At 62.0% G+C, this 57,671-nt stretch carries 48 protein-coding genes, 1 tRNA gene and 1 pseudogene (1 of these 50 running past the window's edge); 21 read left to right on the forward strand and 29 right to left on the reverse strand.

Features of this window, described 5'->3' with window-relative positions; translation table 11 throughout:
- From DM816_RS03830 to DM816_RS03855, 6 genes are all read left to right on the forward strand, one after another.
- A partial coding sequence (locus DM816_RS03830; protein ID WP_117208654.1) for a DNA primase occupies window positions 1–1,538 on the forward strand: 1,538 nt, incomplete at its 5' end.
- A gap of 51 nt (window positions 1,539–1,589) precedes the next feature.
- A complete protein-coding gene (locus DM816_RS03835; RefSeq protein WP_117208701.1) occupies window positions 1,590–2,039 on the forward strand; it encodes a hypothetical protein in 450 nt (149 codons plus the stop codon).
- A gap of 25 nt (window positions 2,040–2,064) precedes the next feature.
- Window positions 2,065–2,979: an ABC transporter ATP-binding protein gene (locus DM816_RS03840; RefSeq protein WP_425455215.1), complete on the forward strand. Its 915-nt coding sequence runs from the start codon at window positions 2,065–2,067 to the stop codon at window positions 2,977–2,979.
- A gap of 3 nt (window positions 2,980–2,982) precedes the next feature.
- A complete protein-coding gene (locus DM816_RS03845) occupies window positions 2,983–3,738 on the forward strand; it encodes an ABC transporter permease (RefSeq protein WP_117208656.1) in 756 nt (251 codons plus the stop codon).
- Between the two features lie 8 nt (window positions 3,739–3,746).
- Window positions 3,747–4,553, forward strand: coding sequence for an ABC transporter permease (locus DM816_RS03850; protein WP_117208657.1), 807 nt, complete (start codon window positions 3,747–3,749; stop codon window positions 4,551–4,553).
- Between the two features lie 151 nt (window positions 4,554–4,704).
- The gene (locus DM816_RS03855) at window positions 4,705–5,553 is read left to right on the forward strand and encodes an apurinic/apyrimidinic endonuclease family protein (protein ID WP_162907079.1); all 849 of its coding nucleotides are present in this window, start codon (window positions 4,705–4,707) and stop codon (window positions 5,551–5,553) included.
- Window positions 5,554–5,772: 219 nt separating this feature from the next.
- Here DM816_RS03855 and DM816_RS03860 read toward each other — a convergent pair whose 3' ends face one another.
- Window positions 5,773–5,970: a hypothetical protein gene (locus DM816_RS03860; protein ID WP_117208659.1), complete on the reverse strand. Its 198-nt coding sequence runs from the start codon at window positions 5,968–5,970 to the stop codon at window positions 5,773–5,775.
- A gap of 185 nt (window positions 5,971–6,155) precedes the next feature.
- Between DM816_RS03860 and DM816_RS03865 the strand changes: the two genes are divergently transcribed.
- Together DM816_RS03865 and DM816_RS03870 are read left to right on the forward strand one after the other, a co-directional pair.
- Window positions 6,156–6,231, forward strand: a tRNA-Asn gene (locus DM816_RS03865).
- A gap of 52 nt (window positions 6,232–6,283) precedes the next feature.
- Complete coding sequence (locus DM816_RS03870; protein WP_211588536.1) at window positions 6,284–6,616, forward strand: hypothetical protein; 333 nt, start codon at window positions 6,284–6,286, stop codon at window positions 6,614–6,616.
- Between the two features lie 285 nt (window positions 6,617–6,901).
- Here DM816_RS03870 and DM816_RS45635 read toward each other — a convergent pair.
- From DM816_RS45635 to DM816_RS03935, 11 genes and pseudogenes are all read right to left on the reverse strand, one after another.
- Window positions 6,902–8,227 (reverse strand): annotated as a pseudogene (locus DM816_RS45635) (recombinase family protein); the annotation flags it as partial.
- Window positions 8,217–9,614 (reverse strand): tyrosine-type recombinase/integrase, encoded by a 1,398-nt coding sequence (locus tag DM816_RS03890; RefSeq protein ID WP_117208662.1) that lies wholly within the window; start codon window positions 9,612–9,614, stop codon window positions 8,217–8,219. The gene DM816_RS03890 and the pseudogene DM816_RS45635, both read right to left, overlap by 11 nt.
- On the reverse strand, window positions 9,615–9,776 hold the full coding sequence (locus tag DM816_RS44175; protein ID WP_246001524.1) for a helix-turn-helix domain-containing protein: 162 nt from the start codon (window positions 9,774–9,776) through the stop codon (window positions 9,615–9,617).
- A gap of 146 nt (window positions 9,777–9,922) precedes the next feature.
- A complete protein-coding gene (locus tag DM816_RS03900; RefSeq protein ID WP_117208664.1) occupies window positions 9,923–10,630 on the reverse strand; it encodes an ImmA/IrrE family metallo-endopeptidase in 708 nt (235 codons plus the stop codon).
- A 235-nt stretch (window positions 10,631–10,865) separates the two neighbouring features.
- Window positions 10,866–11,678: a replication-relaxation family protein gene (locus DM816_RS03905; RefSeq protein WP_117208665.1), complete on the reverse strand. Its 813-nt coding sequence runs from the start codon at window positions 11,676–11,678 to the stop codon at window positions 10,866–10,868.
- 250 nt (window positions 11,679–11,928) lie between these two features.
- Window positions 11,929–14,238: a type IV secretory system conjugative DNA transfer family protein gene (locus DM816_RS03910; RefSeq protein ID WP_117208666.1), complete on the reverse strand. Its 2,310-nt coding sequence runs from the start codon at window positions 14,236–14,238 to the stop codon at window positions 11,929–11,931.
- 402 nt (window positions 14,239–14,640) lie between these two features.
- Window positions 14,641–14,826 (reverse strand): hypothetical protein, encoded by a 186-nt coding sequence (locus DM816_RS03915; protein WP_117208667.1) that lies wholly within the window; start codon window positions 14,824–14,826, stop codon window positions 14,641–14,643.
- Window positions 14,827–15,159: 333 nt separating this feature from the next.
- Complete coding sequence (locus DM816_RS03925; RefSeq protein WP_117208669.1) at window positions 15,160–15,396, reverse strand: hypothetical protein; 237 nt, start codon at window positions 15,394–15,396, stop codon at window positions 15,160–15,162.
- A complete protein-coding gene (locus DM816_RS42135; RefSeq protein ID WP_162907080.1) occupies window positions 15,396–15,569 on the reverse strand; it encodes a hypothetical protein in 174 nt (57 codons plus the stop codon). The genes DM816_RS03925 and DM816_RS42135 overlap by 1 nt, the downstream gene beginning before the upstream one ends.
- A 117-nt stretch (window positions 15,570–15,686) precedes the next feature.
- Window positions 15,687–15,905: a hypothetical protein gene (locus tag DM816_RS03930; protein ID WP_117208670.1), complete on the reverse strand. Its 219-nt coding sequence runs from the start codon at window positions 15,903–15,905 to the stop codon at window positions 15,687–15,689.
- A complete protein-coding gene (locus DM816_RS03935) occupies window positions 15,905–16,177 on the reverse strand; it encodes a hypothetical protein (RefSeq protein WP_162907081.1) in 273 nt (90 codons plus the stop codon). Before DM816_RS03935 ends, DM816_RS03930 begins: the two co-directional genes overlap by 1 nt.
- A 257-nt stretch (window positions 16,178–16,434) precedes the next feature.
- Here DM816_RS03935 and DM816_RS42140 point away from each other — a divergent pair, with 257 nt between their 5' ends.
- Both DM816_RS42140 and DM816_RS42145 read left to right on the forward strand, forming a co-directional pair.
- On the forward strand, window positions 16,435–17,073 hold the full coding sequence (locus DM816_RS42140) for a hypothetical protein (RefSeq protein WP_162907082.1): 639 nt from the start codon (window positions 16,435–16,437) through the stop codon (window positions 17,071–17,073).
- 27 nt (window positions 17,074–17,100) lie between these two features.
- Entirely contained in the window at window positions 17,101–18,780 is a 1,680-nt protein-coding gene (locus tag DM816_RS42145; RefSeq protein ID WP_162907083.1) for a hypothetical protein, read from the forward strand.
- A gap of 388 nt (window positions 18,781–19,168) precedes the next feature.
- On the opposite strand, the gene DM816_RS03955 is transcribed toward DM816_RS42145, so the two are convergent.
- The gene (locus tag DM816_RS03955) at window positions 19,169–20,827 is read right to left on the reverse strand and encodes a hypothetical protein (protein ID WP_162907084.1); all 1,659 of its coding nucleotides are present in this window, start codon (window positions 20,825–20,827) and stop codon (window positions 19,169–19,171) included.
- Between the two features lie 127 nt (window positions 20,828–20,954).
- Here DM816_RS03955 and DM816_RS03960 point away from each other — a divergent pair, with 127 nt between their 5' ends.
- Window positions 20,955–28,559, forward strand: a complete 7,605-nt coding sequence (locus DM816_RS03960) for a PA14 domain-containing protein (protein WP_162907085.1) — start codon at window positions 20,955–20,957, stop codon at window positions 28,557–28,559.
- Between the two features lie 656 nt (window positions 28,560–29,215).
- Here DM816_RS03960 and DM816_RS03965 read toward each other — a convergent pair.
- The gene (locus tag DM816_RS03965; RefSeq protein WP_162907086.1) at window positions 29,216–30,340 is read right to left on the reverse strand and encodes a hypothetical protein; all 1,125 of its coding nucleotides are present in this window, start codon (window positions 30,338–30,340) and stop codon (window positions 29,216–29,218) included.
- Window positions 30,341–30,653: 313 nt separating this feature from the next.
- On the opposite strand from DM816_RS03965, the gene DM816_RS45455 reads away from it, so the two are divergent.
- Window positions 30,654–30,962 carry a helix-turn-helix domain-containing protein gene (locus DM816_RS45455; RefSeq protein ID WP_117208678.1) on the forward strand — a complete coding sequence of 103 codons (309 nt, stop codon included), beginning with the start codon at window positions 30,654–30,656 and terminating at the stop codon, window positions 30,960–30,962.
- A gap of 443 nt (window positions 30,963–31,405) precedes the next feature.
- On the opposite strand, the gene DM816_RS03975 is transcribed toward DM816_RS45455, so the two are convergent.
- Window positions 31,406–31,708 carry a hypothetical protein gene (locus tag DM816_RS03975; RefSeq protein ID WP_117208679.1) on the reverse strand — a complete coding sequence of 101 codons (303 nt, stop codon included), beginning with the start codon at window positions 31,706–31,708 and terminating at the stop codon, window positions 31,406–31,408.
- A 205-nt stretch (window positions 31,709–31,913) separates the two neighbouring features.
- A complete protein-coding gene (locus DM816_RS03980) occupies window positions 31,914–33,122 on the reverse strand; it encodes a helix-turn-helix domain-containing protein (protein ID WP_117208680.1) in 1,209 nt (402 codons plus the stop codon).
- Window positions 33,123–33,193: 71 nt separating this feature from the next.
- On the opposite strand from DM816_RS03980, the gene DM816_RS03985 reads away from it, so the two are divergent.
- The 4 genes from DM816_RS03985 (at window position 33,194) to DM816_RS04000 (ending at window position 36,380) form a co-directional block, all read left to right on the forward strand.
- A complete protein-coding gene (locus DM816_RS03985) occupies window positions 33,194–33,913 on the forward strand; it encodes an HAD family hydrolase (protein ID WP_162907087.1) in 720 nt (239 codons plus the stop codon).
- Between the two features lie 210 nt (window positions 33,914–34,123).
- Window positions 34,124–35,035 (forward strand): hypothetical protein, encoded by a 912-nt coding sequence (locus DM816_RS03990; RefSeq protein ID WP_162907088.1) that lies wholly within the window; start codon window positions 34,124–34,126, stop codon window positions 35,033–35,035.
- Window positions 35,020–35,628 (forward strand): class I SAM-dependent methyltransferase, encoded by a 609-nt coding sequence (locus DM816_RS03995; RefSeq protein WP_162907089.1) that lies wholly within the window; start codon window positions 35,020–35,022, stop codon window positions 35,626–35,628. The genes DM816_RS03990 and DM816_RS03995 overlap by 16 nt, the downstream gene beginning before the upstream one ends.
- Window positions 35,629–35,636: 8 nt before the next feature.
- The gene (locus tag DM816_RS04000) at window positions 35,637–36,380 is read left to right on the forward strand and encodes a TrmH family RNA methyltransferase (RefSeq protein WP_211588537.1); all 744 of its coding nucleotides are present in this window, start codon (window positions 35,637–35,639) and stop codon (window positions 36,378–36,380) included.
- On the opposite strand, the gene DM816_RS45640 is transcribed toward DM816_RS04000, so the two are convergent.
- The gene (locus DM816_RS45640) at window positions 36,325–36,789 is read right to left on the reverse strand and encodes a PPC domain-containing DNA-binding protein (RefSeq protein ID WP_162907090.1); all 465 of its coding nucleotides are present in this window, start codon (window positions 36,787–36,789) and stop codon (window positions 36,325–36,327) included. The genes DM816_RS04000 and DM816_RS45640 overlap by 56 nt on opposite strands.
- 869 nt (window positions 36,790–37,658) lie before the next feature.
- Here DM816_RS45640 and DM816_RS04010 point away from each other — a divergent pair.
- On the forward strand, window positions 37,659–44,558 hold the full coding sequence (locus DM816_RS04010; RefSeq protein WP_162907091.1) for a ricin-type beta-trefoil lectin domain protein: 6,900 nt from the start codon (window positions 37,659–37,661) through the stop codon (window positions 44,556–44,558).
- Window positions 44,559–44,580: 22 nt separating this feature from the next.
- On the forward strand, window positions 44,581–44,862 hold the full coding sequence (locus DM816_RS42150; RefSeq protein ID WP_162907092.1) for a hypothetical protein: 282 nt from the start codon (window positions 44,581–44,583) through the stop codon (window positions 44,860–44,862).
- A 275-nt stretch (window positions 44,863–45,137) separates the two neighbouring features.
- Here the strand turns inward: DM816_RS42150 and DM816_RS04015 are convergent, their stop codons facing one another.
- The 10 genes from DM816_RS04015 to DM816_RS04055 form a co-directional block, all read right to left on the reverse strand.
- Entirely contained in the window at window positions 45,138–45,542 is a 405-nt protein-coding gene (locus tag DM816_RS04015) for a hypothetical protein (protein WP_162907093.1), read from the reverse strand.
- Window positions 45,517–45,999 (reverse strand): hypothetical protein, encoded by a 483-nt coding sequence (locus DM816_RS04020; protein ID WP_162907094.1) that lies wholly within the window; start codon window positions 45,997–45,999, stop codon window positions 45,517–45,519. Before DM816_RS04020 ends, DM816_RS04015 begins: the two co-directional genes overlap by 26 nt.
- Window positions 46,000–46,220: 221 nt before the next feature.
- Window positions 46,221–47,774, reverse strand: a complete 1,554-nt coding sequence (locus DM816_RS04025) for a HEPN domain-containing protein (RefSeq protein ID WP_117208689.1) — start codon at window positions 47,772–47,774, stop codon at window positions 46,221–46,223.
- A 73-nt stretch (window positions 47,775–47,847) separates the two neighbouring features.
- Window positions 47,848–48,612: a hypothetical protein gene (locus DM816_RS42155; RefSeq protein ID WP_162907095.1), complete on the reverse strand. Its 765-nt coding sequence runs from the start codon at window positions 48,610–48,612 to the stop codon at window positions 47,848–47,850.
- Window positions 48,609–48,935 carry a PadR family transcriptional regulator gene (locus tag DM816_RS45645; protein WP_425455216.1) on the reverse strand — a complete coding sequence of 109 codons (327 nt, stop codon included), beginning with the start codon at window positions 48,933–48,935 and terminating at the stop codon, window positions 48,609–48,611. Before DM816_RS45645 ends, DM816_RS42155 begins: the two co-directional genes overlap by 4 nt.
- 467 nt (window positions 48,936–49,402) lie before the next feature.
- A complete protein-coding gene (locus DM816_RS04035) occupies window positions 49,403–50,014 on the reverse strand; it encodes a hypothetical protein (RefSeq protein WP_162907097.1) in 612 nt (203 codons plus the stop codon).
- A 157-nt stretch (window positions 50,015–50,171) separates the two neighbouring features.
- Window positions 50,172–51,392: a hypothetical protein gene (locus tag DM816_RS04040; RefSeq protein WP_162907098.1), complete on the reverse strand. Its 1,221-nt coding sequence runs from the start codon at window positions 51,390–51,392 to the stop codon at window positions 50,172–50,174.
- Window positions 51,393–51,781: 389 nt separating this feature from the next.
- Window positions 51,782–52,843, reverse strand: a complete 1,062-nt coding sequence (locus DM816_RS04045) for an ArdC family protein (RefSeq protein ID WP_162907099.1) — start codon at window positions 52,841–52,843, stop codon at window positions 51,782–51,784.
- 105 nt (window positions 52,844–52,948) lie between these two features.
- Window positions 52,949–53,851, reverse strand: a complete 903-nt coding sequence (locus DM816_RS04050) for a hypothetical protein (protein ID WP_162907100.1) — start codon at window positions 53,849–53,851, stop codon at window positions 52,949–52,951.
- Between the two features lie 100 nt (window positions 53,852–53,951).
- Window positions 53,952–55,013, reverse strand: coding sequence for an antirestriction protein ArdA (locus tag DM816_RS04055; RefSeq protein WP_117208695.1), 1,062 nt, complete (start codon window positions 55,011–55,013; stop codon window positions 53,952–53,954).
- 129 nt (window positions 55,014–55,142) lie between these two features.
- Here DM816_RS04055 and DM816_RS04060 point away from each other — a divergent pair, with 129 nt between their 5' ends.
- The gene (locus DM816_RS04060; RefSeq protein ID WP_117208696.1) at window positions 55,143–55,649 is read left to right on the forward strand and encodes a hypothetical protein; all 507 of its coding nucleotides are present in this window, start codon (window positions 55,143–55,145) and stop codon (window positions 55,647–55,649) included.
- Between the two features lie 359 nt (window positions 55,650–56,008).
- Here the strand turns inward: DM816_RS04060 and DM816_RS04065 are convergent, their stop codons facing one another.
- The gene (locus DM816_RS04065; RefSeq protein WP_117208697.1) at window positions 56,009–56,476 is read right to left on the reverse strand and encodes a hypothetical protein; all 468 of its coding nucleotides are present in this window, start codon (window positions 56,474–56,476) and stop codon (window positions 56,009–56,011) included.
- 236 nt (window positions 56,477–56,712) lie between these two features.
- Here DM816_RS04065 and DM816_RS42160 point away from each other — a divergent pair, with 236 nt between their 5' ends.
- The gene (locus DM816_RS42160; RefSeq protein WP_162907101.1) at window positions 56,713–56,955 is read left to right on the forward strand and encodes a ribbon-helix-helix protein, CopG family; all 243 of its coding nucleotides are present in this window, start codon (window positions 56,713–56,715) and stop codon (window positions 56,953–56,955) included.
- Window positions 56,956–56,974: 19 nt separating this feature from the next.
- Complete coding sequence (locus tag DM816_RS45650; RefSeq protein WP_162907102.1) at window positions 56,975–57,391, forward strand: putative toxin-antitoxin system toxin component, PIN family; 417 nt, start codon at window positions 56,975–56,977, stop codon at window positions 57,389–57,391.
- Here DM816_RS45650 and DM816_RS04075 read toward each other — a convergent pair.
- Window positions 57,322–57,671 carry the 3' portion of a recombinase family protein gene (locus DM816_RS04075; RefSeq protein WP_425455217.1) on the reverse strand. It continues 991 nt past the right edge of the window, so only the last 350 of its 1,341 coding nucleotides appear in the window; the start codon falls outside the window, past its right edge — the gene reads right to left on this strand; it ends in the stop codon at window positions 57,322–57,324. The two genes, DM816_RS45650 and DM816_RS04075, sit on opposite strands and share 70 nt — an antisense overlap.

Below are 57,671 nucleotides of genomic sequence, written 5' to 3' on the forward strand. Positions count from 1 at the left end.
TGGAGGCCGGGCCGGCGCCGGTCAGGCCGGCCGGGCAGCGGCAGCGGCTGGTCGAGGCGCACAAGGCGGCCCAGGCGTTCTATGCCGAGCAGCTGCTCACGCCGGGCGCGCGGGCGGCCCGCGAGTTCCTTGCGGCGCGCGGCTTCGACCGCGAGGCGGCCCAGCGTTACGGCTGCGGCTTCGCCCCGCCCGAGTGGGATCTGCTGACCAAACACCTGCGCCAGCAAGGGTTTTCGGCCAGCGAGATGGAGACCGCGGGGCTGGCCAAGCCGGCGCGCTCGGGCAGCCTGATCGACCGGTTCCGGCGCCGGCTGCTGTGGCCGATCCGCGATGTGACCGGCGACGTCATCGGGTTCGGCGCGCGCAAGCTGTTCGACGACGATGACGGCCCCAAATATCTGAACACCCCGGAAACGCCGATATATAAGAAGTCTCACGTGCTCTACGGCATCGATCTGGCCAAGCGTGACATCGCGCGGCAGGGGCGGGCCGTGATCGTCGAGGGATACACCGATGTGATGGCGTGCCATCTGGCCGGGGTGACGACGGCGGTGGCGACGTGCGGCACGGCGTTCGGCGGCGATCACATCAACGTGCTTCGACGGCTGCTGCTCGACACCGACGCCTACGCGGGCGAGATCATCTTCACCTTCGACGGCGACGCGGCCGGGCAGAAGGCGGCGCTGCGGGCGTTCGCCGACGACCAGCGGTTCGTGGGGCAGACGTTCATCGCGGTTTCGCCCGACAACATGGACCCGTGCGAGTTGCGCCTGGCAAAGGGCGACCTCGCGGTGCGCGATCTGGTCGCCTCGCGCGAGCCGCTGATCGCGTTCGCGCTGCGCTCCACGCTGGCCAGGTTCGATCTGGACACAGTGGAGGGTCGGGTCGCGGCGCTGCGTGCGACGGCCCCCATGGTTTCGAAGATCAAAGACAAAAGCCTTCTCATGGGGTACCAGCAGAGGCTCGCGGGTTATCTCGGAGTCGAGGTCGACGAGGTTCGCCGCGCGGTGCAGTCGGCCGGCCAGGCACCCGCTCCGGCGCAGCGGGCCAAGATCGTGGTCGTGGACAACCCGCGGCTGGTGGTCGAGCGCGAGGCGCTCAAGCTCGCGATCCAGTCGCCGGTCCTGGCCGGGCCGGTGTTCGACGCCGTGGACGAGAGCTATTACACGCACGAGCCGCATCAGGCGATCCGGGCCGCGATCGCCGCGGTGGGCGGGGCCTCGGCCGGTGCCGCGGGCGCGGAGTGGATCAACACGGTGCGCGAGGGCTGTCCCGACCTGGCCGCGCAGATGCTCGTGCTGGAGCTCGGGGTCGAGCCGGTGCGCTACGACGGCGAGCCCGACTCGGCATATGTCAATGTCGTGCTCGCCCGGCTGCAGCTGGCGAGCTTCAAGCAGCGCACCGATGAGCTCAAGTCGAAGCTGCAGCGGATCAACCCGGTGAGCGAAAAAGAGCAATATCATGCACGATTCGCCGAGCTCGTCGCGCTGGAGCAGCATTCGCGCGCGCTCAAAGAGCTCGCGGCAGGGGGGCTATAGGTGTTCCGGCTGTTCAGGAAGCGCATTCTGCCCAAGGAGCACCGGCCGCAGATGGCCTCGCACGAGCGGGTGCTGGCGTGGGCGATGACGCCGGCGGGTTGGCCGGTCATCGCGACCAATCTCGGGCTGTGGGTCGAGGGCAAGCGCACGTCGTGGCACGAGATATCGAAGGCCGTCTGGGACGGGAGTGTGTTGTCCGTCACGACATCGACGGCTGTCGAGCACCGTGAGGGCTATGACGTGATCGCCGATCGGGCGCCGGACCGTTACCCGCTGGAGGATCCGGGCGGCCTGCCGCACGAGGTCCGGCTGCGGGTGACGAGCTCAGTCGTGCATCCGCAAAAGTTCGCCCTCGGTTGGGTCGCGGCCCGGCGGGTGCCGGGCAAGGACGGCCTCTCCTGGGTGGTGCGCTACGACCCAGGCATCGACCCGGCGGCGCACGCCGCCGAGACCGACGCGTTCCTGGAAACCTATTGGAAGAATGTCGGGGGGTCGGAGTAGCGTCCGGCACGTGACTTCAGGATCCATGATTTACGCCCGTGGGCTGGTGAAACGCTTCGGTGAGTTCACCGCGGTCGACGGCATCGATCTCGACGTGGCGCCGGGCGAGGCGTTCGGATTCCTCGGTCCCAACGGGGCGGGCAAGTCCTCGACCATGCGCATGATCGGCTGCGTGTCCACGCCGAGCGGGGGCGAGTTGCGCATCCTCGGGAAGGATCCGGTGCGCGACGGGCCGGCCATCCGGGCCAGGCTGGGTGTGTGTCCGCAGACGGACAACCTCGATCCCGACCTGCACGTGTTCGAAAACCTGACCACCTATGCGCGCTATTTCGGCATCCCGCGGGCCGAGGCGCGCCGGCGGGCCACCGAGCTGCTTGAGTTCGTCCAGTTGACGGAAAAGGCGACGAGCATGGTCGAGCCGCTGTCGGGCGGCATGAAGCGGCGGCTGAGCATCGCCCGCGCGATGGTCAACGAGCCCGACCTGGTGCTGCTCGACGAGCCGACCACGGGTCTCGACCCGCAGGCGCGTCATCTGGTGTGGGAGCGGCTGTTCCGGCTCAAGCAGCGGGGCGTGACGCTGGTGCTGACCACGCATTACATGGACGAGGCCGAGCAGCTGTGCGACCGGCTCGTGGTGATGGATGGCGGCAAGATCGTGGCGGAGGGTTCGCCGCGCCACCTCATCGACACCTATTCCACGCGCGAGGTGGTCGAGTTGCGCTTCGGCGACGAGGCTCCTTCGTCCTATGTGGACAAGCTGGCCGGCATCGGCGAGCGGCTCGACCCGCTGCCCGACCGGCTGCTGCTCTATTCGGCCGACGGCGACGCGGCGGTGAGCGAGCTGCACCGGCGCGGCTTCACACCGTCCAGCGTGCTGGTGCGGCGGTCCACTTTGGAGGACGTGTTCCTCATCCTGACCGGCCGGACGTTGGTGGACTGAGCCGTGCAGGGGACCTTTGCTGTGCTGGAGCGCCAGATGGTGCTCTATCGGCGGCTGTGGCAGGCGTCGGTCTTTTCGTCGTTCGTCCTGCCGGTTTTGTTCGTGGTGAGCATCGGCATCGGGGTGGGCGGCTACGTCGGCGAGATCGACGGGTGGGACTACCTGTCCTACATCGTGCCGGGCATCCTCGCCTCCGGCGCGTTCCAGACGGCCCTGAGCGAGTCGACGTTCCCGGTGCTGGGCGCCTTCAAGTGGACGCGCTCCTATCACGCGGCGCGGGCCACGCCGGTGCGCATCATCGACATGGTCCTGGGGTGGCAGCTCTACATCCAGTTCCGTGTTGCGGCGGCGTCAATCGTGTTCCTGTTGGTGAGCGCGGTTTTCGGCGCGGTGCACTCGCCGTGGGTGGTGCTCACCCCGCTGATCTGCGGGCTGCTCGCGCTGTCCACGGCCGCGTCGGTGAGCGCGTTCTCGGCCACGATCGAAAACGACTCGTATTTCTCGCTGCTGTTCCGGTTCGTGATGATCCCGGCCACGCTGTTCTCGGGTGTGTTCTTCCCGGTCGAGCAGCTTCCCGCGGTCGTGCGGCCCCTGGCCTACGCGTCGCCGCTGTGGCACGGGGTGGAGCTGAGCCGCAGCGCGATGCTGGGCGGGGCGACGCCGTGGCCGTGGGCCGTCCACGTGGGATATCTGATTCTGCTTTCCGCGCTCGGGCTGTGGTGGGCGTGGCGGGCCTATTCGAAGCGACTGCGGGATTAGGGGGCGCCATGGTTACCGCGATTTTGGCCAACAGGCTGGTGGCATCGCCCTCACGCATCGGTGCGGTCATCAACCGCAACGTGGGGGCGCTGCGGTCGGGTCCGTCCTACTGGCTCGTCCTGGTGTCGGGCTTCTTCGAGCCGGTGCTTTATCTGTTCTCCATCGGCATCGGGGTGGGTCAGCTGATCCCGTCGCTCACGCTCGGCGACCGGGTCATGTCCTATGCGCAGTTCGTCGCGCCCGCGATGCTCGCGGTGTCGGCGATGTCCGGTGCGCTGGCCGAGACGACGTTCAACTTCTTCTTCAAGTTCAAATACGTCAAGACCTATGAGGGCGTGCTCGCGACGCCGGTCCGGCCCATGGAGATCGCGCTCGGGGAGCTCCTGTGGGCGACGATCCGTGGCTCGCTCTACACCGGGGGGTTCCTCGTGGTGATGATCGCGATGGGCCTGACCACGGTGGGCTGGGCGATCGTGGCGTTCCCGGCGACGATGCTCGTGGGGCTGGCGTTCGGCGCGGTGGGCATGGCCGTCAGCACGCTCATCCGCGGCTGGCAGGATTTCGACCTGATGTTCGCCGGGCAGTTCGCGATGTTCCTGTTCTCGGGCACGTTCTCGCCGGTGCAGGACTACCCGCTCGGCGTGGAGATCGTCATCGGGATCACCCCGCTTTATCACGCGGTCGAGCTGGTGCGCGGCATCACGACCGGCGCACTGAGCCTGGGCATGCTGGGCAATGTGGCCTACCTGGTCGCCATGGGCGGCCTAGGGGTGTGGCTAGCTAACAGGAGGATGACAAAAGTTCTTTGCACCTAGACAGCAAAGGGCCGTCCGGGGTGGACTAGCTGAATGAGTCAATGAGCTGATCAGGTTCATTGACTCATTTGTTATGCTCGATTTGTCTGATGTGGACTGTGACGGTAATTTCTCGCCATCACATCGGTCCCCTCGGGCGGGAGGTGGCGACATGCGCTTGCGACACCCCGACGGCCAGACTGTCTATCTGGCAAGCGTGCTGCACAGCCTGCCCGACTCCGACCTGCGTGCGCTGTTCAAGCGGCTCGACGGCACCGCCGCCCCCGGGTCCGAAACCACCAACCTCAGCCTCTGCCTCAACCCCGCTTTCGCCTCCGCACTGGCCGGATCGATCGGCATGCGGCGACGCCTGCAGTACGGGCTCGCCTCACGCGGATTCGAGGTGGTCACCCTCAGCGGGGTTTTTCCACACCGCAACTGGCGCACGTGGTGGACCCACCTGCTGGACCTCGCGCGGGTCCTGGCCGATCTGCTGCCCGAGGACACGACGCACGGGTCGATCTCGACCAGTGTGCCGGTGCTCGGCGAGGATCCGTGGGACAGCGCAGCGCGGGAGCTCGATGACCTCAGCTCGGGGCTGACGGAGATCGCGTGGCACACGGGCAGCTTTATCCGGGTCGCGTGCGAGCTCGGCGAGGGCACACTGCTCACAACCATCGACGACGGCGTCAAGCTGCTCGGCTCGGTCGACCCGACCCGGATCGGCGTGTGCCTCAATCCGAGCCACCTCGCCGACACGAGCGAGACACCCGCACAGGCTCTCCTCAAGCTACGCCGGGCACGCCTGTCGGTGATCAAGGTCCGGCTCTCCGACGGTGACGTGGCCGCGCCCATGACCCAGGCCACACTCGGCGCCCTGCTGGGCGGGTCCCATCCGCTCTGCGACCATTTCGAGGCGTCCACCGGGCCGGCGCTCAAGGCCACCCAGGAGGAGTTCAGCGCGCTGGGCATCGACGGCGCGGGCGAGCGCCCGATGCCGGGCATCGGCCGCTCGCTCTAACCTCTTGGTGGCAGGACGGGCCCACGCCGCCGGGGGCACCACCACTCAAAGTTCGCGTCCCCCATCGACCACCACGCCACTCGGCTTGCCCGCCTTGGGCACTGCTTCGGTCAGCCCGCGCGCCTCGCGGACTGCGCGGTCACCCCTCCGCGGCGAGCGCGGCGCCAATCTCGGTCGGTCCGCGTCGTGCGCTGTGCCATCGGCCCTCCCGGCTGGGCGCTACGCCAGGCGCCGCTTGCTCTCGTCAATGATGCGGTTGGCCTGCTCCTGGACCACCCCGGCCACCTCCTGCACCGTCGGGTGATCCTTGATCTTCTGTGCCGTGGCAACCAGATCGTCATACGCCTTGCGCCCTCCGCGGGCCCCCACCACGTAACCGACCGCAAAGCCGACGCCCAGCCATAGCAGCTTGCGCATCCAGCCTCTCCCTTCCTCCGCCTCCGCGTGCACACCCGTCCCGGCAACTCTCGCACCTCGCCGCCGGAACCGGGCGCGTGCTACGTCACATCCTGCCCGTTTCTGGCCCGGATGGACACCATGACGGGCTCACCGGTACCCGTTTGCCGTGCGGAGAACGCGTACTGTAATCTAGTCCCGGCCATTCCCCTGTAGCTCAATTGGCAGAGCAGCCGGCTGTTAACCGGCAGGTTCTTGGTTCGAGTCCAAGTGGGGGAGCCAAACTGTCAACGTTCGAACCCTGACCCTGCTCGATGGGGTCGGGGTTCTTCGTTTGGTACGGCAGTTGGCCGAGTTGCCTGCGGTCGATCTCATGTGCCAAGGCAGTCTGCCACGCCTCGCCTTGATCACCTGCCGATACTGCTCCGGATTGCGCGACACCGAGCATGGCGGCCAGCGCTGGGCTCAGTTCCCCGCTGGCGATTCCATGATCGAGTATCCAAAGCTTCTCGAAGGCGGCCTGAAGCAGCTGCCGTTTGATCTCGGACGTAGCTCGTACGTAGGCAGCGGCACCAGCCCTGGCGAGCAGCAGCGCCTCATCTACGGCCTCCTCAATGTCTGCAGTCTCGGCCTCGTACCGCTGCAGGATGGCCTGGGCGCCCTGTAGCTCGCGCTGAACCCGCTCCTGCTCGCGCTTTAATTCGGTTACCGGCAGGGCGTCGGCCAAATAGGCTTCGGTCAGCTTGCGCTGCTCATGTTCGAGGCGCTCGATGCGACGCTTCTGGACGGCAATGTCGTCGAAGCCTTGCGAGCGGCGCTGGGCATGTCGGGCGAGGACGGCTTCGCGGATGTGTTCGACTTGGGTCTCGCTCAGGCGGACTTTCGCGGCCCAGTACTCGGCGGCGGCCTGCTCGACATCCTCCATGGCCACGAAGCCTTGCGGGCAGCTGGCGGTCTGCCGTTGTCTGCCCAGGCAGTAGAAGTAGGGATATTGAGTGCCGTTGCGGCCGCGGGAGAAGCTGACGCCCATACGCGCGCCGCAGTGGCCACAAAAGAGGCGCCCCTTGAGGTAATGGGGCCGTTTCTGAGGCTTCTCGCCTGAGGCGGCGCGGGCGGCAAGTATCGCCTGGACACTCATGAATACGTCGACGTCGACAAACGTCTCATGTCGTCCAGGGTAGGCTACGCCCTCATAGTTAACGATGCCGATGAAATAGGGATTGCGCAGCATGTGCTGCACCGTGCTGCGGCTCAGGGGCCGGGCGGCCAGCTTCTTGGTGGCCGGATGCTTGAGACCACGCTCTTTGAGTTCTTCGGTGAGCTCTTCGAGGGTGTAGTCGCCGGTGGCATAGGCCTCGAAGGCCCAGGCGACGAGTGGTGCGCGATCCGGGTCGATGATCACCGTACGCACTTCCGACCGGCCTTCCACCAGGACGCCCACCGAGCGGTAGCCGATCGGCGGCTTGTACGGCGTGCCGCCGGCCTTGGCCTTCTGACGTGAGCCCTTCATAGCCTCAGCCGCCAGGTTCAGCGAATAAAACTCGGCAAAGCAGGCCATGATGCCGTGCATCAGGCGGCCGTGCGGGGTTTCGTCAATGTTTTCCTTGGCCGAGACCAGCTTCGCGCCGGCAGCCTGGATGGCCAGGGTGATATCGATGTCGTCCTTGCGGTTTCTGGCCAGCCGATCGACCTTCTCGATGATCACGTAGTCAATGTCGCCGCGCTCAGCCAGCTCCCTAATGAGCCTTTGCAAATCCGTGCGGTGGATGAACTTGGCGCTCTCGCCCGGGTCGATGAACTCATCGACCACGTCGGCGTCCAGGTTGTCAGCCGCCCGGAAGCACGCCTCTCGCTGCGCCTTGATGGAGTAGCCGTCGGCGTCGAAGTCGGTCTGGGCCTGATCTTCGGTGGACACTCGCAGGTAGATGAAGGCCTTCCTTCGCCTGGCGAGACTGGCTGCGTTCCGTACTTCGGTGTTGAGGGTGCGCTTGGCCATGCGGGGCCTCCTCTCGGTAGCAGACTGAACGATATGGATGAAGAGAAAGTGTTGGTAGAGAACAAAATCGAGGCTTGAGGATGCTCGGAACATGAAGGCTACCAAGAGAGGTGCGTTGGTACTACCTGGATGAGGAAGGCTGTGGATAACCTTCTTCCGGCTGGGTTTTGTCAGGCTTGGCCACGAGCGGGCCGACCAGCGCAATGGGGTGCCCGCGTTGGAAGGACGTGTCCACTCCGAGCTTTGGTATAATGATCTTGGAGCGTGGGAGCTACCAGCCATGGGTTGGTCCCTCCAGCCAATGGCGAGTGAGCTGCCATAACTCCATCGGGTTTCGCTGTGGCTCGTAGGTGGTGATTTGACGGCTATTTTTGACGGCAACGCGGCCTAACAACCACTGCATTGAGCGGCCTTGGACGGCCAGCATCACCCCTGTTGGCGAGTCTTCCAGGAAGGGCTGGAGCGATTTCGAATCCCTCATCCCCAGCCAAGTTTGACCCCTGTTACGGAAGCCGGATGCAGGCTGTTTGATGGCAATTTTGACGGCAACGCGCTCGGGCATTGCCGAACGTAGGTATATGCGCTCCACTTGCTGGAGCGTTTTTCGTTGCTCTTCTTCATCACCGTGCTGGTAGATCTCTTGGGTGGTTTGGACTGAGGCGTGGCCAAGGATGAGCTGGGCGTCACGTGGCTGCACGCCCAGTTTCTTGAGCAGGGTGGCTTGGGAGTGACGGAGGTCGTGGAGGCGTATGGGCCGGAAGCCGTGCTTGATGCACAGTCGGCGGAACGCCCGAAGGAGGCTACCGGGCTCGAGCGGATTGCCGTCCTTGCCGGTGAAGACGAAGGCTGTTTCATCTGCGTCAGGGGTGCGTTGGTCACGCAAGACGTCTGCAACCAGTCCAACCAGCGCTAGGTCGCGCACGCCCGCCTCGCTCTTTGGCGGAACCAGCATGAGCTTGCCGTGAACTCGCTGGAGCTGGTTCCTGATGTAGAGCTTGCCAACGGCGAAGTCCACATCGCGCCGGCGAAGCCCCAGCACCTCCCCGCGTCGCAATCCATATATGATCACAATCAGAAGCGCTGCATAGTATGGATCGCCAGTGATGGCATCCAGGAATGCCCTGCTCTCCGTCGCTGTCCATGGTTGGACCTTGCGACGTGTCCGCTTTTCAAGCTGTGTCAGAGCGGCGACGTTTCGCACCAGCAACTCCTCCCGCATCGCGTTGGAGAGAGCCGAACGCAGTACTTCGCGCGTGATCTGCACCGTGCGAAGCGATGCGCCGCCGCGTCGCTGGTCGTTAAAGCACGCTTGAACCATTGGCACACTGAGCTGGCTAAGCAGAAGGTGCCCCAGCACGGGCTTGAGGTGGAGCCGGACGATGCTCTCGTATCGGGTGTAGGTCGAAGGGCGCTGCCCGGGTCTGATTACCTTTTCTAGCCAGTAGTCCAGATACCCGCCAAGTCGCCACGAATGCCCTGGGACAGGAATACCTTGGCTCGCCTTCTGTTTGGACTCGGTCAGCTTAGCGTGTGCTTCCTGACGGGTTTTGGCATAGACGCGGATCCGCTTGCGCACGCCCGAAGTCGTCAGAAAGTACGCAGCCGCCTCGTAGCGTCCGTCGCTGCGCCGGTAGATGGAGCCCTCGCCGTTGGCATTGCGGCGGGCCATCTAGAAGTTGCCCTCCTGGCCGAGCTTCTCGATGAGATCCAGCACGGCATCACGGGGAATCAGCCGTCGGCTTCCAATATGGATGGTCTTGAGCTGCCGGGAATGGATGAGCCGGTACAAGCCCCACCGGCTGATGCGCAACAGGGCGCAAGCTTCAGGCACGGTCAGGAGAATGACCGGTTCTGCTGGTCCTTGGTTGTGGGAGCGAGGTGAGCCGCCCCTGGCACGCAGATATAGGCAAGCTTGGCCATGAACTGGTTGCTGCCGCGCTCGCCATCGCCCGACAGAAGGTGCCCGGAGCGCCCGGCTCATGCCCGGTCTCCTTGTGCTGCCATGGGACAGGGCTCCTGTCGCCTTGCCTCCGAGCGCCACTTGCGTCGCGTGGCGGTTATCCAAGCGGGATCGACGGTCTTGAGCTGTGGCTGGCCGAAGTAATGTCGTGGTGGCTTCGGCTTTTCGTTGGTAAAGCCCCAGTACTGCAGGTGAATAATCATGGCCGAGGTAGAGACCTCGAACAGGTCGGCCAAGGCTTGGGGCTCTTGAATGCCACTGGACCAGGCTCGGCGAAGAATCTTCCTGGGTATCAAAAGACAAGCCGCGAAATGATCGCAGGTCTTCTCGATGAGGTCACTCCGGACGTCGTCGTTACCGTGGCCGAGGTTACTGAACACCTCGCTCGGCAGGTCGTCGTCGAGCGCATGCTTGATCTCATGGGCCAAGGTCATTCGCCTCTGGCCGAGCGTGGCGTTCTGGTTGATCAAAATGTTGCCGCCTTGGGCCGAGCAGACCGTGCGTCCGGAAACGTTGGCCATCAGGTAGCGGGGCCGCATCTCCACCTCGATCTGCAGTGCTTCGGCGACGGCGAAGACGTCGATCGGAATCCTCGGGATCCGCAGTAGCTTTACCAGCAGCGTCGCTTTTCGCTCGGCGATGAGTTGGGCGTGACCGAGGCTGCTGATCCGTCTCGGGACAAGGCTTCGCATCTCGTGCCTGATCTTTTCCTTTAGGGCGTTCATATCTCACCTCCTTCTGAACGCTTACCTGGCAACAGAACCGCTCCGCCTCTCAAACAAAGGGCCTGCATCAATAGTTCTTTTAGGTTGCTTGGGCCCCTTACGGTATTGGGATGTGCGGGTCGACGGCTGGCCGCTTGGGCATCTGCTCCTCGGACACGAGACTCCAAGATCATTTTGACACAAAGATCACATAACGACAACTCGATGTTCATGCTGGTTGCACTGCGGCTTGTTTTCATGCACCCAGCTCCCCGATGACATGCGCTGCCGCTCGCTCATGCAACACCACATCAAACAACTGCTCGGCCGGTGCCGGCATCTGGGCTACGGCCTCCGTGATGCTGGCTTGGCGTACTTCGCCGGGTACGGTGACGAGCACCTTAGCCATGAGCGGCTCGACGCCGACGTCGGGTGATGTGGCCTGATCCAGGTAGCGCTTGAGCTTGCCGCGGATCGTGGACAAGCTTTCGGTGGCACGGTCGACCTCTACGTCCCACCGATCGCGAACCTGCTCAGTCTGGAGCACCACGTGCGCATCCGGCTTCAACCAGATGCCACTCGGCCCGAACCACCAGCTCTCCGGCTCGGTGTAGAAGGCGAACTTGAACGGCACTTCGGACTGCCGCCGTTCCTCGTGGATCGAAACGTAGAGCTCGCTGATCGCCAAGCAGTGCCCCAGGAATCGTTCGGTGACTTCGCCGGGTTTGCGGGGCCGCGGTTCGGCGTCGGGGTCGCCGTTGCGTAGCAGCGTGGCGACGCGTTGGCCGAGCCGGTCAAGCGTGTAGACCAATCCTTTGCTGCCGGCTCGGGCGCCGCCAATGCGGCGGTCCAAAGTAGAAAGGATGTTGGCAGTTACTAAGCGGCCGAGCGCGCGCCGACGAGTGCGGTCACGGTGGGTGCCTTCGAGTTCATGGAAGTGGAGGCGCTGCAACTGATCAGCGCTGAGCACCCGTACACGGTCAATGTCTGCCACAATGGCTCGTTCTCGCAGACTGAGCCGCTCTGTGGTCTCCTCCACCGCCGCCTGAGAGATTCGGGTTTCAGTCATGGCCGCTTCCTTTCGTCAGCGGCCATATATTTCGTTGGCCTTAATGGCTGCGGCACAGCGGTTGAGCAGCGCTTTTGTTGCGTCGAACTCGACGCGACCGGGGCAGCGATCGGGCGTCCGAGCGGGTTGTGGACGGGGAGCCCGAAGGGCTCGCGGATGGAGTAGCCGAAGGGTCCGGGGAAGACCTGGCTGCGGGAGGCGCTGAGGGAGTTTCGTGTGGGGCGAGTGCGGGATGGCTGGCGAAAGCGGATCATGATTCACCTCCTTTGTTGTCAAGGGTTTGGCGGCCGAAACGACGGGCGCCGGCAGTCGATGGTTTGTCTGACTTGACGGCGATGCGTTGAGCCAGGGCGGCTTCGACTTCCTCGCGTGGCCGGCCGTAGCGGGCGCGGCTGGCGCTCGCCAGGGCTTGGCCGTCGCGGACGGGATCGGGCAGCGGCAGCGTGGTGGCGGTGACCGGCGAGATGGTGCGTCCGCCAACGCTCAGGCGAGCGGCGACCTCGAAGGCTTCGAGCCCAAGGAGGTCTTCGGCGGTCAGGTGCGGTCCGAAAGACTTAGCTAACTCAGTAGCATCGGCTCGCAGGGTTTGAAAAACGATCTGGCTGCGGACGGTACCCAAGAGCGCGGCCTTGACCTGCCGGGTTTCCAGCTGCCCGAGGTGTTGGTGGGCGATCACGAAGCCAGTACCCAAGCCCCGGGCTTGTGCCAACATGTCATCCATGTCGATGGGCAGCCTTAGGACATCCTGGGCCTCGTCGACGTAGACGAAGAACGGTCGGCGTTGGTTGGGCTGCAAGCGAATGCGCCCCAAGACCGCCTGCCAGACGCTGGCCAGCAGGACCGTGCCGAGTAGGGCTGCGGACTCGCTGCCAATAGCCGGCTTGCCGAGCGGGGCGAGCAAGATTTTGTTCTGCGCCAGCACCTGTGTGAGGTCGAGTCCGGTTTCCTGGCCGAGGATGAGGCGGATCGGGGTGCGCAGGGTAACGGCGCGTAATTTGTTCAGAATTGGGCCGGTTCCCATCACCTGATCCCCGGCTTTGAGGTCCTGGTACGCCCGCCAGAACGACTTCAGGCTGGCCGGCATCGTCGCCTGAGCGATCACGAAATTGCGAAACTGCTGGTTGGTAAGCAGTTCCGGGACTTCGATCAAGGTGAAGTTTGAGCCGTCGGGTGCTCGGGTGTGGGCCAGCGTCAGCAGCGCGCCGCGGAGGAGATCCTCACTCCTCGGTCCCCAGAACTGTTGGTAGAGCTCGTGATAGATGTGAATGACGTGGTCCACCACCAGTTCGCGGGACTGCTCGTCGTGTCCGGCCCGCATGATGTTGAAGCCAACGGGCTGCTCGGTGGCTGACGGGTTGAGGACGATGACATCGTCGACGCGATGCTCAGGCACCCGGTCAAGGATGTTGTTGGTCAAGTCCCCAAGCGGATCGATGACCACGAGACCATGTCCGGCTTCGATGTCCTGGATGACCATGTTAACTAAGAGTGTGCTTTTGCCGGTACCCGTCGGGCCGAGAATATGTAGATGACGTAGTCGATCCTGCGGTGCCAGGCGGATCGATCGGGCCATGCCGGGGTAGTTCGACACGCCGATCCTGACACCCGATCGGGCCAGGCCCGGTGGCGGCGGTAGCTGGCGAGCGCTGCCGAGGCGGACGCCGGGCAAAGCGGTGCCAGCCAGCGGAAATGGCAGCAGGCCAGCCAGCTCACGGGTGGACAGCAGCAGCGGCCAGGTAGTGAGCGGCAGCCTCATGCCGGCGAGCGATCGGGCCACCGATCGGGCCGGGCGCCACCAGCGACGGACCAGCCGGACACCGGCAGCGTCCAGGCCGTGGTGCGGGTTCCAGACCCGTGCGAACAGCTTTTGGGACAGCGGGCGGGTCGCGGCAGTGACGCCGACCCGGAGGCAACAGTGGAGTTGCGGGTCGGCGATTTTGCGCCGCGCGGATTGGAGAGCCTCGCCGTCGAGCTCTTCACGAAGCGGCCAAGGGAGGTCGCCGTGGGCGCTCGGTTTGGAGGGCACGGGATTCGGGGTTGCCGCCCCGTGAAACAGCCATTGGATCGTCACCGACTGACCCGGTCGCAGGGGCTGCAGCGCCGCCAAGGTGGCGGTGGCCGTGCCGGCCGCCCGATCGACGGCCATCTGGCGCCGCCAACTGGTCAAGGTCGCCTCCGCGGCAAGCATAGGAACCGGGCGGGCGTCGAGGTAGTTCTCCAACACCTCGGTGCGGACGCCCGGCAGCGCGCCGCGCAACCCGCTCGCCAACGCGCCGCGGTGGGTGTCACGGACCAGCAGCACATAGCGGACGCCGCCGTGCGATGCGTTGATCTCCAGCGCGACTGGAGCATGCACGAACAGCGACCAGCGTGGGGTGCGGAAGGTCGCGGCCACCGTCGCCAGCCAGTTGGCGATGTCGTCGACCTCCAGGCCGCTCGGCAGCTTGACTTCCAATGCGACCAGCGACGCGTGCCACGCCAGCGCTTGGGCATGGCGGGCGAGCAGCACCACAACGCCGATGGCAAGCCCACCGATGAGTAGGTATGTGGCCGTCAGCATGGGCGGCCATCCTCCGGTGCGTCCGGCGGCTGGTCGGCCCGGTCGGCTTCGGCGGCGTCCGGTCGCCGCAACTGGTGCGCCAGGGCCTCGATGGCGCGCGCCCACTTCTCTGCTTCAAACGATGCTCGTTTCCCCACGAGCCTGATCCGCGACTTTCGTGGCATAGACCTCCGTCTCCAACTTTGGCAATTTTGTTGCTGTGTTTGGTTCAGGATGATGCGGACAAGGCACCGTGGGGCTTGGCGCGGTCCTCTTTGGAGACTGGAGCGCTCGATTACCCTCTATTTGTCCTTATGGCGAAGTCCGCGCGGCTTGTCAAGACCTTGTCCGATGTGGAATGGACAACACCAGCCGTTGATAAGGGGTGCCGGGCAACAAAGGTTGGCCCAACACCCCTTTTGGTTATCGCTCGTCTTCCAGGTTGCTTCTTTCGTCACGCTCGGGCGCCTCGGCGGAGCCCTCACGACGGCGTCGACGGCTTTGCTTTCGGTGCAGCTCACGCTCAAGGTTTTGCAGCTCGTCGGCGCGCTTCTCCTGCTCAATGTCCGGGCGCTTGCCGAGGATCTTTTTCCGGCCTCGTCTGGGCATGCATGTCGGTCTCCTAAAGGTCTTTGCTAAGCGGACGAGCGTCGCGTTCCCGCGCTGCGGCGCCGCTCTGCCAAAACTCCGCAGTCGTCGTGCCGAGGGCGCCCTCAATCTGTTGCGGCTCTGCGGTCGCCTTGGCCTTTGCTTGCTCCGACCGGCCGCGCTCGGCGGCCGTGTGCTTGATCCGAGGGGTGATTCCGCTCGGGCGAATCCGACCCATGCGCTGAATCACCGCCGCGGCCACCCGGCGCAGCTCAGCCACGCGGTCGTAGTGGCTCGGTAGATCATCTCTGACGTTTGAACTGGGCATTTGCTTTCCTCCTGTTGGTCTTGCAGCTATTCCCGCGGGCCAAACAGCCACTTGGCGAGGCGGTACAGCACGAACAGCGCCACCAGCACCCACAACCAGGGGAGCTGCTCGAACAGCCTTCGGACGGCCACCAGCACAAGCAGCAGCACCAGCGGCCCAAACAGCAGAAGCAGCAACACGCCGACCCCACGCCGTGCCGTCTTCGGCATGAGCGCGTACAGCACCGCCGACAGCGGGATCTTCTGCTTGGGGAGCTTGGCCATTACCGGCGCCTCCCGAGGATGATCCAGACCGATCCAATCAGGATGGTGAGCGCGATCAGTGCGGGAAGCATGGGAGCGATAAGCTCCCACACCGCCCGCGCTACGACCCCTACTGCGATGAGCAGCCAGAGCGCCGACAGCACTCGGAATCGCCAAGACGGTACGTCGGGCATGCGCCTATCTCCGACGATTCAGGCCCGCGTGGGCGCGGGCGTCACGGATGAACTGCCAGAACCGCCCCGCGAGGAACGCCGTCACGATGAGCCCCAACTCGATAAGCAGTCTCATAGCTACCCACCCCGCCTCAGCCTCGGCTGGGTCAGCCGCCTAATCTGCTGCTCAGTTCGGCGCACGTCGGCCGCGATCTCGCCCTGGACGATCCGCGCCGCCCTGTCCGGATCGTCGAGCATGGAGCTGGCGTCGGCGTTGGGCTCCGTAACCAACATCTCGTACAGCCGGCCGAGGAAGAAGCCCGCCGCCAGAGCCAACAGGACGAGGATGACGCTCATCACCAGTCCACCTCATTCCCGAAGCGGGAGACACGCCGGGCGATGCTGGCCACCGTGAGGTTCACGATGGCCGCCACAGCATCGGCCGCATCCACGTTGCTGTGCTCCGCGTTGTGCTGTACCTGCTTGAGGTACTGCACTTCGGAGATCGCATACTCCGAGACGGCCGAGATCGCCCGGATCGTGGCCTGCTCCATGCGTGTCTCCGTGGTCAGCCGAGCCAACTCGCGGGCCGTCTGTCGGTTGAGGACAACCCGGTCAACTCGGCGCATGATTTCACTCATGGCCTTCTATTCCCTTCTGAAGGAACTACGGGCGGAGACCGCCCGGAGAAGGCCGCCTGAACCTAGGAAGTGCGGCCCGTGCCTTGGCGAAGTTGACCGTATGCAGTGCCCACTCGGCGATTCAATTGCTTTGACCGACGACCTTGACTGCAGCCCTTCTAGCAGCTGATATGCGGTCAAGTCGGCGGTGAAGTCCCGCCTAGCCTCGTCACGGGCAGCGACTCGATCTTGCATTCTAATTCTGGATGAGTTTAACTAAGATAGTTAAGCATCCAAATCTTATGAACGAATCCTTCCAAGGCCACCCCGCGCCACAACCACCACTCGAACCCGAACAGCCTCAGCACGAAATGGCCGATATAACCTTTGAATGGCTTTCTGCTAGGGTGGCCGAGCTGAACGCCGAGGATGATCGCCTCAGTGAACAGAATCCTGCCTCGACGGCAGGGGAGGTCGCGCAACGGCGTGAAGAACTGTCTCGGCAGATGCAAGAATTGGGAGAGCAAGCACTCGACTTTGCCCGCCGGAAGCCGGAAACAGGAAAAGCGCTCTTTGAGGCAATGACCATGAGTGATCAGGACGCCGATCAGGCGTTCATCGCATATCAGATGGCGGACTACACGAACATCGAGGGGCAAGTGCGAGACGGGATAGAAAACTTCGCCAGCCTGTTGCTGAGTGAAAGCGACCGGGGGTCCGAAGCAGCGGAATTCGCGTTACACGAGGCCGCGGATCATGGCAAACTCAACGCCTCGCAGGTGGCCGGTATTGCAACGGAGGTAGCGCGGTCCGCCCAGCTACTCCTCAATGGCTATGCGGCCAAAGCTACTCCTTCAGGAATTATCCGGTACACCAAGCACGAGCTGCCTCGTCCCCAGAACTGATCATGTTCGTCCGTCATACTCTAGGGTGTGCCCGCAGTGACGCCCCTGATGAAAGAGCTGAGGAAGTTGGCCGAACGTGGCGTTGATCGCACATTCCAGCAGGTGAGGAAAAACAAGCCGCTGGAGCTACCACTACTTTTTGAGATAGTGGACGAGGTATGCGGCGAACTCTGGGCGGGCGCCGAGGCGCAGAAGATTGATGCGATCAAGAAAACGATACGGCGTGCCGCCAGTACCAAACGGCTTTCAGCGGAACCGCTTTGGGACAGATGTCCTGTAACAATCGCTCACGCGGCCCTTCGGCTCTATGACCTGCTCCCCGTATCCAAGCAGCTCGAACAGCGCCACAAGGACGATAGAGACGACCGGTACGAAATGCTGATCAGCATTCTCAAAGAAGAGTCCAAATGGACAGGGCATGGCGAGTTTAGAGGCCCGCCGGTCAAAGTTCGCCAGGAGCTTGCGCGAGCTTTAGAAGCTCTTGTCACGCCATCTCTTGAGAGACACCAAGCGATTGTCGACGCCGATTCAGAAGAGTCACAACCAGAACGTGCGCCGCAGCCTCAAGCGGATCACGAGCCGAAACGCGGTGAGCCTGTCACCAAGCCGGCACCGCCGTCACAAAGCTATAAGCCCGAATCGCCGATTGAAGTGCTGCAACCCCGAACAATCTACATAGACCAGTCTCAGGCGCAACCGTCCAACCACGCTTTTGCCGATGATCTCGCGTTGTCCTTAGCCATGCGTCACAATATGCACCAAGGTACCTTCGCGCGGGCGTACTATGGTGCGATCGCCGGGAGAGGCGAGGGTACACCGAAATTCTGGAATCGCAGGACGCGCCTCGCCTTGGCTGAGCTGAAAATAAAGTTTGACGCGAGAATCGGCACAGCAAAGATGCGTGGCGCTGCCAGACATGCCCGATGGACTTCCCCAACGGCCTACAGCGACCTCGGACTGGACACCTACGAAGGCGCCCGCAATATGTACCGGCTGATCATGGAAGAAGCAGCCGAAGCAATACACAACCGGGAAATCTCCGTTCATGATGTGGTATCCATTCTGACGAGTAACCGCCAGCGGCCCGATATTTCCGGGCATGACCCTCACGCGATGGCGGAGCAAATTGGACTATCGGCTGACAGGTATTCGAGGATTCTGGCAGGCTATTACAAGGGGAAAGGCGTTAGGGGTCGAGTTATCGACGAGGATGGCGAAGTCGTTCCTGGGATCGAACAGGCGGCCGGTGTCCGATACAACGCCGTAGGGCAAAGCGTGGCACCCAGTCTCATTTCCATTAGCGAAATCGACGCCTGGATGCGTGGCGCGATTGAACACACTGACCCGCAAGTGCTTGCCGCTGCCCATGTCGAAGCCATCAAGGTGCTGGCACGTCAGATCAGAGAGCGCCTTGAGCGGACGATTGAGGCCCAGAAGCAAGCCGAAGTGATGGCCGCTGAACATCCGAACAGCGCGAGCGTACAGCACTTGCTCGTGACCAGGGAGCTCGAAACGAAGCGACAGCTGGCTGCCGTAGATGCCCTACATAATGCGATGCGGTCATCAAGTCCGACGAAAGTCCGGTACTTCGCGGAGGATGTCCTATGGCATGCGCTTGACATGGGTGCCGCGGGCCGGATCAACATCGAGGAGCTTATCAACCAACTCCACGATGATAGGGAGTTCCGGCGATACCGCAGGCGATGAGATGTACCTGCTATGCGGACAGCGCGCAGGCTACCTCAATGCGTTCAGCCTTACCTGCGCTTCAGCCAGCTAAGGTGTGGCGGGACGAGCAGGATACAACATCTCAGGCTTTGATAGCCGATGTAGGTTCAAGTGATAATTGCTACGAGCACTGGGCGCCACTGCATTCCTCAAATGCCGTGCTTGCTCGCTTCCATCTTACGTATGCACGGCTCCAAAAAGCTCACTGTGGTGTTGGCTATCGCTTCAGTCGTCGTCGAGCAAGCTTCGGCGTAGGCTGCGATTTAAGACACTCAGCCGTCAGACACCGGAGGCCGGCCTTACGCCGCCGTCTACGACTCCGTGGAGCTGAGCCCTCCGAATTTTTCGGGGATTGTTGCAAAGTCACTCACGCCGGAGCCCAGTCGTCATGACTTAACCAGGACGCCGTGACGCGTGCCGGTCCAGGCATCTGCGGGTTACGGCATATCTCGGATAACAACTGCATGTGGCCGTCAGTGCCAATTCCATAAGCGATCCCTTGCAGCGTCCCGCTGTTGAGATCGGACCGGTCGCGCTTCCAGATCGCGAACTGGGTGGCCAGGCTGGCCCGCCACACCAGCTCGGAATCCTGACCGGGACAATGCGGAGTTGCCCAAGCCGCGGTGTGGCGGATAGAGGCGTCATACCCTGGCTTGGACAGGATTGCTTGTATCAGAGGCCGATGCAGATCGACATTGAGGTTGGTGAGCGTACGCAGGGTGCTGAGCGGAAAGGTGCCGGCCCGCGCCGTGAGGTCTCTGGTTAGCTGCTTCAGGACGGCCCTGGCTACGGGTAAACGGTAGGGCGTGGCTGCCATGAGCATACTGGCGATCATGCGGCGATCCGGATGGGGGTCAAACACTGCGCCCTCGATCATCAGGGCCAGGGTGTCGTCCGGCAGTTCCTGACCGAGATCGTGTGCCGATGTCGTGGCCAGCCTCGCGCTGATCACGCGCTCGGCTGGAGCTTGGCTGGGTTGGTGGCGCGTGTGATGGGGGCTGCCAAGCGAGAGCCGCTGAAGCGCTCGACGCAGTAGAGGTGTGTTAGGGAGTTGTTGCAGTAGCCGGTGGCCGACCTCGGCGGCAAGCGGCAGTAGAGCGTCGTGCAGCGTCGGATCGGTCACGAACCCGCGGACGATATCGGCCAGGCGGACGGCCTGTGCTGGTAGGAAATGTCGATGGTTCACCTTATGCATGGCCGCCAACAGTGCGCCGTGCAGAGCTCTGCTGTGGTCAGGATGCTCGATCTGGCGAAAGATGAAGTCCGTGGCGTCCCGCCTTCCGGTCACCTCGAGCAGAGACATCGGCTCGATGAAGGCAGGCGAGGCCGTGTCACTGGCGAGCGCGATGCAAGCGGCGACGGCGTGGCTGGCGGCCACCGGATGCTCCAGCAGCCGGCTCATCGCCTCCTGCCGCTGGAGCCAACCCTCGTATACCGCTACCACCAGTTCCGACAGCAGGTTGTCGATGACATTCCGCCATAGGCTCGGCGGATGCAGCACGAGATTGGGTTGCAAGGCAATGAGTTCGCTGAGCTCGCTCCACTCCGCTCCGCGCATCGCCCCTTTGACCTGAGCCTGGTCTAACAGCTCATGGAGCCGCCGGTAACCATGCTCCGCCTCGCCGCGGGGAGCCAAGTAACCGTGGGTGGACGAGCCATAGGCGCGCACCAGCGCGTCGTTGATGGCCACCAGCGATTCCGCCGGCAGATCGAGCAGCTGCTCGTACCGGCGGATGGTGGCGTGCGTGGCAACCAGCTTGCCGCTTTCCCACCGCGTGATGTGCGATGGGGCCAGTTCGCGCTGGCCGTCGTGGCGGAAGGCGTGAGCGAATGTGCGACCTGAGCGCAGTGATGTGTTTGGACCATGGAGCCGGTTGGCGCGCAATAACCAACCTATGTAGCGCGTCGTGGGAGCCTCAGGCACGGCCCACGATGCCTGTCCACGGAGATCGATATCAAGACATGAATGAGTATCATTCACTGTCTGCTTTTGGCAGCTCAGCCCGATGATCCGGCGTCTCACCATGACGTTTGCCTTGTACGCGGTGTTGCAAGGACCGACGGCCGATGCAATCGATCACCGCCAGGCCAGCGCCCTGCCCTAGGTTCCCGACCAAGGTGTCGGCGCATCCATGCCGTCCGGTCTCTGTGGGGTGGAGAAGGTGTTGGTTATTCGCAACAGCAGACGGGGAAAGCAAGTTCAGGCGACAGCGGCTCAGCGGCGTGTCGCCACGTTGGCCATCGTGGCGATGTTGTCCACGATGGCGGTGGCGCCGGCCTCGGCGCACCAGCCCGAGCCCGCGAAGCCGGGCTCGGCCAAGGAGCATGTGAACCGGGCCAGTCGCGCGCCCATGAAGCAAAACTATCCCGGTGGACTCGCCACTCAGCGGTCTTCGTCCCCTGTGGCGGCCGACGCACGCCGGGTCGGAACGATGGCCAAGGCCGGCCAGCCAGCCCAGCAGCCGCTGGGAACCAATAGCGCGAAGATTCAGGCGACCGCGGGCGAGATCGTCGCCCAGCGGGACGCGACGAGCACGGTGCATCGAAACGTCGATGGGAGCTTGACGCGTAAGGAGTATTTCGCGCCAAAATTCTTCAACGTCGGCGGGCAGTGGCAGGCGGTCAACACCAGCCTGGTGACCGATCGCAATCCGCGCGATATCCCCTCACCGCGGCTGGCGGACCTGGAAAGGCTGGATGGCGAGCCCAGCCGCGCGTTCCTGACCGTGTCAGCCAACGAGTGGCAGGCACGGTTCGCACCCAGCGATTTTGCCGGCGGGATGATTCGCATCCGGATGGGCGGCAGCCAGGTGGGGTTCCAGCCGGTCGGCGGGCGGACGGTCTCACCGGTGGTCTCGGTGAATCCGGACGGCAAGCAGCGTGTGCTTTATCCCGATCTATGGCCCGGCGTTGACGTCGAGTACCTGGTGTATGCGGCGGAGGTGAAGGAAAACATCATTCTCAAGCACCGCCACGCCACGCCCGGTGCGGGGTTCAACGTGCTCGGCGCGCAGCTGCAAGCGGGTCCAGAGCAGGACGGCCCGGCGTTCACCATCCACGGTGCGCTGAACAACGAGTTTGGCATCACGCCGATCAACCTGATACTTAACAACTTTGGGTATGTGAGCGATACGTCGGTGTACCGGCAGGAGTACCGGGATGGACAGCTGGCCATCTCGGTTGATGCGCAGTATCTGCAAGGCTTACCGGACGAAGCCTTTCCCGCGGTGATCGATCCAGGCGTGTACCGCAGCCATTTCGGCAACCGTGCCGGAGGCAACTATGTGTCCTTCAAGAGCGATGGCTACATCTGTCCGTCCAATGTGTGCAACACGCAGGCCGGATCGCTCCAGGACAGCAACTATGTTTGGCGATCCTGGCGCAGTGCGTTCCATTCGCCCTACAGCTGGTTCCAGGACCCGAACAAACGGTTGGTCCACGCCAATCTTCACCTGACGATGCGCAGCGGGGTGAGCTGGTGGCCGGGTACCACCGACGGCCGCTGGGTTGATACATGGCATGCCAATTGCCTGAACAGCTACAACTGCGTGAACTGGGGCTTGCCGGGCGGTGAGACCCACATGGGCTCAGTCGGCGACATCGACGTTACCAACATCTACCGGACGCTCATCAACGGCGGCGACTTCGGCGGTTGGTTGATGATCACCGGTGAGGAAGGAGCATGGGTCTCCTACAAGAACTTCGACCCGGACAACACCTTCGTCGACTTCACCTATTACGACCCGCCGCCGGCGCCGGGCATCGCCGTCCCGGCGCCCTACCAGACGTTCATCGACCCACAGGTTTCCCTGAAGCTCAACGGCATCGGCAACCCGAACAACGGCGACCCGCTGGAGTACGAGCTGCTTGTCAGTTCAGGGCCGAATGGCGTCGGCACCGTCATCAGCTCGGGGCTGATCAACACCACCCAATGGACGATCCCGGACGGCTTACTGCAAGACGGCTCGACCTACTATGTCCGGGCCCGCAGCTTCGACAACACCGGCGGCGGCTGGAGCGGCTGGAGTGGCTCGGTAGCGTTCAAAATCGACACACGTACCGGCAAGGACGCCACCCAGAGTTACGACACGCTCGGCCCGGTGAGCGTTGATCTGGCCACGGGGAACCTGACCACCAGCCTCAGCAGCCACAGCTCGGCCGCGCTCGGCGGCTCCTTAGGCGTCAGTCTTGACTACAACTCGCCACTGAAGTCCCGCCAAGGGCTGATCGGCCAGTATTACAACAACATCGACCGCTCGGGCACACCGGTGATGACCCGGCTAGACCAGAACCTCGACTTCCACTGGGAGGCCGGTTCGCCGCTGCCCAGCGGCCAGGCCGACAACTTCTCCGAGCAGTGGACCGGCTATTTCGTCGCACCGGAGACGGCCGCCTACAGCTTTGGCGGGATCCACGACGACAGCTACAACGTGGTCGTCAACGGACAGACGATGTACAGCAGCAATGGCTGCTGGCCCGATCCCTGCTACGGCGGCGGCTCCATCAACCTGACCGCCGGCCAAGTGGTGCCGATCAGCGTCGCGCATAGCGAGTTCGGTGGCCACGCCCGCGTGCACCTGTACGCCAAACGCAACGGCGGCACGGGCCAGATCGTGCCGAAGGAGTGGCTACAGACCGGCGTTCGCCCGATAACGCAACACCATGGCCTCATCGGCAGCTACTTCGACAACTACGACAACACGCACACGTTCTCGGCCGCCAACCCGCTCGTCATGAAGCGCACCGATCCGTTCCTCAGCTTCGACTGGAGCACGGCGGCACCAATGCCCAACGGGCCGGAGCGCTTCTTGGTGCGCTGGACCGGCTACGTCACCGTGCCATTCGCTGGAACCTACATCTTCGGCGTCAAAAGCGACGATGGCGCCAAGATCATGCTTGGTCAGAACAACACGGTGGTCTACAACGAATGGGTCAACCGCGGTGCCACGGAGAGCTACGGTGCTGGATACCAGCTTACCGCCAACACGCCGACCCCGATCATCATCGAGTACTACGATGCCGGCGGTCCGGCAAGCTTCCAATTCAAGGTCCAAGGCGCGGTACCGCAGCAGATCGTGCCCACCAGCTGGCTAAGCCCGAGCGCCCGGGTGCTCCCGGATGGCTGGAGCTTGGGGATCGATCCGGACGGCGATGTGTCCTACGACCGGCTGTCAGTACGCCAGAACAGCGTCGTGCTCACCGATTCCACCGGCTCAACGCACGAATACGCCTGGACCGGCAGCGGCTACAAGCCACCGGTCAACGAGGACGGACATCTGGCGCGCAACAACGACGGCACTTTCACCTTGCAGGACGTCGACGGCCGCACCTACGTCTTCCACGCCGACGGCCTGCTGGCCTCGGTCACCAGTCCGGTCGATGACCGTCGGCCCGCGGCGCTGCAATACACCTATGCGGGCAGCCCGCCGAAGATCACGCAGATCACCGACGGCGTGACCAACCAGCGCTGGGCCAAGGTGTTCTACAGCGGCGCCAACGAGTGCGGCAGCGCGCCCAACGGATTTGACGCGCAAGCGCCAGCCGGCATGCTCTGCGCCGTCCAGACCAACGATAGCCGTGTCACGCACTTCCACTATGCCAACGGACAACTGGCCCGCGTTGCCGAGCCGGGGAGCGAACTCACCGACTTCCAGTACGAACAGCTGCCCAATGGTTCACACCGCATCAGCTCCGTGCGGGACGTGGCAGCCAATGATGCTGTTGCGGCGGGCGTGCGCGCCAATGACGCCAGCGTCCTCACGCAGATCGAGTATGACGTGCTAGGCCGTGCCAGCAAGGTCACCCAACCGGCGGCTACGGCTGGTGCCAACCGGATTCAGCACGTGGTCGAGTACCTGCCCGGCAATGGCGCGATGTGGACGGAACCAGAGCTGATCCCGGGAGTAACACCTTCGGGCAGTCCCAACCTCGTCAATTTCGGCGACAACCGTCTCGCGCTGTTCGCTAGGCATGGCGGCAGTGACTTGAATTATCGGGTTAAGGATCATAAAGGTTGGAGTGATTGGCAGCTGCTGGGTACCGCCTGCATACTGGACGACCCTGGTGCCGCCAGTTGGGAGGCTGGTCGCATCGATCTGTTCGTTCGCGGCTGCGACAACCAACTGCATACCAAGGTTTATGCCAATGGAGGTTGGAGCGGCTATATCGGCCTGGGCAGCACGAGCATCACGTCCTCGCCCTCGGCGACGTCGTGGGCCAAGGATCGGTACGACGTGGTAGCTCGAGGCCCGAGCAACGAACTGCTGCACCGCGCCTGGACACCGTCGACTGGATGGACTGGATTCGGCAGTCTGGGTGGCTGTATTTCCCAAGCCCCAACCGTCTCGACATGGGGTTTCGACCGCCTGAACATGTACGTTCAGGGGTGCGGCAATCCCAGTTCTTTCTTCTCCAGATACTGGGGGCCGGGCTGGATTGACTTTGCCGTGCTCACCAACGAGCAAAACATGTCGTCAGCCCCGCAATCAGTTTCCACGCCCGACAAGCACATCCATGTCGTGGCGCGCGGAGCGAATGGCGCGCTTCGCTACCTGCACTTCGATGGGCCGGCATGGGCCTGGGACGGCGGCTGGCAGACGCTGCAAGGGTGCATCGTTGGGTCACCAGCCATCAGCCAGCTCGGCAGTACCACCATCGTGATCTACAAGGGATGCGACGGTCAGCTGTACGAGACGCGGCGGGTTCCGGTAGCGGGTGTCACGCGACAGCACATCGTCGGATCAGCCGAGCCGAACGGCTACACACGGCAGATCACTTACGACCCGATCCTGCGCACCATAGAGGACAAGGACATCGCCGGGCTTGCTACCAAGACCGAATGGCACCCGATCAAGGACCTCGTGCAAAGCACCATCGACCCTGCAGGGCTCAGAACGGCGACGCTCTACGACGACGATGCCCGCCAGGCACACGTATACGGACCAGCGCCCGCGGCGTGGTTCGCAGCCGGTGGCAAACCGCTCGCCAATCATGTCAACGAAGTGCCGCACAGCGAAACCAAGTACGACGAAGGCATCGTCGGTCCAGCCGTCGCCTGGTACAACACCAGGCTCAGCAGCTCTGGCCAGCCCTACTTCTTTGGTGCTCCCAAGCTGCATACCACCGGGCTGATGACCGCCACCCCGCTGACCATCCGCGCCGATTACAGGACAACCCCTGTCCCCATAACGGTTGATAGTGGCAACGACAACTGGGGCTACTCGGCCACAGGCAAGCTACGTTTCCCCGCCGGCGGCACATACACCTTCAAGATATGGCACGATGATGCCGCCAGAGTCTGGGTTGACGACAAGCTCATCATTGACGACTGGACCTACGTTGGTGAGACGCAAAAGAGCACCACGGCCACCTTCGTCGCCGAGGCCAACAGACCCTACCGCTTCCGATTCGACTTCGCCAACCGCAACACCGCATTTGTAGAGGACATCTGGCTCGCCGGCCCGGGCATCGCCGACCAATCCGGCCAAGGCCTCGGCACTCGCGACTGGACATTCCTTAGCGCCGGCTACAGCCTCGCCACTTCTACTAAAGTCTTCGACTCCCAAATCGGCGATTCCATCACGACCACCAACTACGGCCCGAACCCCGAACTGGGCCTCGTCCACAGCACCACGGTCGACCCCGGCGGGCTCAACCTCACCACAACCATGACGTACGAGCCACAAGGCGCCGAAGGTGGCTTCCTACGGCAGACCAGCAAGACGCTGCCTGGCGGCGGTACCACCACCTACGCGCATTACGGTGCCGCTGAGACGCGTGACAACCCTTGTACGCCATCATCCGAGGCATTCAAGCAAGCCGGCTTCATGAAGCTCAAGACCGAGCCTGACCCCGACGGCACGGGACCGCAGACGGGCCGGGCAACCGAAACGGTTTACGACGACGCTGGCCGAGCGGTTGCCACCCGTTACAACACCGACAGCTGGACCTGCACCACCTACGATGGGCGCGGGCGGGTGACCCAGACCATCATCCCGCAGATCGGCAACGAGCCGGGGCGCACCATCACCAATAACTGGGCAGTGGGCGGCAGCCCGCTTGTCACCGCGACCGGCGACAACATCGGCGACATTACGACAGCGGTCGACCTGCTCGGCCGAGTGGTCAGCTACACCGACGCGCACGGCGATACGACAACCAGTACCTACGACAACCTCGGTCGGCTGACCGCTCGCAGCGGCCCGCTCGGCAATGAAACTTTCGTCTACGACAACCACCACCGCCTGATCGAGCAAAAGCTCGATGGCACAACGCTCGCTTCCGTTACCTACGACGCCTTCGGTCGGCTAAAGCAGATGGACTACCCTGCCGCGGGACAGCTTCGGCAGACGGTCGGCCGCGATACGCTGGGGCGGCTGGACGCGTTGACCTACCGGCTCGATGTCGGCAGTCCGGAGATTGCTGACACAGCCGTGTATGCCCAATCGAACCAGGTGATGCGATACGTCGCGAGATCCGGTGCAGCTGAGGAGTGGCGCACTTTCACCTACGACGCTGCCGACCGCTTGGTGTCGGCCCACATTGGACCGGTCCTGTACACCTACGGCTTCGGACCACAGGACACCGGCTGCGGCACCGGCTCCAACATGAACACCAACGCCGGCAAGAACAGCAACCGTACCAGTCAGAACGTCGGCGGCGTTGCGACCTATTTCTGCTACGACTACGCCGACCGGCTCATCAGCAGTAGCGACGCTGTCTACAATGGGGCAACCTACGACGCTCACGGCAACCTGAAGCGACTCGGCACCGGAACCACACCTCTGTGGCCCGGTTATGACGCGTCAGACCGCAACTGGGGCTTCGAGCAATACGACGACAACGGCAATGGCGTCGGTCTCTACTACGACCGCGATGTTCAAGGCCGGATTATCGGGCGCTACAAGAACGAAATCGTTGACTGGGATTGGCGCTCAGCCGGTGATTGGTTCTACACCTTCACCGGCAGCGGCGATACGCCCGATATCGTGCGCACAGCCGGCTGGCAGATCGTCGAGAAGAACATTGCCCTGCCGGGTGGAGTGCTGGTGACCCTCAAGCCGCAAGAGACGACACAGGCAAACAAAGCAACGTACTCGTTGCCGAACATCCACGGCGATGTGCTGCTGACAGCAAATGGCTTGGGAAACAACACTTCTACTGGCAACGGGCCGGCAAACAGTTTTACATATGATCCATTCGGATCTGTACTTGCTGGTAGCAGTACCTTCCCAAGCAATACAGCTATCGGCTCCTATGCCTACGTTGGGCAGCACCAGAAGCTAAGTGAGACGCTCTTCAGCCTCAACCCGATCCAAATGGGCGCGAGGGTGTATCTACCAACGCTTGGCAGGTTCGCTCAGGTCGACCCCGTCGAAGGCGGCACCGAGAACGCCTACGTCTATCCGGCTGATCCGGTGAACGAGTTTGATCTGGATGGTCTGCGCTCGCAACGCGGAAAGCAATCGAAGAAGGCACCATCACTTTCTGAGTTGCAGAAAGGGATTTGGAAGAAGGTAACGAATGGGAATTCGCTGACCAAAGCCGAAAAACGTCTGGTGCCGGGTATCAGGCGGCTGGTCAATAGCACTACGAAGAAATTCGATCTCGAAAAGCGATCGAGGCAGACAAAAGACGCAGTCAAGAAAGGTGCCGGTGGAATAAAGGGTGGATTGAACAGGGTCTTTGGCCCTATTATAATCATGCCTAAGTCGATAATTGACGGCCTCATGTACGGAATACCGGGCCCTCCGGCGTAGCTGAAGGTTCAAGCTCGAAGGCCGACTTGATTCGGCCTTCGAGCTTGCCATGCAGTAACCTTAGATATATAGTTAGAAACATATGTTAAGGAAGATGAGCTTTAGAGGCGTAGGAGTAGATCGACCAACTCGGGACACGATGCTACTGCACCATTCTGTGCACAAAAAGACCCCGAATGCTGTTGCTGCTGTCCTGTCGGAATTGGCTAATAAAGTCGACCACCTCGGATCAATCGACTTGCAGCTCGGCTACCTTGATCCACCACTAATGGCGGACGATAACAGACGACAGGTTACCATCGAATTTGTTGCAGCGAGCGATAAGAAAAGAGTGTCGACTGGTTCGGCTGAAGTAAGCGTTAGGCTCGATGCTCAAAGCTCCGAGGTTTTCCGAACTCTATTGCGGCTTACGAAAGGTCATCAGCAGGGAAATGTTAGCCGTCTTCTACGGCTGGTGGCAGAGGAGCTGAAAGGTCATCGGAACATTATTGTCTATGATCTCTTTCTGTCGACGTACTATGACGAGGCTGTCGAACCATATGTGCAACTCGTTCTATATACATCAAGGCCAATCGCGAGGGTTGCGTAGCTTTTGGTTGATGAATTCTGGGGTGTGGTGTGACGTAGCTACATCTGGATAGGGGATGGTCCATCGTCTAGGGACGAATCGCGAGCTTGGATCCGGTCGCTGACACCCAAACGAACCCCACGCCACCTTTCGGCCACACCCAACCATCAAAGCTGAGCGAGATCGAGGGCGTTGGCGCCGATGCTGGCAGACTGCTGACACGCGGATGCTCCGCGCTCGCGATGTAATCGAGTACCTTGACGCTCTCGATCCCACAGCCGCCATAGAAGAACTCGACGTTGAGCCCTTTGGTCGGTCGGGCGACATCCAGATGCAATACGTTCCCGCGGCGACGCACCAGGGCTCGGAAGGTATAGGAAACCTGGGGGCGCACGCCCTGTTGGTCCTTCTGGTCGATGTGGACCGTATAGACCTGCATGCCGGTGCGCGCCGTCTGTCGAATCTTCTGCTCGACACCATCGACGGAGAACTGCACCAGCTCGAAGGCATCCTGCGAGCCGCCGTTGAGGCCAGCGGCGGGCTTAAAGAGCCAAGTCGTCGTGGATGTGGGATCGCGCAGCAGCTTGCGATACTCGTCCTCGTCGGACACGCAGGAGAAGCGCATCACCGAACTCGGCGCGTCAACGTTATATTGCCAACGGATCGTTGCCATGAACATCTCGCCATCGAGTGAGGGCGGGCCTTCGTTCCACGGCGCCAGGGAGACGGACACATGCGCGTCGTAGTTCCGACTGCGGGCTCGCACCACCTGCTGGCGAAGGTCGGCGTAGACGTCATCGGCAAGCTGCTGGTCGCCAAGCCGAAGTCCAAGGCAGTTGCGGATGATCCGGTCCAGCGTTTCCGACGAAGCCACGTTCGTCAGCGACTCTGGCCTGAAGGCGAGCGCATCAACAACGGCGTCGACGAACGCCGGCGCTCCATTTTGGATGAGCCGCTCCTGCTCCTGGCGACTGTGCTCCTGGGCGTCCTTCCAGGCCACGAACTGAACGTAGATCGCCACCATACCAGTAAAGAGCAACCCCGAGCCAAACTCCGCGGCCGGCAGGCGCCGCAACCAACTCCAGTCCGGCAACGGCTCCGACCAGCTGGCCAACACCAACAGGCCGACGCCGATTGCGATGCAGATGACCGCGAGGAGCGTGAGCTTGGTCTTGTAGAGCCGGTAGAAAGGCGAACTCATATACAAGATCAAGTATAGCAGCCTACGCAAGTCCGAAAGGGTCGCTCGCGCGACCAGGCCCCGAACTGGGGGAATGGTTCGGGGCCTGGCTTTTCCGGCGGAGGATCTAGCGGGAGAGAAGGGCTACTTGCCGCTGCCGATCGGGCTGCCGCCACCGCCGCCATTGCGAGTGCTGCTCACGCTCATCACCTCCTTTCGGTGCTGCGGAATCCATGAGAGGTGGAATGCTTAACATAATCAACAAGATGTTTAGACAGTAGTTGAAAAGACAGTAGATGAGTTGTCTCTGGATTCAAAGGCAGTAGACGTATGAGCTTGGTTTGTTATGACAAAACAGCCCAGCTCAGCCGCCAAGAAGGTTCCGAAACCCGAACCCGAAAAGCTTTTCGGCCAACGGGTCCGCGCTCGTCGAACAGAGCTCGGAATCACCCAGGAGTCCCTTGCCGACATCTGCCAACTGCACTGGTCGTACGTCAGCTCGGTCGAACGCGGCGTACACAACCTCACGTTGCAGAACATCTTGATCCTGGCGGAAGGCCTTGGCGTCGATCCTGGCGAGCTCGTGCAGGGGCTGCCGGCTCCGAGCCCGGAGCACCGGAAGCGGACTCGAACGCGTTCTCGAGGCCGCGCTTGACCGATACCGCGGTGCTACGCGCGCGCAAAGCTTCGCCCAGCACCTCGTCGGCCTCGCCACCCCGTCCGTAGGTGAAGATGCCAACATGGAGTTGGTTAGCATGCAGTGGCTCGCGTTGATGCCTCACGGAGCGAGCAGGATCGGGCAACGAATCCAGAACGACGTTGGGCCTTCCGCGGGCGGCTTCAAGCTGGGTCATTGGGTCGCACCTCGTTTGTGTGAACGGACAGATCGGTCTTGCGGAAGAAGCGGAGGAGCCGCCGGGGCTCGGGGACTGGCCATCCTCAGGCCAGCTGCCAGACAGACCGCCGTGGCATTGCGCAGCGGCTGGCACGGCCACGTCGCTTGACAGCAACGACAAGGCATACTCGCGCTGCCTTGGTGCCGAGCCACGATCTCGCCGGCCGTCCGCACCGTCGCGCTCTCCGGGTCGAAGATGAGCTTCACCGGTGTTCACCCGCCTCAGCCGCTTCGAGCAGGTCGAACAGATCTGCCAGCTGCCAGTCGAGCGCCTTGAGCACGCCGATGGCCCACTGCGCGGCCGCACAGGGAAAGCGACCATGGCAGTTGCGACACACCACACCGTGCGGCCAACTCTGCGGCACGTGCACCGTCGCGACCCACCGCGCCTGCTGGGCCTCCTGATCGTACGGGCTCGCCGCGTTGGGTTGATCGCCCCCGTTCGTCGCGCACACTTCCCAGGCGCTACGAACGTGATCTACCTTCACGCTCAGATAGCCGGTCATCGTCAGACCTCCACCGCGTTCCGTTGGTGGCACCCGGCCGGACGGAGACAATTATGATCGCGGCCGACCGGGGCTCGTCGGCAGGGACGCGAGCCTTGCGGAGGCTTACGTTCCACACCAGGGATGACCGTAGATTTGGAACGACCGACGACGAGGCATCAGCTGTGACGGACACAGCTGGTGTACCGCCGATGTTCAGCGACGATTAATCTGTCAGGTTTGCCGCAGCGACCAAGGGGCGAAGGTCTGTTTCGAGAGCGGGTTTCGCCCGAGCCTTGATGTGCCGCAACGTCTCCCGAGCCACCGAGCTGTAACGAAACTCCTCCGGCGACTCGCGGTGCATGCGCTGCAACATGTGAATGGCGGCAACGTCGTTGCGGGCCAACACGTAGCAGCGCGCGGCGTCCAGATGGAAGGTCAGCCGCCGCTCCACGGCCGGGGCTCGGTCGATCGGGAGCTGCTCGGCAACAGCAAGCGCTTCGCCAACGCGGCCGAGGTCAATGGTGGTGGACATCCGGTGCAGGGCCACGTTAGTTGGCCCGAATACCATCCGGAAGTGGTTGGTCTCGCCCGTCTTGGCTGCCACTCGCGCTGCCACCTCTAGCAGCCGACCGACCTCACTACGGTCGTCCTGCTGGGCTGCGACAGTGGCACCGAGCAGATGCAGGCCGCCAAAGACCGCCAAGCGGGCCGCCGAGGGCTGCGCCAACCGCGGGGTGAGGTCATCGATGGCCTGCCGAATGACCTCGCGGGCGTGCCCGACCTTGCCCTGGGCTGAGAGAATCATGGCCAGGTTCCAGGCCGCGGCCGCCGCCATGTCCGGGTCATCAGCGTCGAGTGCGCACGCCACAGCTCGGTCCGCGGCCAGCAGCGACAGCTCGTACTCACCAACCCGCTTCGTCCAGGTCCGCGTCAGTTGGTAGAGCGTGCTGGCCAACCGGAGTGTTCGCCGACGGTCGTGCTCGGTCGCCTGGCGGACAGCAGCTTGGGTGCGATCGATTAGCCCGGGTAGCTGGGCGCCGACGGCGTTGTAGCGAAAGGCCGAGGGTTGCTGCCAGCTTTGCCAAGCGCGCTCGATGTCCTGGGCCAAGGCATCGAGGTGCGGTGGTTGGTTTCCGCTGCGTGTTCGAGCCATCAGCGCAGAGTGGACAGCGTCAACCGAGGGGTGCGTATGGCGGCCTGGAGGCGCCACGGTCAGCGGTACGCCGGTCAGCTCGCGCAGATCCCTGATCTTGAGTGCTTGCGCGAAGTGGATCAGTTGGGAGAAGCGCGTGACCAGACGGTCGCCGGATTCGATCTTCTTCATCATGGAGAGGGAGATGCCGACGAGGCCCGCGAGCTCGGCCTGCGTCAGGCCGCGCCGGGCGCGATGAGCAGCGATGCGCTGCCCGATGGCCCACTCGTCGATTTCCATACCAGTCCAATCACCTGCGACATGCTGGCATCCAGCAACATCAGTTTACGCCTGGTTGGCATACTCGGGCGGTGACTACTGCCGCGACCGACGCCTGCTTGGTGCTCTGGGACATCGACCACACCTTGATCGAAACGCGGGGAGTCGGTGGCCGGCTCTACCGGCAGGCTTTCCAAAACGTGACCGGTGTGGTGGTCACGCAGGAAGCGGAGATCACCGGCCGCACCGAACACGCCATCTTTGACGCGACGCTGCGCTTACACGGACTTGAACCGACCGAGCACCTTCGCGCGGGATACGCCGTCGAGTTAGCCAGGCTGTACAACGAGCACCGTGAGCAGCTTGTGGCGGTTGGTCGCGCGTTGCCCGGGGCCAAGGCGGCGCTTGCCGCGCTTGCCCAGGAACCCGGCATAGTCCAAACCGTACTCACGGGCAACCTGCGGGCTGTCGCCGAGACGAAACTCCAAGTGTTTGGGCTGGACAGGCACATCGACTTCGACATTGGGGCCTACAGCGACGACCACACCGAACGCGCCGAGCTGGTCACGATCGCGCAGCGTCGAGCCAGCGCCAGGCATGGTGTCCCCTTCGAGCGCCGCAACACCGTGATCGTGGGCGACTCGGTGCACGACCTGACGGCGGCTAGGAATGGCGGTGCGGCGTTCGTGGGCGTGGCATCAGGCGGCAAGAACGCAGGCGCGCTTCGAGCTGTTGCCACCGTCACCATCCTCAGCGATCTGACCGACACCATGCGGGTGGTGCGAGCGATCCGTGACATCTGTCGTCAATGAGCGAGCGAGATCCTCGGTGCTCGCCGGATCATCCGCGTAGCGCTGCGCAAAGCCACATCGCCTGGGCGGCAGGTTATCCCGGATGTGGCCGGCTCGGCGAAGCAATGTCTCGCCAAATGGAACCGGTGCGGGTGATTAGTATGCCAGCTCATCCACATAGACAAATAACCCATGTTGGTGGTATGCAGCGTCCGAGTATTGTTCCGCCCGTTGATCGCGGAGTTGAGCATGTCAGCACGCCGCCAGTGGAAGCCGTATCTCGTCCGGTGGTCAATCGTCCTGGTGTGCGCCATGATCAATTTTGTCGTGATATTCACGCTCAGCAAGCGAGGTATGCCCAGGCTGCTGGCGTGGCTCAAGGGCTGGGCGCTGTTCCCTGGAGCGAACGATGTCATCGACTGGTTGGGCGACCTCGGTCCCGTAAGCCTGGCGTTGGGCGCGTCAGCGGTGACGGTCAGGGTCGGCGCGTTGTGGGCTCGAAGAGCTGCGCAGGAACAAGATTCGTCGAGCGGCTTGCCCTCGGCCATGGCATCTCTCGTCCGAGCCTTTCGCGAAGGTCGCTCGTTGATGCGCCCAGGTCTGGTATGGACAACTGCTGTCGTGGCCTTTGTAGTTATCCCTATCTGGACGATCGTCCGGCTGCTGCAGAATCCTGGCAGAATTTCGCTCGATACTGTCCAGTGCTTCGTACTCGGCGGGGTCGTTATGGCTGCCTTGGCTACGCGCGCGGGACCATCGATAGAGCGGCTCATGGCGACAACAATTGGGACCATCTGGCGGTGGGGTTCGGTTGATCTACGCGGCCGTTGGCAGTCAACTTACCAGTATGTCAGTGACGGCGAAGCCCGGACGGCGGTTCAGATCATGCAGATTACTCAAATCGGACGCGTAGCCCGCGGCCGGAATATCGGGGGCAGCTCGCCGCATCGACACTCGATCAGAATGACGATTAATGGAGACTATGTCACCGGCGAATGGCGCAACATTGTACGTGGTGCGCGACATCACGGTGTATTTCAGCTGCGAATCAAGGCTAACGGACGACAGATGGTCGGGCGCTGGGTTGGGTTCGACAGCGAAGCGAATATCCAAGACGGACTATGGACGTGGGAGCGATTGTGACGGTGTGGAACCCGACGGCGGATGATCCGCCGAGCAAGGATGTGCAGGAACTGGCCGCGCATTGGTCGCCCTCTTCGGTGCTCGACGTGGGGTGCGGCACCGGTCGCAACCTTGCTCCCTTCGACCGGCCGGGGTGCGCACTCTATGGCTTCGATCGCGATCTTGACGCTGTGAAGGTTGCGCGGAGCCGTTTCGAACGGCACAAGGGTGATGCGATTTCGATCTGGCAAGCCGACTTGCGGACCTATGAGGCGGAGCAGACCTTTGACCTGGTGCTCTGTTACGGCGTACTGCACTTCTTGCTGCGCCTCGAGCGGTTGCAGGCGTATGCGAAGCTTAAGTCTTGGGTAGCTCCAGGCGGCCTCATATCGGTTGTGATGTTCAATGCAGTGACACCGATACCGGATGATCTGCGGTCTTTAATGCCGGAAGCCCCATCCGATAGCCAAGAGATCCTGACAGCTTTCGAAGAGTGGTCCATCATCCGGCATCGGTCTTACACCTATGAGGACTCACACAATGCCGGAACTACCCGCCATACCCACTCGATTGATCGGCTGCAGGCGAGGAAGCCGACGGAGGCGCCCACATGAATAGGATCATGGTCGACTGGCGGCAGCTCATCGGCCAGTCCGAGTTTCTACTCCTGGACGGTTTTCATGCGCTGAAGCATGCCATCCGCTTCGGAGCAGAAGTGCCATTGGCAATCACTGATGACAAGCCGGGAGCTCTTCGCCTCGCGAGCCAGCTGGCACCGGACATCATCCCGTTCCTCGACAAGCAGTTAGCCGAACTTGCCAGCGATGTCTTCAAGGAGCTCCTCCCGCGGGCACACCCCACTCGAGTGGCGTCAGTAGCACGCAGACCGGGCTATCGCGCATTAAGAGCGCAGCTGTATACGGAATCTCGTGGTGCTCCAATCGTCCTCCTCGACAACCCACGGAACCTTGGTAACGTTGGCGCGGTCGTCCGAATAGCTGCCGGTTTCGCTGCCGCAGGGGTCGTGACGGTCGGTGAGGTTGATCCATGGCATACGAACGTCCTGCGCGGCAGCGCAGGGCTTCACTTCGCTACGGCCGTGCTTTCAGCAGCTGCCGACGACTTACCACCTGGACCGGTTTACGCGCTGGATCCAGGTGGCACTGACATCCGCTCGCTGGCGATTCCCGATGACGCGCTCTTGGCGTTCGGATCCGAGCGACACGGTATCTCGGACATCATACGGTCGCGAGCGACACAGCTTGTTGCCATTCCCATGAGACCGAAGGTTTCGAGCTATAATCTTGCGACTAGCGTCGCGATGACCCTCTTCTGGTGGTCGTGCCAGGAAGTACTGGGTGACTAGGCTTATGTGGCTGGCTCTTTGGAGTGACGACGAGCTCTTTATATCCGGTTTGGTCGTCGAACTCCCGTGCGAAGTTAAAGCTGGTGTCGTCAACGAGCGCCACTTCTGTCGTGAGCCGAACTATGCACCCATCCGAGAGATGGCCACCGAAGACCGAGCCTGACTTATCCGAGACCGATGCGTGGAGATGGCAACCCTCCGGCGAAAGCGTTCCTTGAACCGTAATTATCTCCACATCTTCATCGAGCTCGACGAAATCCTTGGCGCCGGGCATGCGAAGCACAACTCTGGACAGCCCGCCGACGCACGTCAAGATGTAGCCTGCGCCGATGCAGTGTTGGCGAACGTAGTCTTCTATTGTCCGCTTTAGATCTTGTCCCGTAACTAACCGAAAAGCATGAGTTTGCACGATATCTCCATCTTAGCACCAAGATCGATTTTTCGATCATATTTGGCGCAGTGCTGCGATTCTAATCAGTGCCTCGCGATGTCATCATGATGACCTTGAGCATTCTAGAAGGCGGTAGCGTTTTCCCCGAATGGTTTTCGCACGCAAGAGCTGTCGGAGCTCCGATCTCATGTGATCCGCTCGGGGACGGCGGCGTGGCATAGTGCTCCGGGAAAGCTTCATCGGGCACCAGTCGTAGCGACCAGGTCGTAAGACGCGCTGCCAGTTTGCTGGCCGGATGCCTCAACTGCTTCAATCTGCCGAGCTGCTCGGGTACTTGTTTACTAAAGTGCATCGACGTTCATCGAGCAACTGAGACGTAAGCGGGGGCGTCCAAACTTGTCCGCTGGGCCGTCTGCAGATGTCTGCATACGGCAGCAGACGGCCACCACGATCTACATCACGGTCAAGAAAGCGCAGGTAGTGAGCCCGATGAGGAGGCTGCTCATCATGGTTACGCGCCGTCACGCTGCGGTTACGCCAACCCATTGACGTGCGTGCGTCTGATCGTTAGTGTTCGTGGCCCGGAACCGTCCAATCGCACCCGTACGGGGGCATCGCTAGATGGGGAGAGCGCGATGATGCGTGGTCTACGGGCGTGGGTTCACGCTGCCTTGACCTTGACGCTGACGATGGGAGCACTGTTCGGGCTCCCGCCAGCGCCGACTGTAGCCGCTGAGCCAGAACGACCCACGGATAAGTCCGTCCCAGTGACCGCCGCGTCGGCCAAGGCGGCTCCACCGCTGCCACGTGATCCGGGTGTGACCAAAGTGGATCGGGTGGTCCTGCCGAGAGGTGGCGCGGCCGAGGTCGTCGCCAACGGTGCGGTGGTGGATGTCGGTGGGCTGCCGGTGTCGGCGAAGGCTCCTGTGGGGGCGACGGATGATTTTCTGTCCGGTGCCCGGGTTCACGGCGGTGGCGTGTCGTCGTCGCTGGGGCGTTTGAAGCTGACCGTGGCGGATCCGAAGCTGGCCGAGGCGGCCGGGGTGCGGGGTGTGCTGCTGAGCGCGTCTCGCGTCGACAGCAACCCTGTCGGTGGTGGCGATATCGACCTGACGGTGGACTACACGGGCTTTGCGCAGTTGTATGGCGGCGACTTCGGCAACCGGCTGCGGTTGGTGCAGCTGCCGGCCTGCGTGTTGAGTACACCGGAAAACAGGAAATGCCAAGCGCAGCTCGAGCTGGGATCGGTCAACGCAGGCGGCAAGGTCTCGGCCCAGATTGCCTTATCGGATGCGGCGAAGCCCACCCCGATGCCCAAGGCGGGCGTAGCAAGCGCTGAGGAGCCGCCGACCCTGACCGAGGCGAGCGGCCCGGCGGTGTTCGCGGTGACCGCCGGGGCGAACTCGGACGGGGCGACGTTCGAGGCAACCTCGCTGTCACCGACTTACAGCTGGGCGGCTGGGGGTCAGGGTGGCTCGTTCACGTGGTCGTACCCGTTGAAGGTGCCGGATGGCCTGGGTGGGCCAGCGCCGGAGTTGGCGCTGTCGTATGACAGCGGTTCGGTGGACGGTAAAACGCTGGCGGCCAACGGGCAGGCCTCGTGGGTGGGCGAGGGCTGGGAGTTGCAAGCTGGCGGCTTTATCGAGCGGTCGTATCGTTCCTGTGAGCAGGATGGTGCCACATCGTCTAATGTGGCCGACTTCTGCTGGTTTTCCAGTCACAACGCCACGCTGATGCTTGGCGGCAAGTCGTTCAAGCTGATCCGGGATAACGCCACCGGCGTGTGGAAGACCGACGACGACAACGGCTGGCGAGTGGAGCAGAAGTTCGGCGGTGGTATCGGTAACGGCGACAACGACGACGAGCACTGGGTAGTCACCACCTTGGACGGCACCCAGTACTGGTTCGGCAAGCACAAGCGCTACCCCGCTGATACGCAGGTGACTAATTCGGTGCAACTGGTGCCGGTGTGGGGCAACCATGCCGGTGAGCCGTGTGCGACCTCATGGTGTATGCAGGGCTACCGCTGGAACCTGGACTATGTCCACGACACGTCCAACAATTCGATGACCTACTTCTATGCGAAGTGGCGTGGCTTCTACGGGTTCAACGGCAACTGCTGCGGTGCTCTCGAGTACGACATCTACGCGCATCTGGATCACATCGATTACGGCACCCGTGTCGGGTCGGAGTCCAACTCGCCGGCGCCGATGCAGGTGTGGTTCGTCAAAACCGATCGGTGTGTCGGTGCGTGTGCGTGGCCGTCGGATTTCGTGGACACGCCAGGTGATCTGGCTTGCTCGTCGGCGACCTCGTGCCCGAACGTGAAAAGTCCGGCGTTTTGGACTCGTTACAAGCTGTCCAATGTGTACACGCAGGTGCGCAAGGCCGATGGCACCGGTTACCGCAAGGTCAACCAGTGGGATCTGGCGCATTCATATCCGAGTACGGGCGACATTGTGAGCCCCGCTGGCGATGACACTTCACCGAACCTATGGCTGGACTCATTGACCCACACTGGTTATGCGCCCGACGGCGTTACGGCATTGGCAGAGCCGGCCATCACGTTCGGCCGTACTGATCAGATGACTAACCGTGTGGATTGGGGCGATCAGATCGCGGCACCGTATGTGCACTATCGGGTGGCGCAAGTCGATAACGGTGTGGGCGGTCGCACCATCGTCGCATACTCGGGCAACGAGTGTCTGTACGGTAACTTTAAGCCGGCACCTGCGTTCAATCCGTATCGGTGTTTCCCACAACATTACAAACCGGCGCAGTCGCCGGCCGGGTATGCATGGTTCCACAAGTTTGTCGTGCTAGCGGTCACCGAGGAGGATTTGACCGCGGCGGGGTCGCCGGCCCAGACGGTGTCATATACGTACAATATGGACGCTTCGACGGACTCCTCGTTGTGGGGGCACGATTTCAACGAGACCACCGTGCTGGATTACCGGTCGTGGTCGGTATGGAAGGGCTACAGCCATGTGACCACCAGGCATGGCCCGGTTGCTGGTCCTCGAACCGTCACGCGGGCGTTGTTCCACCGAGGGATGGACGGTGATTCGGTGGCCACGACCGACAATCAGGCGATGGTGTGGGAGGGCCGCCGGGCGCAGGTGTCGGTGCCGATCGGCACGCCGGGGCAGTCGGCAACGGTCGGCGGCAGCGGCGGCCGGTGTATGGAGGTATCTTGGGCCGACACGGCGGCTGGTACGCCGGTGAGGTTGTGGGACTGCCACGGCGCCGAATGGCAGCAGTGGCGGTACACGCTGCAGCCGGGGGCGTATCAGCTGACATTGTCCAGCCCGCATTCGGGGCGGTGTCTACAGCCATCCGGCACGAGCGCTGGTGCCGTGCTGCAGATCGCCGACTGCACGTCGAGCAATCTGCAGAAGTGGCGGTTCACCCCGGAAGGTGCGCTGTCTAATGTGGCCACCGGCCTATGCGCCGATATCCAGAACTGGGGTGTGGCCGCTGGCAGCCCGATTCAGCTCTACACGTGCACGGCCACGTTCAACCAGATTTGGATGCCACGGGTGGATGGCACCCTGCTCTCTCCGCAGTCACGCCGCTGCCTGGATGTATTTAACGGCAATAACGCCAACGGGACGAAGGTGCAATCGTGGACGTGTAACGGGCACGCGGCGCAGTCGTGGCAGTACCAGCCTTCCGGATCGTCGATGCGCAACGTGCACACCAACAAGTGTTTGGATGTGGCCGGTTCCGGTACCGCGAACGGCACGCTGGTGCAGTTGTACGACTGTAACAACAGCCCGGCGCAGATCTGGGTGCCACAGGCTGATGGAAAGCTGCTGAATCCGAACTCCGGCAAGTGTTTGGACGCCAACAATCCGCCGGCGCACGGCGTGCAGCTGCACCTTTGGGACTGCATATCGGACGCGCCGCCCCAGCAGCGGTGGAGCCATCTGATCGTCGACTCCGAAGCATTGGCCGGCCAGCCACGGGAACAGTTCACCCTGGACGGTAACAATGTGCTAGCTTCGACGGTCACGAACTATACGGTGACGCACACCGGCACACGCCCGAAGCCGATCGTCGGCGGGCAGGACCTGAAGTCGTACATGGCCCGCGCCACCGATGTGAAGGCCCGCACCTGGATCGCCGCCACCGGCAACTGGCGATGGACCAATGCAATAACCAGTTACGACGCCTACGGTCTGCCCACCGAGACGCTCGACCACGGCGACACCTCGACCACCAACGATGATGTGTGCACCCAGACCGGCTACTCCCGTAACACCAGCCTGCACCTGATCAGTCTGATCTCCTGGGAGCGGGCGCTGACACACTGCACCCAGAACCCAGCAGACGCCGACTTCCTATCCGGAAGCTATCGCTACTACGACAACGACACCACCGGGACTGTATCCCCCATCAAAGGCCTGCTGACCAAGACCAACGTGTTGGCCTCGGTCACCGGCGGGGTGCGAACCTGGATACAAGAGTCACGCACCATCTACGACAGCAACGGCCGAGTGACCGAATCCTACGATGCGCTCGACCGCAAAACCACGACCGCCTACACACCGGCGTCCGGGGCGCCGGTCACCTCGACGGCGGTGACCGGCCCGATGGGCACCGGCTGGACGGTCGCCACCGACATCGAACCGGGTCATGGTGTGCCGACCAAAGTCATTGACATGAACGGCAAAGCCACCACGAGCCAGTACGATCCGCTGGGCAGGTTGACCAAAGTGTGGCGCGACAACCGCACCACCGCCATGACACCCCACCAGCAGTACACCTACAACTTGTCGACCAGCCAGAGATGGATACACACCCAGCAACTGGGGCCCAACGGCAACCAGATCTCGTCCTATCAGATCTTTGACGGCAGGCTACGGCCTCGGCAGACTCAAACCGTCACCGAGGATGGCAAACGCACCATCACCGACACCATGTACGACGGCCGCGGGCTGGTGGCCAAAGAAACGTCGTTCTACAACAACGCATCCGGCCCCACCTCGACCCTGGTCAATTTCGCTGATGTGGATGCGGACCGGCAGACCCGCTATGTCTACGACGGTCTGGCGCGGCCCACCAAAAAGCAGCTGTTCAAGAACAACACGCTGCAGTTCGAGTCGACCACGGTGTACGACGGCGACCGCACGGGCGTGATCCCGCCTCAGGGCGGCACCGTCACTCAGGACATCGTGGATGCCCGTGGTCGTGTGGTGGAGAAGCGGCAATACCAGTCACCGACCAGCCTGTCCGGGGCCTTCGTCAAGACTATCTACGGCTACGACCGGCGGGGCCAGCTGACCTCGGTCAATGATCCGGCGAACAACACCTGGAGCTACGAATACGACCTGCTCGGCCGCAAGTTCAAGTCGATCGACCCGGACGCCGGCACCAGCGAGACGAGATACGATGTAGCCGGCCAGGTGACCTCCACCAAGGATGCTCGTGGCCAGGAGCTGCACTACGAATACGACCTGCTCGGCCGCAAAATCAAGCAACGCGACGGATCGGCGACCGGCCCGGTGATGGCCGGCTGGACCTACGACACCAATGCCAAAGGTCAACTCGCGATCGCGACCCGCCATGCCGGTACCGGCGGTTCCGACCTCTACAAGACGCGGATCACCGCCCGCGATGATGGCTACCGACCGCTGCACGTTGAGGTGGAGATCCCTAACAGCACGGTCAACGGCGCCCTGGCCGGCACGTACGCGTGGGACTACACGTACAAGCCCAACGGCGCCCCTGCTACCGCGGTGCTGCCAGCAGCGGGTGGCCTGCTGGCGGAGACGCTCACCCACACCTACGACAACCACGGCTACGCCCAGACCCTGACCAGCACCTGGACCGGCGGCAGCCAGACCTACATCGCAAACAGCAACTACACCTTCGATGGTCTGGTCGCCTTCCGCGAACTCGGCGGCTCCGGCAGGCGGTTGCACCAATACCATGCCTACGATCCGGCCACTCGACGGTTGACGGAAACCCAGCTGTACCCCGAAAACACCGGTTCACCCGGCAACTTCCAACCTCCCACGATCGACAGCTACAGCTATGACCCAGCCGGCAACATCACGTCCATCGCGGGCAGGACCGACGGCAGCGTCGACCAGACCGAATGCTTCCGCTACGACCACCTGCGCCGGTTGACCACAGCCTGGACCCAACCCGCCCTCGGCTCCGGCTGCACTACCCCTCAGAAGACCGGCGCTGACCCGTACTGGCGGGAATGGACCTTCGACACCATCGGCAACCGGCTGACCCAAACCGACAAGAACCCCACCGGCGGGGACACCACCTGGACCTACACCGTCGGCGCCGCGGGCGGCGTCAAACCCCACCAAGTCAAGCAGGTGACCGCTTCGGGCCCGCTGGCCGGCACACCGACTCGCACCTACAGCTACGACAACGCCGGCAACACGTTGACCGCCACCGGTCCCACCGGCGCGGCGCAAAACCTCGGCTGGGACAAGGAAGGCCACCTGGCCACGGTGACCGAAGCCGGTACCCCGACCGCCGAATACCTTTACGACACCGACGGTAAGCGGCTCATTGCCCGCACACCGTCGAAAACCACGCTGTACTTGCCTGATGGTACGGAGCTCGAACTGGCCTCCGGCGGCGGCTCACCCCTGGGCACCCGCTACTACAACGGCGTCGCCGTGCGCGACCCATCCGGTCTCAGGTGGACGATCACCAACCACCAAAACACCAGTGTCACGCAAATCGACGCCATCACCCTGGCGGCGACGCGGCGGCGGATGATGCCCTACGGCGAAGACCGCGGCGCCCAACCAGGCGGCTGGATGGGCACCAAAGGCTACGTCGGCGGCACCAAAGACAACACCGGCTACACCCACCTCGGCGCCCGCGAATACGATTCAACATTGGGCCGGTTCATCTCCGCTGATCCCATCATGGACCTCACTAACCCACAACAATGGCACGCCTATACCTACAGCAACAATAGCCCTGTCACCTACTCCGACCCCGACGGTCTGCGGCTCAAGGAGGAGAAGTCAGGCGGCGTGCCGTGGAGCGGCACTGGCAAACACCTGAACCCCAAACCGAAGAAGAACAGCTGGGGATACGGCTTTGTCAAGTCGGGTCGCGACTTCCTCGGAGAAATGATCTTCTACAGTAGCGGGGCCGGTCTGTTCGCCACGGTGTACGAAACCGGCAAGAGATGGGTCGACGAATCTAACGCCCGAAACGCCCAAGGCCGCGGACTATGGGGAGCAGTCGAAGACTACTGGAATCAGCCGTGGATGCTCGGCGGCCTGTACAACCTGGTTAAGGATCTTGGCGGCCTGGCCAATACGGCGATCAACGCCGACAGCGCTGAGGTCAGCGGGGGAGCGACCGCGACATTGCTTGGTAGCATCGCCGCGCTAACCTTGGGAGGGTCAAGGCTCAAGCTTCCCAAGGCATCCACGCCGACTATCGGTTCCGGCAACGCATATTCGGTCGCCTACGAGATGCAGCTTCCGACTACTGCTTATCCAGGTAGGTCACGAGGCCATCATTTCCAAGAGGCAAACCGTGATCTCGCCGCAAAAATGGACGCTGATCCCGCATTTGGGCAGCTGATGGACGATATGGTTCCGGGGATTCGAGACGCGATCGTTGGTCCGCGAGGTGGGATCTCCCGTCAGTCGCCGACAACACTTGGTTGGACCTGGCATCACGCAACCGATGTTGGCAAAATGCAGTTGGTTCCCACGGTTCAACATAAGGCACGTGGTGTGCTTCAATCTCTATTCCATCCTGGAGGCGTCGGTGGATACTCGATCTGGGGATGACCAACATCCGAGTCGGCTGGGCGTGCTGGTAGACAGCATCGATGACATATCGGACGAGCTAGTAGTTTTCGTCGCCGAAGGTTCAGAGGTCAACGCCTCCTCACCCATTAAGCTCGTCGATGAGGATGAGGAAGAGCCACCGCCCGGCATGCGCTACCTACTGGAAGCGTCGATAGCGAAAGAGGTTCTGCAGGTTTGGTCAGCATGGCGAGACGGTCGCATTCCAAGTCAGGACGAGGCATGCCAGGCGATCGTGCACTATGCAAAGCATGATGCGTACATTCCGGTAGAACTGGCTGCATGACGTAAGCCAGGAGCTTCGAGGACGATTCGGCGTGGCCCGCTGTAGTCAGTGACGCAGCGGGCCGCTTCTGATGTGGACGATCCTCACAAATAGGTCGCTGAATCCCTAGCGTCGGCTCTTACGCGGCTGTCAGCTCGGTCCGAATTGGGACGCACGACCGAAAGCATGAAAAGGTCTTTGGACCTCTTCTATGTACCAGGCGCTTTGAGCTTGATTTACCCTTAAACCTGTGGCCATGAACGGTGACCCATCGGTCAATGCGCAGCGAGGAGCTTTCAAGCACAGAATTGCGCCGTCGATTCCGGTACGCCGTCGCTGAGTGCCGCACCCGGGTAGAACGGTAGAGGCCCAGGTCTGATGTCATCGGGATTGGGCTCGATTGGCGCGCGGTGAAAACGCTCAACGCCTCGCCAGCCGCCGACGATCCGGAACGGTTTCTCCGCGGATCCGACCATCGCGGTTAACGGTTCGCCGGCCTCTACATAAGTGATCTTGGCACCAAACTCGTAAAGACCTTCGCAGGCGTTGACCTCGATCACAACATCGGCGGCGTCCGCGTTGGTGACGGTGAAAGAACTGCCAAACGGCGCTGTAGGAGCTCGGGGATTGCCCGGTCCAAACTCCGAAACGCCAAGATCTTCTAGCGTTCCGCGATCAAGTACCGATTGCAGCACTCGCATCTGTGAGGGGCCACCGCATCCAGGGGAGACCTCCAAACCCCCAGACTGGCTTGACATCCCGATTGGCGAACACCACTGGCTCGATACCCATGATGAGCAGTGGAGTGTTGTCCTTCGATGTCAACGTGATGAGCAGTCGACCGTGGTACCAAACCAGCGCGCCGAGCTGTTTGAGCGCCGTGGTCCGCACGTCTTCGTTGGCATCCAAACTGAGCTGAGACAATGGCCGGCTATCCGCAAGGCCAGCAACCTTGGTGGAGTGTTCACACAGCAGGCTCAGTTCAGGTGGCCATTGCCCGAGCGCGATGAGCCGGCCACCGGGTCGGATCTCTGGTGGCGACGGAACGGTCTTCGCCTCCTCGGTGGCGGGCCAAAGGAAGTCCACAACGCGGTTGCCCAGCGGCGTGACGATTGCGGTCAGCAGAAGCAACCCGATCGCCGCGGCCGCCGAGATCACTGCTGGATGCCGGAGCCACCAGGCCCGCATTCCCCGTCTACGTTGTTCTGTCCGCGGTTCCTTCCGCCCCATGACAGACCCCTGAGCTGGGAGTTTCCAAGCTCATCATCCCAGTTCATGAAGACGGCCGCAACGGGTCTGATCGCGATCTCAACGGACGATCAGAGTTGGCCTGCGGCGGTCGGGGGCGCGAACCCCACTGTCTGAAAGAGCACCCATGCCTATTCCATAACCACGAGTGCTGATACGCGCTCACCGGAGGTCTTTGGTACCAGATCTGGGCGGTGCTCGATCAGCGCCTTGAGACATCGAATGGACAGGGTAATCGCCCGTTGGCTGGCATCGTGTTGATCTGTGTGGCCGCCCTGCCCATGCACAATCAGGCTTCGCTGTTCGTAGAGCTGTGTAACCTCTTTCTTGATCGCTCTGCGCTCCTCCGGTGTTCGGCCCAACAGTCGGATGATCGCAGTCGTGACTTTGAATGTAGTCTCGATCTTGTCGCCGAAGAGCGCTTCCCATACGATGACGGCATCTATCAGGGCGTCAGCAAAATCAGTTCGCTCAGCGACCGCGCGTAGTAGGCGAGCCGGTGCCACACCAATCCGCTTCAGATCAATTTCTCGGACCCGCTCAAGCCAGATCTGCCACTGGTCCATTTCGGTGCGGGTGAGCTCAATCGGCGTCCGCGGCGCGAAACCTTGCGGACTGCGCCAGCTGGCTAGCACTCCGCCCCCCACGAACGGATCGACCAATCCGGACCAGACTGGCAGGATCACTGGAGGGTTCTCGCGAGACCAACTAAGTAAACATGCTAGCCTCACTCGAGAGATAACGTGCTCGGCATCAATCTTCGGCTTGATTTGCCAAGCAGTGATCTGGTCACTGTCGTTGCGTTGGAAGATGACCCGCGCGGGACAACGGACTTCCACGATCACGTCGCCGGCGTCAGAGATCGTGATGGTCCGATCGCTCCCATCGCCAAGTGTCGTAGTGGTCTGCTGTTCGAGAAGGCTTTGGAGCGCGCCCGGGTGGTCGCCCCATCTCGCAGCTCGAATCCGTATGGATTCCGCTTCGATGTTCTCGTCTTCCGGAAGCGTAAGGCCGGTCAAGGATGCAAGATAGACAACCTCGAAATCCCTTCCGGCACAGCCAAGTCTGACTTGATCTAGGACCGTCTCCAGGCGACGGTACAGCTCAGGTAGGGCTGGCACGCGGCTTTGTTCGAGACGTTCCTGTTCCCATGCAGCTAAGATCATGTTCCGTGCGAAGGTCGCTTCAAAGAAGCCGTCGGCTATGAAATCCAATTGCTCTACTTCGTTCGACGGTCGTGTGAAGATCAGTGTGGGGTCGGCTCTTGCGGCAAATAGGAAGGCCTTGAAGTCTGGAAGCCAATGCGCGATATTGATCGGCATTCGGTACGGGGCAGGGGGCAGCAACAACCGTGGGTAAGCCGTTCGAGCAACCACTCGGAGGGCATCGAGCACATCGTCACCGGAGGGCTGGAGATGTTCGTCTGGTCCTGAGAGCAGCTCCTTGAACTGGCCGATGACGGTCCCGTTTTCTGTTGGGGAGCAGAATAGGTCGACCTGCATTGATGACGGCTGCCTAGAACCTGCAATGATCTCGCGTAGCTGCTGGCGCAGTGCCTCCACGATCTGGTTTTGCTGTTCAGTGAGCGCAGGATCAGTACCGCCCAGCAGCCACCGCAGCATCGGCTCGCCGAGATGGTGCTGGAGGTACGGCAGGGTGGCGTCTGGCTCTGGATGTATCAGCACGGAAACTACGGTAGCCACAGATGACATCGAAGGGCAGCGGAATTCTGCGAGCGACGAAACCCATGACGCCGTTTCACCGATCCGGGAGACACGCTCTAGTTCTTTTGGTCCTCCGACGCCAGTTGAACCAACGCTTGTTGTTGCTCGACTGACGGCCAGGTTCGTCTCGGCCGTCGTTGTCTTCTACGAAGATGTCAGCGAGCGTGAGCTTATTTCGATCCATGTAGCGGTTGAGGCCAGCGGTTAGCGCTAGCGGGGCGGCGTTGGAACTCCTGGTTGGTCCACCAGCCCTATGCTCGCTCTGGGCGATTTCTCGCGCGCACCACGCCCAACCTTGCTCAGTCAGTTCATGCACGAAGAAGGGACCTTGCTTTCGTGATGCCACCAGCCCGAGTTCGTTCAAGGCCATGCGGTCGTTTCCTGAGAATTCTATTCCATAGCTCTCCCGCAATTCACGGTTGCCGACACTAGCCTTGCCGACAGTCATGAGCGTCAGCAGCGCGGCTGTCTGTCGCAACCCCAAAGACCTATGCGGCGCATCGGGGATGAAGGCTATCGGAGCCTCGCCAGGCTGCGAGCGAATGATGAGGCGCCATGCTGCGCGAGGAAGCGAATCAAGGAAGAAAAGCAAGCCAGACATCAACTTAAGAAACTTCCCCGGGCGCTCCTCAAGAATTGCACACCACTCCTCAGAACGTGTACGTGCGCGTTCGCAGCGGCCATAGCGCAACGTCGCGGCACATCGGGCAAGTCGCTGGCCAATCCAAGGGCTGATATCGGAGACCTCATTGATGAGGACACCGGCGGCAAGTGCGGCAAGTGCTGCGCCCCAATTCACCGCGCACCCCCAGGCAGCTCACCAAGGCCGGGCCACCCCGTGGGAGTCCCCCGTAGCTGGACTTGACGCACGGGACGGCGACTTGCGAGAAGTGAACCTGCCTCGACGACTGCATTAGGGGTCAGCCGGTAGACGCGTCGGCGCGGCTTACCCTCGACAGGACTGTCCTCCCAGCGTCCTGTGACCCAGCGCATGTCCTCCAGCCGGTCAAGTACGCCATACACCGTCGGACCTGTTCGACCGACGGCCTTCATCACGGCCCAACCGTGAACCTCAACGCCCTCTGAGTGCGATTGGATCAACACTTCCAGGACGTCCAGCATCGGGTCCGTCACCCGCTGTGGAAACTTCACGGGCTTATCTTACCTATGAAGAACAACCCCTCGACGTCGGCATAGACCCATCGCAACATCCAGCGGATTCCGGCCAGCTCATGCCCTGCCATCGTCGCCAGTGCGCTGTCCTCGGCTGCTCCTCGCACCCAGCCACGACGGTCGATGCCACCAGCACCACCACGCCATCGAGCGACAGCGCGGCACCGCCCGCCAACGCGGCTAGGGCCGAGCACACGAACGCTTCCGCCAAGCCGTCCTCGAACGAGACCCAGTCTGCGTCCTCTGCTAGCTGCGACCATCCACCACCGCCGACCACTACCCGCACAGCAGAAAAGAGCTCGTCATGCTGGGCCTTGATCCCAAACGACCAGATACGTGGCCGAGGTCTATGCAAACCCTGTCACGATCGGCACACGGCGAAGGTGCAACCAGGCGGGATGGAATAGATTGCGTACCTAGGTAACGTCATCAACATCGGGCCTTATCTCGGCCTTCAAGATCGGCGTCTTTGCGACGGCCTCGACCGAGTGTTGCAGCCACTGCGGTATGGCGGTCTTCGAAATGGGGTGTGACTTATCGCCTATCTCAGAGGCGGCGTGCTTCCTAACCACATCAGCTAGTTCTTCGGAAGAGCCAGCTTGGCGTGCGAGCGCAGTCCGACGCTCCTGCAAGTCCATTCGATGACGCTGCCAATCAATAATCATGCGCATTAGGCGCTGCAATATCAGGAGAGATCCACCGAGGAAGGTGAGGACCTTTACCCCGTCGCCACTGGCAAGTGCCACGATGGTTTCGAGTGGGCTTCCAAACGTTAGACGCCGAACTCTCAATAGCTCCAGGCCCGACTCGTCCTCTACCGAACCGAGAGCTTCAAACAAGGCTTCCACCTTGGGATACGAGAACCGCTCTCGATCGGCGACTGCGGCCACATTCGCCGAGTACAGCCCGAGCCACGACACGGCATTCAAAGTCAGAGACACCTCGTAAAGCGAAGGCTTCTCGCCACAGTGGAATGCCAAGTCTAGGACTGGGCTTGCGGTTCCAAGCTTCGAGTACACCGTCGTCACGTTGCGTAATCTAATCAGCTCGCGCGGACGAGGCGTTGTGCCACGCCCAGGGAGGGGCCCGTAGATCATCTTGCCTCGGAGACCGGGGGCTGAGGCCGCCGAGCCGCCGCCAAGTTTGGTGTCGCCGTAATACGCCTGTGTCCACGAAGGTCACCTATCAGCCACGCATCTGCCACCACGTGAGTACGAGGCTCACGAGTGCGCCGATCACGGCTCCGATCCACATCTGAAGCCAAGACCTTCGTATGTCGATGCGGCCGGCACGGTCGGTTCGATGGATCTTTGCGCCGCCCCTATTCCTCACACCAAAGTAGAGCGACACGCTATAAACCGGCAGAAGAAGCGCAACGGCCATTACGCCGACACGTTCGATTATCGAAACGTCCGACCAGAAGATTGTAGGGGCGAAGGCAAGCACTCCCAACGAAAAGGCCACGAAAACTAGTACATACTGATGACCGACCGGGAACCTCGTGCCACGGCGACCGACCAGGCGGGCAACATCATCTGCAAGTGAAATTGCCTTGTCAGACCTTTCCATCGCATATACAAAGGCCTGTCGCCGACGAATCTCAACAAAGACACGTGGCTTCCGCGATCCTATGATCAGACCTCCTAGCTCTTTCGATGTAGCGTTGCGAAGATCGTTGATGGAGTCGAGTTCCGCGTCATCAGCGCGGAGGAATACAGGTTTCCCGCGCTCGGAAAGTGAGCGAACGATGTCATCTAGATCGTCCAGGTAGAGACGCACGAACCCAAGGCGGAAAGCGGTAACGTGCTCCGGCAGCCAGCCAGCGTCACGCAGCGGCACCTTCTCAACGTCGCTCGGACCAGTTCCCAACCTCAACTTGACGGCCCCCGAGGAGAGCACGGCACGACCGAGGCCCAACACGCCGATGAGTGCGAATAGAACCATGCCTGCAGTTGCGACGATGCCCGTGATTGATCTAGTGAAAACTGAAGTCACAAAGACGATGAGCGTACCAACGAGAATAGCGAGTAGACCGTAATAGATGCTCGCCACAGTTGCCACAGGATGCTTTTGGCGGCAACCCTCCAAGTTCGCTCGAATCTCCTCAGCAAGTTCGACGCCCTTGGATGAACCATCGGCAACCTCGACCCGTGCACCCCCGGCGCTGAGCCAGATCGTCGTCCCGGGCGAGTCTGTCTTTATGCACAAAGCCTTTCGGTCGGCACTTGTGGCACTGTAGAGATCGGAAACCTTACTAATCTTCTTTTCCCCAGCCGTAACGTTCACGCCTTCTGCTCGCGAGGCCAACAAGTCCATCAATGAGGTCAGTTCCGAGTACCCCAGGACGAGGAAGCCCAAGCTGACTTCGACTGGCTTTGGACCGGGCGGCTTACGACGAATTGCCACGTACGCGCTCCTTTGAGAACTTCGCGGGTCAACTGTGCGAGCTGAGCCAAACCACGATAGGACTTGGTAGCAAGTTGAATTGGAATACGCAAGCGAAGGTGCGCTCTTGCGCGAAGTGCGGCAAACCCGCTGGCCAACAACGGTTCCCATGTGTTGACGATCCTGACCGACAAGCTGTGGTGCGTGGGCAGCTCGCCGCTGGCATTCGACTCTCCGCGCCACTTCGTACGGTGCAAGGCGGAGAAGGTCGAACCCGGTCATGTGCTTGCTGGCCTACCGTGAGGGGTCGGGGCGATGGCGAGGCATCGTCATCTTCGCCGTCCACATAAACGTGACGGTCCAGTACATCCGGAGAACGACACGAGACTTGCCCACCGCTTTGAAAGGGCTCACGATGGGTCGATTTGGCGCTGTCTGTCCAGACCTTCCAATATCTCCCGTGCTACAGCCATCACCTTCTGGGCGGTGGACCGCACCAATGCCAGATCGCCTCGTGCCCAGCCGATGACATAATCCGTGGTGTATGCGGTGGCATCCAAGTCCTTGGCCGCGGCCACAACGTAAGCGACGGACTGCGCCTCAACTTCGGCGGTGCCGCGATGGGCCACATAGTCATAGCCTTCCTCGGCATGCCCGCAGGCAATGTGGGCCAGCTCGTGCATCAAGACCATCGTGGTGTGAGCTTGGTCGACATCGACGCGCACGGCTACGGTGCGGCTGCTGGGCGAGGTGTAGCCGTCCAGACCATGGTTAGTACGGACAAGGTTATAACCGTGTGCGGTCACCAGCCGGGCCAACCCGTCCCACACCTCTTGGTCAGCTTCGCCGGCCAGCCGTTCAGGTAAACCAGGCACTGGTTCACCCTCCGTCTGCGAGATGTCGAAGACGTAGCTGATCTTAAAGCCCTGGACTGCCTTGCGAGCGTCGGCTGTGGCGTCTTCCGGCTCGACCTCACTGTCATGATTGGATGTGTCGGTGCCCTTCTCGTGCGCGGGCTTCATAGTTTTGACCACCGGTGCCAGGATGGCGATGCCGCGCTCACCCTTGCGTACCTGCCGGCCGAGCTGCTGCCACGTGCGATACCCGGCCACCCTGGTGGCGTCGGGGCGCTGCTGGGCAATGAGCACCTGGTTGCCGAACGAGTAGTCGTGAAACCGTGCTGCAACTTCCAGCATCCGCCGCCACGCACCAGCGTCAACCAAGGCTTCGATGGAATCCGTGATCTGTTTCTGAAGCGCCGCTACCTGTTCTGCTCGGTTCGGCTTCCGCCGTCGGCTATCGGTGTCGACTTGTTCGCTCAAGGCTACTGCGCCGACGGTTATGGGACCGAGGGCTGGTGCCAAGGACTCGTGGTCGAGCCCGCCGGGTTGTTCGGCGGTGAGCACCTGGCGTTGACCTGGCTCCATTGGCGTACTCACCGTTCCTTCCTGTTGCGCGTTTATGACCTCCATGGTTCCAATTCCTTGCTTACGTTGATGATGTAGTTCCCAGCCACCGCGCCGCACGGAGTCGGCTTGATCCGAGCAGCGCAGCTCTGCACTACTGCGGCCACCCGGTCATTCCTCTGGCCCACGATCGACAAATGGCGAACGGAAGCTCGAGCGCTGCGGCTGCCGGATTACGGCTCGGGAGAGGTTGGCATATCTTGGCTTTCTGGACTTGACGGTGCGCGCGGCGGTGTAACCCACCGCGAAGGCGGCGTCGATGAGCTCTTGGACGGTTTCGGATGGCACGTGCGGCAGCCGGGACCGGTCGAGTTGGTGTTGTGAACCCACGCCCGGTGATGGCGCAGCAGCTTCTCGCCGGCCGTGGTTCGGCTCAGGAGGCGGCCGATCTGGTGCGGCTGTTTGCCAGGCGCCGATAGGTCCGCGGTTGACGCGTTCGACGCAGTAGCGGCCGAGGGCGTGCACCCACTCCGTGAACACCGGCCGAAACCGCAAGACGTTGTTCAGCTCGTCGACGATGCGGTTATCCAAGAGGCTGCCGTTGATTGCAAAGCGATACAGCGCGCTGCGCGGGCCGGTGTGCAGATGGGCGGCAACGAGCCTGGCGGCCGCGGGCGGTATGACTCGGTTGTGCCTGGCGGCGGCGTCGACCTTTTGTTGAATGTAGTGCCGGTCGGTCGGCCCGGGAACGCGGACGGCGAAACGTTGGTCGGCTGAGTACCGTCCGCTCGGCGTGCATGGGCCGTAGTCGTCGGACCAGCCGAGGAGTACAAACGCTCCGATAGATCTCGCGGCGGCCAGACGCAGCTGGCCGAGGTTCGGCTCAATGACGACGTCGCCAATGGACAGTCGTCCAGCCGCTTGGGACACGTAGACGTAAGTTGGGCGGAGCTGGCCGCCGGTCTGCTCGGCGAAGGTATCCGGTTCACGGGCGCAGTCTTTGGCGATGACCGCGGCGATCGGCTGGTAGTTCCAGCCAAGGTAATGGTTGTTGCCTCCCTTCGGTTGTTGCATGTCGTGCATATGAAGTTGTTCTCCGCTTAGGTTTGTCTGCCTCGCCGCCAACGCTCCGTTCGTCGGCGAGATGCCCTTACGACGGAGGAACCACAGCAGCTTAGTAGTCGGCGTCGAACACCCAGGTGCGGCCGTTGGGCGCCTCGACAATGTGCAGGTGCGATGCCAGTTCGCGCGCACAGTCCCGGCCGTTGAGGTGGAGGAAGGGCCGCAGCCAGCTCGGGGCGTCGGCTCCGGCTTCCTTGCTGCCGAAGGTGGCCAGCAGATGCTCGGCGTGGGCGACGGGCGACTGGAACTCGCCGTGGAATCGCTGAGAAAATTGGTCCAGCGCTTCATCGTCTTCGACACCCACGTAGGCCGCCCAGGCAGCAAAGGCCAGGCCGTGTCCCTCAATACCTTTGGCAACCTTGCTGAGCGTCCTAACGTCCGGGCACTCACCGAGCGCGAGATCCACGCCATACGGAAAGCCGCGGTAGGCGAACACAGCGCACTCCTCGGCATCGGGCTGACAGCTGTTGCGCATGATGAAGCCGATGGCGCGGTCGAGCGCCTCGACGTCCACGGCGGGATCGAGCCAGGCGCCATGGAAGTGGCCGGCATCTGAGCCGTGCAGAACACCGATTAGAATCTCGGGTCGAGGATCACGCGTCGGGTCTTCTGGACGAGGCGTTCGAACGGCTCGCTCGAAAGCTTGGTGCTCGCGCTGGATACTGTTCCACTCCCAAGCGAGCGCTTCGTCTGACGGCGTTGACCAGAAACCTCGCATACCACAAGGGTTTTGGTACAGCACGACGCCGCCCGGTCCATCGACATGCCTTCTGAGACCATACCAGTCCGTCGTAGCCGGGTCGCCGAGCGACTCGTCCAGCGCGGTATGGAGGTTCTCGGGATTGGTGTCGTCAGCGGCCTGCCACGGATTCCACTCGGCGGCGTCGTCCCATGGAAAGGGATCGTTGGCTGGATCGTAAGGCTCGTAATCTGCTGTTAAATCGGTTGGAGAGCCAAGGGCTTGTTCTCCGGCAGCAGCCTGTGGTGCGATGGCGGCTTGGCCAAGAATTGCATGCGGTGGCTGGATTTCTTCGACGAGCGGGTGGCGCGCAACCTGTTCACGCATCACCGCGCCGTTGAGGTCAATTCCCTTCTGTTGATTGATCTTTTCCATACACTGTTGTCTCCGTTTATGAAGTTGTATTTGGTTGTGCGCTAACACCTGCGAGATGCCAATCCGCCTCCATGCTGTGGGTTTAATCCTTGATCTTGCACTCGAAATCGTCCATAATCGACAGTACGTATGAGTGACGACCAATTTTCCAAACTGAGTAAGCAAATAGCGGACATCGGTAGTCGGCTGGATAAAAAGATCGACGGACTGCGCGATGAAATGAACACGCGTTTCGAGCAGGTGGACCAGCGTTTCGAGCAGGTGGACCAGCGCTTCCAGGCGGTAGACAAGCGTTTCGAGCACATCGACCAGCGTTTCGAGGCGGTGGACAAACGCTTTGACATACAAGAGCAACGCTTCAAAGCCATGCTGGACGAGCGATTCAAAGAATTCGAGGAAGGCTCGTTCGACCGTCTGGCTGGTCATCTCAGTACCGAGATCGAGGGTCTCAAGGGCCAGGTAGCCTCCGTGACCAAAGAAGTCAGAAAAACAAACGACTTGGTTGACGGCCTGTACAAGCACAGGATTGAAGACGAGAAGAAACAAGCCGAGCTGGAGGGCGAGCAGAGCCGGCACCGCAAGTGGATCGGCCAGCTCGCCGATCACACCGATACCCGGCTGGCGCCGGAGATGTAAGACGGTGAGCCACCAGACCCGAACCTACCATGTAACCTTCACTGACCTGGCGCCCGTGGGTATCGCTACCTACTACCTCGGTGCTGTGCAACGGCTGCGCGACGCGCAAGAGCGGCAGATGGGTCCGGGTTCCAGGCAACGGCAGCAACCCTGGCGCTCGGGTGCACCTCGCAAGCGACTACCTCTCGCTCGCTGAGGAGCGTCTTCGTCAACTGACCCAAGACGACCGACAAAGCGCGTGAGGTCTGCGAGTGGTTGCGAACCTTGATCGATCCGTCGGCTGTCGCGATGGCTGAACGCCTGGGGCGCGAGCTGGAGCGTTCAGACGTACGGTGAAACGTCCATCTCGCGAATGGCTCTTACAACTGATCGGCCAGGCGTGCCCGGATCGTATCCAGGACATCAGGATCCACAGCAGGTCGGCCGCCGATGATCAGCTGACTTTGCTCGCCTGCCCAATCAGACCAGCGCTCAAGGACTTGTTCTTTGGTCGAACCCATGGCAGCCGCGACCTCATCGAGGCCGGCGCCGGCTTCAAAGGCCCGTTCCATGGCGATGGGTTGCCAACTGGTCCACCAGCGAATCACGGCGGAGGACAGCGCCAGCTCGGCCAGGAAGGGCTCCGGTGCTGTTTCCCGATAGTTGTGCAGTGCCTGTTCGTGTAGCTCGGTCAGCAGGGAATATGGGCTTCGCTTCACGGCCTCGGCAAAGGTCAAAGGTGGCTCCGGAGGATTGGCCTCCGGTTCCGGGATGCCCGGCGCCGTGGGCTTGTTCTGGCTGGTAATCGCGTTGCTGCCTCCTTCAGGATGGGGACTCGATGTTTCCATTGCAATGTTCCTCTATTAACGTGCTTGTTGTCGCTCCTATTCCGGTTCGGTGGGCGGGGTCGAAGGACTGAAGCGATGCTCAGGTCCGGGTTCTCCCAAAGGAATTGGTTGCGTGCGAATGGTTGTGGCATCTGCCGTGCCGTTCTTTCCGTTCCCGACCGGGAGGGCTTGCTCGCCACGCGGTGATCTTGACATAAATATTGAGGTTCATTAGTATTATTGGTAGGAGAAATGTCATGAAAACAGCCCCGGCGACCATCAGCTTCTCGGTAGACACCGCCCTCAAAGACGATCTGGACAAGATCGCCGCTGAGGAAGGTCGTTCCAAGAGCGACCTCTTCCGCGAGATGTACAACAGCTACATGTTCAAGCGGGCTTTGCGCCGCGTGCAGGACCAAGGAGTGCTGGTGGCCACCCGTTTGGGCCTTCAGACCGACGAAGACGTCTACCGCTACCTGGACAAGGGCGGTGCGGCTTAGGGTCGTCTTCGATTCCAACGTGTACGTCGCAGCGGCCCTTCGCCCTGGCGGGCACGCCGATCTGTGGTTGGACATCGCCACGACACCGAGCAGCGGTTTCGGGGTATTCGTTTCAGCCGCCATCCTTGACGAAGTCCGCGACAAGTTGGTCAACAAGTTCGGCATCCACCCCGATGACGTCCAGCGCCTCATCGAGCGCATCCAGACAATCGCCACGGTGGTCACCCCCAATGAGACACTTTCTGTCGTCGACGATCCCGACGACAACGCCATCCTGGAATGTGCGCTCGCAGCCCAGGCGCACCTTGTTGTTACGGCTGACCATGCCCTGCTGAAGCTGAATCCGTTTCGAGGTATCGGCATCGCTCATCCTCGCGAGTTACGCAGTATTTTCGCCTCGGATTTCCGGAAAGTTGGCGAAGACTCGGGGTCGTAGCCATCGCGGTCACGGGCGCGATGGCGCTTCAAGATCCGCGCCACGCTGCTAATGCTGATCTTGTACCTCTGCGCCAACGCCGGGCGCGACCATCCGGACCGGAAAGCCGTGATGAGGTCGTCTATGTCATCAGAGCCGAGGCGCGTGGTGAGCGCCCGCCTCTGAGGCGAGGCGTACGCGCTGGCAGTCGGGGGACAAGGCGTGCTGAGGTCCTCCGAGCCAAGACGGGCAGCGCATTTGCGCAGGTAGTCGACGAGCGATGGGTTTAGTTTCCGTCCAA

The organism is Allorhizocola rhizosphaerae, from assembly GCF_003426775.1.
Lineage (GTDB): Bacteria > Actinomycetota > Actinomycetes > Mycobacteriales > Micromonosporaceae > Allorhizocola > Allorhizocola rhizosphaerae.

What these genes read in the sequence shown, in the direction of transcription:
- DM816_RS03835 (WP_117208701.1), top strand. Translation starts at nt 1,590, where the DNA reads ATGGCCTCGCACGAGCGGGTGCTGGCGTGGGCGATGACGCCGGCGGGT.
- DM816_RS03840 (WP_425455215.1), top strand. Translation starts at nt 2,065, where the DNA reads ATGATTTACGCCCGTGGGCTGGTGAAACGCTTCGGTGAGTTCACCGCG.
- DM816_RS03850 (WP_117208657.1), top strand. Translation starts at nt 3,747, where the DNA reads ATGGTTACCGCGATTTTGGCCAACAGGCTGGTGGCATCGCCCTCACGC.
- DM816_RS03855 (WP_162907079.1), top strand. Translation starts at nt 4,705, where the DNA reads ATGCGCTTGCGACACCCCGACGGCCAGACTGTCTATCTGGCAAGCGTG.
- DM816_RS03860 (WP_117208659.1), bottom strand. Translation starts at nt 5,970, where the DNA reads ATGCGCAAGCTGCTATGGCTGGGCGTCGGCTTTGCGGTCGGTTACGTG.
- DM816_RS03890 (WP_117208662.1), bottom strand. Translation starts at nt 9,614, where the DNA reads ATGGCCCGCCGCAATGCCAACGGCGAGGGCTCCATCTACCGGCGCAGC.
- DM816_RS03900 (WP_117208664.1), bottom strand. Translation starts at nt 10,630, where the DNA reads ATGAACGCCCTAAAGGAAAAGATCAGGCACGAGATGCGAAGCCTTGTC.
- DM816_RS03905 (WP_117208665.1), bottom strand. Translation starts at nt 11,678, where the DNA reads ATGACTGAAACCCGAATCTCTCAGGCGGCGGTGGAGGAGACCACAGAG.
- DM816_RS03910 (WP_117208666.1), bottom strand. Translation starts at nt 14,238, where the DNA reads ATGCTGACGGCCACATACCTACTCATCGGTGGGCTTGCCATCGGCGTT.
- DM816_RS03915 (WP_117208667.1), bottom strand. Translation starts at nt 14,826, where the DNA reads ATGCCCAGACGAGGCCGGAAAAAGATCCTCGGCAAGCGCCCGGACATT.
- DM816_RS03925 (WP_117208669.1), bottom strand. Translation starts at nt 15,396, where the DNA reads ATGGCCAAGCTCCCCAAGCAGAAGATCCCGCTGTCGGCGGTGCTGTAC.
- DM816_RS42135 (WP_162907080.1), bottom strand. Translation starts at nt 15,569, where the DNA reads ATGCCCGACGTACCGTCTTGGCGATTCCGAGTGCTGTCGGCGCTCTGG.
- DM816_RS03930 (WP_117208670.1), bottom strand. Translation starts at nt 15,905, where the DNA reads ATGAGCGTCATCCTCGTCCTGTTGGCTCTGGCGGCGGGCTTCTTCCTC.
- DM816_RS03935 (WP_162907081.1), bottom strand. Translation starts at nt 16,177, where the DNA reads ATGCGCCGAGTTGACCGGGTTGTCCTCAACCGACAGACGGCCCGCGAG.
- DM816_RS42140 (WP_162907082.1), top strand. Translation starts at nt 16,435, where the DNA reads ATGAGTTTAACTAAGATAGTTAAGCATCCAAATCTTATGAACGAATCC.
- DM816_RS03955 (WP_162907084.1), bottom strand. Translation starts at nt 20,827, where the DNA reads ATGGTGAGACGCCGGATCATCGGGCTGAGCTGCCAAAAGCAGACAGTG.
- DM816_RS45455 (WP_117208678.1), top strand. Translation starts at nt 30,654, where the DNA reads ATGACAAAACAGCCCAGCTCAGCCGCCAAGAAGGTTCCGAAACCCGAA.
- DM816_RS03975 (WP_117208679.1), bottom strand. Translation starts at nt 31,708, where the DNA reads ATGACCGGCTATCTGAGCGTGAAGGTAGATCACGTTCGTAGCGCCTGG.
- DM816_RS03980 (WP_117208680.1), bottom strand. Translation starts at nt 33,122, where the DNA reads ATGGAAATCGACGAGTGGGCCATCGGGCAGCGCATCGCTGCTCATCGC.
- DM816_RS04000 (WP_211588537.1), top strand. Translation starts at nt 35,637, where the DNA reads ATGGTCGACTGGCGGCAGCTCATCGGCCAGTCCGAGTTTCTACTCCTG.
- DM816_RS04015 (WP_162907093.1), bottom strand. Translation starts at nt 45,542, where the DNA reads ATGCGAGTGCTGCAATCGGTACTTGATCGCGGAACGCTAGAAGATCTT.
- DM816_RS45645 (WP_425455216.1), bottom strand. Translation starts at nt 48,935, where the DNA reads ATGCTGGACGTCCTGGAAGTGTTGATCCAATCGCACTCAGAGGGCGTT.
- DM816_RS04045 (WP_162907099.1), bottom strand. Translation starts at nt 52,843, where the DNA reads ATGGAGGTCATAAACGCGCAACAGGAAGGAACGGTGAGTACGCCAATG.
- DM816_RS04050 (WP_162907100.1), bottom strand. Translation starts at nt 53,851, where the DNA reads ATGCAACAACCGAAGGGAGGCAACAACCATTACCTTGGCTGGAACTAC.
- DM816_RS04055 (WP_117208695.1), bottom strand. Translation starts at nt 55,013, where the DNA reads ATGGAAAAGATCAATCAACAGAAGGGAATTGACCTCAACGGCGCGGTG.
- DM816_RS04060 (WP_117208696.1), top strand. Translation starts at nt 55,143, where the DNA reads ATGAGTGACGACCAATTTTCCAAACTGAGTAAGCAAATAGCGGACATC.
- DM816_RS04065 (WP_117208697.1), bottom strand. Translation starts at nt 56,476, where the DNA reads ATGGAAACATCGAGTCCCCATCCTGAAGGAGGCAGCAACGCGATTACC.
- DM816_RS42160 (WP_162907101.1), top strand. Translation starts at nt 56,713, where the DNA reads ATGAAAACAGCCCCGGCGACCATCAGCTTCTCGGTAGACACCGCCCTC.